Here is a 57671-nt window from a genome sequence, read left to right as displayed (position 1 = left end):
CCGTTTGTTTCCGCTCCATACGGGGGCTACGAGAAGCTTTTTGGGACCGTCGCCGCTGATCCGATGGATTACCGTCTCCGGCGGGAGAAGAGCGATACAGTCGATTACGAGATCGAGGTACTCCCCCAATGAAAAGGTCTGAAAACCACCTGCGCGGTATAAGACGGCAAGGTCGGTTCCTTCCAGCACATGCAGAAGCTGCAGTTTTATACCGTCAATGCCGTGTTCCCCTAAGCGGCCGAGATAGCTGACCGTATTCTGCATCATGGCGGGCGTCTCCCCGGGAAGGCCGAGAATTACGTGGGCGATCACGGTCAGACCGGCGTCATGGAGTCTTTGAAAAGCGTCTTCGAAGACGGACAGCGGGTAGCCGCGGCGAATGAAGCGCGCTGTTTCTTCGTGAATCGTCTGCAGGCCCAATTCCACCCAGACCGGTTTTATGCGGTTTAACTCAGACAGAAGCGCAATTACTTCAGGCGGAAGGCAGTCGGGGCGTGTGGCAATGGACAGGACAGCGATGTCCGGATGGGTGATGGCCTCAGTAAACAGCGCCTTTAAGCGCGAAGTCGGCGCGTACGTGTTTGTATAGGACTGGAAATAGGCAATGTAACGACCTTTGGGATATTCCGGTGAAGCTCCGGGCCGTTTTTTTTCCATCTTTTTTTCTACCCGGGCCTTAGCCGCTTCGATCTGCTCCGTGACGGATACGTGGGTGGACAGGGATTCGGCAAATTCTCCGGAGCCGCCGCCGCTGCAGAAGATACAGCCGTCCGTACCCAGGGTGCCGTCGCGGTTCGGGCAGGTCATGCCGCCGTCTAATGCCAGTTTATATATTTTATGACCATAGATATGTTTCATCTCATAATCCAGGGAATGATACGGTTTTTCGTTCCAGTACATGAAAAGTCCTCCTTGCCTTTTGCGTTCTTCCTCATTATAAGGAAGCGGCAGGGCGGGTGTCAAATGAAATTATAGGATTTCGATAAATATTATATTGTAGAAGACTCGTAAGTTATGATATACTTTTGTCAAAGAGCAGATTCCCGCGGCGCAGGTGTCGGAGGTATTCTGATATTTTGAAAATGTATGGAAAAAAGGAGATCATGTGACATGAAAGTATGCGATACAATCCAAATGCTCGAATCTGAAAAATCCAGAAAGCTTATGACCGCACTTTACGGCGAAGCGGCGGTGGATGCCAATATAGAACGGTATCAGAATCTTGTGAAAAGTTTTCAGAAAAAATTTGCGGAAGAAGACGTGACCCTGTTCAGTTCCCCGGGACGTACGGAAATCAGCGGCAATCATACGGATCATAACCATGGAAAAGTCCTTGCAGGAAGCATTAACTTAGACTGTGTCGGTGTGGCTGCGAAAAACAACAGCAGCAAGGTACATATTATCAGCGAAACATTTAATCAGAGCTTTATCATTGATCTGAATGATTTATCCCCCAGCGATAAGAAAGCGGGAACGATTGACCTGGTGAAGGGACTCCTTCAAGGCTTTAAGGAATCCGGCTATGAGGTTGGCGGTTTTAATGCCTATATTACGAGTAATGTCATCAGCGCGGCCGGCGTCAGCTCCTCCGCGTCCTTCGAGATGCTTTTATGTTCTATTTTAAATACATTCTTTAATGAAGGCCGTATGGATACCGTAGCCTACGCCCACATTGGAAAATATTCCGAAAACGTATACTGGGACAAGGCCTCCGGACTGCTGGATCAGATGGCCTGTGCGGTCGGTGGTCTCATCACCATCGATTTTCTGGAGCCGGCTTCTCCGGTTGTGGAGAAGATCGATTTTGATTTCAGCTCCCAGAATCACAGCCTGATTATCGTCAATACCGGAAAGGGCCATGCGGATTTAAGCGCGGATTATTCCTCTGTGCCGATCGAGATGAAGAAAGTGGCCGAATTTTTTGGAAAAGAGGTCTGCGCCGAGATTACGGAAGAAGAGGTAATTGGACACCTTGCGGAAGTGAGAGAGTATGCGGGAGACCGTTCTGTGCTGCGCGCCCTTCATTTCTTTGAGGAAAACAAGCGCGTGGAGGCGGAAGTAAAGGCATTAAAGGAAGGCCGTTTTTCCGATTTCTTAAGCAATATCACGGCTTCCGGCAATTCCTCCTGGAAATGGCTTCAGAACTGCTTTACCAACAGTGCCTATCAGGAGCAGGGGATCACTGTCGCATTAGCACTTACGGAATTATTCATCGCCGGGAAACAGCGCGGCGCGTGCCGTGTTCACGGGGGCGGTTTCGCAGGTGTTATCATGGCTATGCTGCCAAACGATCTGGTGGAAGAGTACGTGGCATATATCGAGAAGGCCCTCGGAGAGGGCAATGCTTACCGCATGAGCATTCGTCCTTACGGAGCCATCTGTTTTGATGCGGTAATGGAAGAACAATAAGGGGGAAGGTACCATGAAGGAAAAACAGAATCTGGTCATTACCATTGGGCGGCAGTACGGCAGCGGCGGCCGGATCGTAGGCAAAGCGCTGGCGGAAGAGCTGGGAATACATTTTTACGATGAGGAAATTCTGACCATGACATCGGAGCAGAGTGCAGTCGGAGAGGTATTTTTCCGTCTGGCCGATGAAAAGGCGGGCAATAATCTGCTTTACAAGATTGTAAGCGGGATGAAGCCGCAGCTGGGGAAGCCGTCTACAGACGGCGATATCGTAAAACCAGAGAATCTGTTCCGTTTCCAGTCCGAGGTTATCCGGGAACTGGCAGACCAGGAGTCCTGCATCATTGCCGGACGCTGTGCTGATTACATCTTAAGCCGCGAGGACGTGGACGTGCCGGGCCTCGTAAAAATCTTCGTTTATGCCGATGTCCCGGCCCTGGTGAGGCGTACCATGGAAGTGGATAAGGTGGATGAAAAAGAGGCTGCAAGACGTGTGAAGAAGATTAACAGAGAGCGCAAGGAGTATTACCGTTACTATACAGGCGGCCGCTGGGAGGACTGGACCAATTACGATCTGATCATCAATACCAGCAAATTCGATTTGGAGCAGACCGCGAAGCTTATTAAGGATTACATCAAGTTAAAAGGAATTGAACTGTAAGATGAACCGGAAAAGTGCGTTTCTAACGACTACGATGGGCGTCTGCCTCACAGCGATGATTTGCTGCGCGCTGTGGGGCAGCGCTTTTCCATGTATAAAGATAGGATATCAATTATTTCAGATTGACGGCAATGACATCTCCAGCCAGCTATTGTTTGCCGGCTGCCGTTTTACCCTTGCAGGTGTGCTGACGATTTTCCTTGGCAGCCTGATGAACCGCCGTCCTCTAATCCCCCGGAAGACCTCCTGGATCCGGATCGCTAAGCTTTCCCTGTTCCAGACCGTCATCCAGTATCTCTTTTTCTATGTCGGCCTCGCCCACACGACAGGGGTGAAGGCCTCTATTATTGAGGCCTCCAACGTATTTGTAGCCATTCTCATAGCCAGCCTTATTTTCCGCCAGGAAAAGCTGGACAAACACAAGATCATCGGCTGCATCGCCGGCTTTGCCGGTGTCATTTTAATCAACATCAACCAAGGCGGACTGGACATGAGCCTGTCCCTGACCGGAGAAGGCTTCATCCTGCTTTCGACCATCGCCTATGCGGTCTCCTCCGTCCTGATAAAAATCTATTCCCGGGAGGATAATCCGGTTATGCTGAGCGGCTGGCAGTTCCTGCTCGGTGGAATTATCATGATTCTCTGTGGATATCTCACCGGCGGAAGCGTGAGTGTGTGGACAGCTCCTTCCATTTCCATGCTTTTTTACCTGGCTGCCGTCTCGGCAGTAGCGTATTCCCTCTGGGGAATCCTGCTGAAACTGAATCCAGTCTCCAAAGTCGCCGTCTTCGGCTTCATGAACCCGGTCTTCGGAGTGGTCCTCTCAGCCCTGTTCCTGGGCGAAGGACAACAGGCCTTCGGGCTGACCGCTATAGGGGCACTGGTCCTGGTCTGTATCGGGATCTATATTGTAAACAAACAGCAGTAGCAGCCAACCTCTAAAAAGCGCCCATGCTTCCGGCCCGCCCTTTCCCGGCTCAACTCTGCGGCGGCGTAACTTTCAATGATCCCACCGGAAAAAACACAATCTCAAGTATACTTACTTCTGGAGTACTCATAGTAGATCTTAGTAATCTCCTGCAATAGATCCGTATGCTCAAAATCCTTATGGTAAACCATATTGATCTCCCGCGTCATGCTCAGGTTCTCGATGGGCAGTCCGGTCATCTTTCCTTTCCGCAGTTCCGAGGCAAATGCGCTCTTTGCCAGAATCGACACTCCGAAGTCTCTTCGCACCAAATCCTTGATCGTGGCCACGTTATCCACCTCCAGAGTCACATTTAACTCATCGATAGAGACGTTATTGCTCTCCAGGTGGGAGATAAATAAGTTTCTGGTGGCAGAATCAGGCAGGCGGAGAATCAGGCGCTGTTTTTTCAGCTCTTCCAGTGTCACAATGCTTTTCTTTGAGAGCGGATTGTGGTTGGATACTGCCAGGATCAGGGAATCTGTGTCCAGCATGACGGAATTAAAGTTATTATCCACGATCTTTCCCTCGACAATTGCCAGGTCCAGTTCGTAAGTTTTCAACTTATTATAAAGATTATTTATGGTGTCAGAAATAATAGTTATGCGGCAGCCTGCGTTCAGGCTGCTGTAACGTGCCAGAACCTCCACCATGATATTGCTCTCTGAGGTGTGGGTGATTCCGACGGACAGCCTGGTGATGTGACGCTTCTGATCGCCCAGACTCTGCTCCAGATTCTGGTAGAGCGTCTGGATTCTTTTGGCGTACTTTATCGCAATTTCCCCTTCCTGCGTCAGTTTCAGGGGGCCCTCCCCCCGAATGAAGAGCGTTGCACCCAGATCCTGTTCCAACTGCCGGATATGCTGGCTGACCGCCGGCTGCGTCAGGGAAAGCAGCTCGGCCGCCTTTGTAAAACTGCGTGTCTCATTAACCTTAATCAGGGTTTCCAGTTTGGAATCCATCATGAACATCACACCCCTATCATAAAAATTTATAGATACAATAGATACCATAATTTGCTATTATACATATGACTGCTATAATTGTACCATAGAAAGGAGAAAAATCATATAGTATCAACAATAATGGGGAAAAAGGGGATGTTTTTATGGAACTTTTATACAGTCAGATGGATGAATCTACAGCGGTACTCTGTTCGCTGTCTATCATACTGTTCGCGGGGTTTATTGTCACCAGAATTACGAAACGGCTGAAGCTGCCGAACGTCAGCGGCTATATCATAGCCGGAGTTTTGATCGGTCCGTGCTGCTTAAAGATGGTGCCGTCGGATATTCTGGGACATATGGGCTTTATGAGTGATATCGCGCTGGCGTTTATCGCCTTCGGCGTTGGGAAATTTTTTAAGAAGGAAGTTATTAAGGAAGCAGGGATCAAGGTGATTATCATCACGATCTTCGAGGCGCTGGCGGCCGGTGTTCTCGTGACGATCAGCATGAGAATGATATTCGGAATGTCATGGAACTTCGCGCTGATTCTGGGGGCCATTGCCACGGCTACCGCTCCGGCCAGTACGATGATGACCATTCATCAGTACCATGCGAGAGGCGATTTTGTCAATGTCCTTCTGCAGGTGGTGGCTCTGGATGATGTGGTATGCCTTCTGACATTCAGTGCCGTAGTGGCGGTGGTCAATGCGAGAACCAGCGGCCATATCTCATTTACGGATGTGATGGTTCCCATCTTCTGGAATCTCATGGCACTGGTTCTCGGATTTTTATGCGGAGTTGTGCTGTCGAAGCTGCTGACACCGGCCAGGAGCAAGGATAACCGCCTGATTCTGGCGGTGGCGATGCTGCTGGGGATCTCGGGCATCTGCGCATTTTTCCAGCTTTCTCCCCTTCTGTCCTGCATGGTATTCGGTGCGACATATATGAACGTGACCAATGATAAGAAGCTGTTTAAGCAGGTGAACCATTTTACGCCGCCGGTCATGTCCATGTTCTTTATCATTTCCGGTATGAATTTAAATGTGACGGCGCTCCGGACGGCAGGAATCATAGGAGTCAGCTATTTCTTTATCCGTATCGTTGGAAAATACGCGGGTGCTTACATCGGATGCTCCATGACAGGAATGCCTGTAACCATGAAACGCTATATCGGCCTGGCGCTGATTCCACAGGCCGGCGTTGCCATCGATCTTGCGTTCCTTGGACAGAGAATGCTTCCGGCAGAGATCGGAAGTCTGCTCCTGACCATCATCCTGTCATCCTCCGTGCTCTATGAGCTAATTGGCCCGGCGTGTGCGAAGATGTCGTTCTTCCTTTCGGGAACGATCAAGCGGGAAGTGATCCAGTCTGTGGAAGATTATCAGCCGGCCCACGCAGTGAAATAAAGAATAGAAAGTGTTGATGGCTGAAAAAGGAAGCTCGTGTATAACACATGAGTAAGTTCACGCGTTTGATATGATCGGGATGTAGTAAAATGGGCTGTTATCTGCTATGATATAAATCATTATAGAAGAAATGGGATTGCAGGTGAAAGAAAATCAGAACAGGGAGGCGGATTTATGATGGATTACAGCTCCGGAAACAAACGTGCGTGGGAATATAACGCTTACGAGTTTTGGCTTAAGGAAGAGGGGCATCCTTGTAAGAAGGCAGATAAAATCAGAGAGAATCCGGCCGCGATGCTGAAAAAGTATTCTGCGTATTTTGATACGTATGAAGGCAGAAAGATTGCCAATATCTGCGGTTCCTGCGGAACGATGATTTGCAGCGATTTTCACCCATTTACCAAGATTGCGGATATCCTGAATCTGGAACAGCCATCTATGAGCTACTTCTCGACTGCTGTTTTTGAGGGAGAGATGGCTCACGCACGTTTTTACGAAGACAGTGTCAGACAGAAGATGCCGCGATGCAGCTACAGGAAATACACTGTCAGCGAGATTATCAACGCCGTCATAAACAACAAGTTTATCCTGAAGAGATTTGATGAACATCCGGCCTGGGACAATCCTGATGTACCCGGAGAATTTACGATTACAGCAGACAGAGGTGTAAGATGAAAAGAGTAAAAATAACAGTTCTTCGAAAAGAATTTTATCCGGATTTTGCCGATGAATACTTAACGGAAGGCAGGGAGGCAGGGCCCTGTGCCCTGCTGAACGTGGGAGACAGCTTTGTCTTTGAGGGAGGCGCGCAGATGCCCGAGGGATTCTGTCCCTGGGCGTGGATTGACATTTACCACAGTGTCACAAGCTTAGCAGCAGGCGGGACGTATAAACCGTGGAACCGGAAAGACGGACAGACCATCGTCTGCTGTACGGATGGAATACGTCCCGTAGTGTTTCGCGTGGAAACCTTTGGCGAGAATGATGAGACAATAGAGTAAGAGGAAGGGGAGTGCCGTCTACATCGTCTTTGGACAAACGTACCGCGGCATTCCTTTACTGTGTTTCCCATATTCTATGGCCTCGGCAGGACAGCGGCAGATACAGGCCATACAGTGTGTACAGTTCTTACCCCATACCGGTTTTCCTGCTTCGAGCCGGATGTTGTTCAGCGGGCAGACTTTTATGCATTTTCCGCAGGATATACATGTGTCGGCAGCGGAAAACTTCTTTGCATGAACAAACGCAGGATAAAAAATATCATTTATAATACCGCTGTTTATCTTATCCTGAGCGGTCAAGGCAGGCTGTGGAATGGGCTCGCCTCTCTTTATCGTAAGAGCGGTTTTGTCAATCACAGCTTCAGACCGCTGGATGATGTCCAGTGCTTCCTTCTGTGTCGGTGTGGAAAACATCGCAATGTAGTTTTCCGGCATCTTGATCTGGGCACATCCCAGATAGTGAAACTTCCGCGCAGCACAAAGCTTTTCTAAGTATCTGCCTGCATTCCCGATACTGCCGCCGCAGGTCATCACAAAATAAATGTCCCTGTTCCCGGTCAGCGCCGCGTTTTCCAGCCATTCCTGTACGATGCGCGGAATCCGCCATGCATAAGTAGGGACGACGACCACCCACGGGCTGTCTGAGTGTATTTCTGAATAATCGTGGTTTCGGATTCTTTCAAACAAATTGAGGACCTCGTCCCGGAGCTCTCTGCCAATTCTCTTTGCAGTGTATTCGCTGTTTCCTGTCCCTGAAAAATATAAGATCATAGTAATCACCTTTCGCCTTGTTTTTTATAGCTGCGAACTGATATGACGTATGCTCGCATAAATGAGGTTGATCAAATCAGCAATCTCTTTCCATTGCGTTCCGTCTACACTTAAATAGTAGTAGTTCTTTGTCCCCTCTTTCCGCATTGCAACAATCCCGGATTCCTTTAATATTTGCAGATGGTGGGATACGGAGGGTCTTGTAAGATGTGCTTTCTCTGCAATTTCACCGACTCGGATTCCGGACAGATCGCTTTCCAACAGCACCAGCAGGATCAGCTGTCTTGTTTCATCGCCAATGGCGGTAAATGCGTTTCTGCATTTCTGAAAGCCATGAACGATTTCTAACAGGTTCTCATCACATTCTTTTGCCATTACCGGCCTCCTTATCGATAGCTGACGTCTAATTTTTCACGCGGTGCAGAACGGAGAAATTTAACGGCCGAGTAACCCATTACCAGGGTCATGGCGGCTCGTTTTCCTTTTGGTATGTTCAGCGCCTTTTTTATTTTGTGCGAAGCATTAACCGCCGTTGTGAAAAATCCGCTGAATAGTACGCCGAGACCATTAGCCTCCGCGACAAATTCCATATTCTGTGCTGCGAGAATACCGTTTGTTTTTTCTTTTGCCAAAATAACAATGACAACAGGCGCGTTGAAAAAGAAGAAGTTATCATCAATCTTATTATTTCTTGCCATGGGACTGAACAAATCTGCTAATGGCTTTAACTTCCGAAAGAGGCTGACCGCCATTTGCTCGATACGATTTTTTTCACGATCTAGCACGATAAAGGATACATCCTGCATATTCTTCGCTGTATGCGTAAGTCTGCCCGCTTCCAAAATCTGGCTGATTACTTCACTGGGAATTTCTTCCTGCTTAAATTGCCGGATGGTCCGGCGGAAACGGATAACATTTAACACATCGTCCGGATTCAGACGGTTCTCTTCCTTTTTTACGATCTGTTCCACAGAATAATTGGTGATGGAAATGGCTTCCTTTGGACAGACTGCGCTGCATTGTCCGCACATGAGGCAGTGATCGGATAATGTTTTTGCTTTTTTATAATTGATGATAATATTATGTGCAGCGCATACTTTCGCGCAAACACCGCAGCCAATACATTTTGTTGAATCAATCGATACCTGATGTCCTTCCATATTTCAGACTCCTTTCGTTAAAGTTCATGAACCATTATAACGAACAGGAGCATGCAATACAACATCGGTAAAGAAATTCATTACCGATAATCGTTACGGAGGGGGATATCCCGTTGCAGATACTTCGCCGTAATGCTTTTCCCGCGCAGCCTCATCTCCTCCGGTGTTCCCTCAAACATAACGCGTCCGCCGGAATCTCCGCCATCGGGACCAAGATCGATGCCCCAGCCGCTGTCCCTCGCCGCCCGACAGAGTGGTGAGAGACTGCCCCAGCTGGAGGTAGCCCAGCCCCACCTCCTGAAGAAGTTCCAGGATTCCGGCATCTCCATTCTTTTCGGACAGACGCCGGAGAAGAATAGGGAAATGCGCAGAACGTGTAGACATCCGTCACAGTTCCGGCGGTGGCGCGCGGATTTTTATTACTGTCTGTCTGGTAAATTACAATCGCAGGCGACACGCCCTGTATGCGTTCCACCTTCGGCTTCTGAATCCCCTGTAATGACATGGCTTCCAGGTACTGTCTCTGACATTCCTGAAAAAGAACGTCTATGAGCAGTGTGGACTTGCCGACTGACATGGATACCGCCTTTCTGCCCTGTTCCATCCGTGAGACAGCTTTGCCGATGATGGATGAAGGCTCCTTTCAATTTATCAGTGTGTGCTGATTCGATGATGTTATTCAGAAATTGGATATCATAATTATAGCAAGCGGAGAGTGAGGGGGCAAGAGAACGATGAAAGAATAAAGCTATGAATAGAATTACATTATTTACGTGATATTCACTAAATGTTGATTGAAAATATTGTGCAAAGTGTTATTGACAACCGGTTGACAAAATCATAGGAACGAGATATAATGATGATATCAAAGAAATGACAACCGGTTGACAATTTTAAAAAGCCATCGACGCCGATGGCAGAATGGAGAAGGATATGAAAGATTTATGGACACCATCGAGCCCATTAGGAGGACTTCCAATTTTGCGTGATGCTATATCAAAGCGGCAGCCCAGCTATGATGTAACGGGGGGGAACAAAGACTACTGGTTTCTAAAGAAGGGGGATACTGCTAAAATTGTCGATATTCAGGGGACTGGCTGTATTAAGCACATATGGTTGACAGCAATGTGCGGCGACAAATACTTTTTAAGAAAAATATTACTTGAGATGTACTGGGATGATGAAGAAACTCCCAGTGTACAGGTTCCATTGGGAGATTTTTTCGGCGTTGGTCATGGTTACTGTAAGCATTATACATCATTGCCAATGAACATGGTATTTGCAAAAAACAGAAGGGGACCAAAGGGGACGGTCTGTGCAGCATTTAACTGTTACTTTCCAATGCCGTTTCAATCAGGTGCAAAGATAAAAATAGTCAATGAAGCGGACGCGGATATTGATAACTTATTTTTCATGGTAGACTACGAGCTATATGATGAAGAACTGCCTGATAATTACGGGTATTTTCATGCGCAGTTCCGTCATGAAAATCCCTGTAAGAAGGTGGAGTATCCGAAGAGCAGCAGTAAGCCAGCTGTGGGAGACCTTCCAGGAAAGAATCTTGATGGAAAAGAGAATTATATAATTCTTGATGCAAGCGGACGAGGCCATTACATCGGCTGTGTTTTGAGTATCGATAATATTGACGCCAGCAATCAGGATTACACATGGGCTGGTGAGGGGGATGACATGATTTTTATCGATGACGAAATTTGGCCGCCCTCATTACATGGCACTGGAACAGAAGACTATTTTTGCGCTGCATGGGGATATCCAAGTGATGAATATGCGGGCCCTTACCATGGAATCACGCTTTTAAGCGATCCATATGAATATTATGGAAAGAGTACAACGTATCGATGGCATATTGAAGATCCGGTTCATTTTAAAAAATCTGTTCGCGTGACAATTGAACATGGCCATGGAAATGGACAGGCCAACGAGTATTCCAGCGTTGCATACTGGTATCAAAAAGAGCCGCATAAAGCATTTCCAGAGATGGAGTCGGCAGAACAGCGCTGTGCAAGAAATATTCCGCTTAATATCTGATTAATCATATTAACTAAGGTAGGAGAAAATTATTATGTCTTATCCGATTATAGCCAGCAGTAAGTGTACGGATCAGGAGGCGTGGAAAGCGTTAAAACAGGCGCAGGGACAGGCAGAAAAGGATTGGAATCGTCCGGTTTACCATTATTGTCCGCCTTCTCAGTGGATGAACGATCCAAATGGCGGGATATGTCATGATGGCTGGTATCATCTGTTCTATTTGCAGGATCCGTTTTCTGCAGATGGATTTTCAGCAGCAATTATGCCAGATGGAGAGATACTGAAGGGAGAAGAAAAGCCTAACCGTTTTTGGGCACATATTCGTTCCCGTGATCTTGTAAAGTGGGAGCCTCTTCCATTTGCGCTGCGGCCTGACAGAGATAACAATGAAATAAAGCCAATTTCAGGCAGTGTGATTGAGCGGACAGACGGAACACATGCATTATTTTTTACATCTGTCCGCTACAAAAAAGAAAAATATGATCAGTGTATGGCAATATCAAGAGATGGACTGATTAGCTGGGAACGGCTGGAAAGACCAGTGTTAGCCATGCCGGATGATCCGGAGATTGAGCAAAGCTGGAGAGATCCTTACGCCTTTCAATATAACGGTGAGTATTATCTGGTCGTTGCAGCAGCTACAAAAAGTGAGGCGTTGCTGTTGCTGTATCAAGCAAAAGGAGAAGATCTGATTCAATGGAAATATCGTGGGATTCTGCTTTCGAAACCAAGGGAAAACGTATATTACTTTGAATGTCCGCGTTTGTTTGTTATGGGAAAGGAAATTCTTCTGATTTTCTCTCCATATGGTAATGTAAAATATTATCTTTGCGATTTTATACCAGAAAAATGCAGCTTAATGGTACGGAGGGAAGGTCTTATCGATTATGGTTCAGTGGCATATGCAACTCAGCCGATTGAGACGAAAAAAGGAGAGTTTGCGTTGCTTTCCTGGGCACCGGGATGGTTCTCACCCAACCTGGTGAAATTTGAGAACTGGAATGGGTGCCTGTGTACTCCGCGTAGAATTACGATATCAGAGGAGGGAAAGTTATTACAGAAACCAATGACAGGTATGATAGGACGATCCTGTGATTACATAGAGGCGAGTATAAAAGCGGATTCTATGGAATGGTTAATTCCGGCTGCCTTTGAGATGCATCTTCATTGTGATCATGCTGATAAGCTGCGTTTTCGGCTTCTTTTTATGGAGGACTGCAGTGACCGCCTGTTACAGGAAATTGCAGTTTCAAATGGAAAAATTACTGTAGAGAAGGCAACATTCCAATATGAGAATGGAATATTGGATATTCGAAGCTTATGTGACCATTTTCTGTGGGAATATTTTTTGCAGGATGGAGAGTTTTGTTATACAACGCATCTTCCGAATACACCCCAAAGGATCAGAATGGTATTGAAAGCGGAAACAGATGGACTGAAATTGGATTCTTTAAAGGTCTGGCTGATAAAAAATAAGGAGGTACCTGCTGAATGACAGTAAAAATCGAAGATGTGGCGGAACGTGCAGGTGTATCTGTAACTACCGTTTCACGTGTCATGAATAACAGGGGAGCAATATCAGAAAAAACAAGGGAAAAGGTAATGGAAGCAATCCATGAATTGGATTATCATCCGAGTCAGATTGCCAGAAATCTATTTAAGCAAAAATCCCATATTATTGGTGTTATAGTTCCAGATGTCAGTCACAATTTTTATGGTTCAGAGGTAAAGCATATTGAAAGGAATTTGTGTGAAGCAGGTTACAGGCTGCTGCTGTGCAATACAAAACAGCAAAAGACACTGGAACAGGATTATATCGATATGCTGCAGTGCAATAAGGTAGATGGGATAATTATTGCCAGCCATACACAGGAAAGCGAGGCATATCAGCAGCTTCATCTTCCTTTGGTTTCGATAGACAGAAACCTTGGAGCAGATATTCCTGTTGTATCGTCTAATCATTATCAGGGGGGAATTCTGGCAGCGGAAGAACTGCTTCGTTGTCAATGCAAAACGGTTGTGCAGGTGGTGTGTGATACATCAATACCAAAACCTTCAGATGAACGTCATATTGCATTTAAAACGAGACTCGGTGAGGCAGGAATCCGCTGCGAAGAAATAAATATTCCACTGAATACGTTTGATTTTGATGATTATATAAAGGTCTCTAATACGCTGTTCGACACTTATCCAAAAGTGGATGGAGTGTTTTGTGCAGATAATATTGCGTGTGCTGTATTAAAAACAGCGGTTCAGCGAGAATATGCAGTGCCGAAACAGATGAAAATTGTCGGATACGATGGAAATGATATTGCTAAAATGGTTACGCCAACGTTAACGACAATACGGCAGCAAACAGAAATCATAGCAAAAACGGCAGTGGATATTCTGCTTAGAAGGGTGGAGGGAAGCGAGGTGACGGGAACGTATAAAATTCCGGTGCAGTTTGTACAGGGGGAAACAACGGCAGTATAAATTTTATAGGGGAAAAGGAGAGGAACAGAAATGAAACAGATATCAATAGATCCGCGTCGCTCTGCAAAGCAGGGGATTGATCTTAATCACGAGACTGTGAAGAGACATACTGAAATTTATAATAAGCTTATCGAGGATATTCCACGAAGTTCACAGGGAACTGTCTGGTTGAATCCTTACGGTACGGCACCATTGTCGGGGTATTTAGGAATCTGGTCGGAATCAGAGGAGAAAATACAAATTTATATAACAGATAATATAGGGAAGTCAATACCTGCATGCTATATCTGGAATACTGTTAAGGGAGCAAATTTAATTCCGATACTTGGAATGGTACCAGGTTCTGTGAACAGAATTGAGGTGTCTGTATCAGGCAATAATAAAAATAAGTATAAAGAAGTATTCAGTATAGAGACTGCCCCACTACCACCCACTGACAGGGAGATTGCGGTTTATCCTAAAGATGCAAGATTTGTTGGATTTCCAATTTACGAAGTGACAGTATCCGCAGACGATATCCCGGAGACTCTGTCAGAACTATATTTTACGGCATTTGCAGCCAGATATAATACGGGAGCAGATGATCGGGGTATGGTCAGATGGTATACCACAGATGATATCCCGGCCTGGAATTTCGAACGTCTGTCAAATGGCCATTTTCTGTCCGCCGCACCGGAATTTGATGAAGGAAAACTTCTTTATGAGTTTGATATGGTGGGAAGAGTTTATAAAGTTTTCGTGCTGGATAACCAGTGCCATCATTCTGTACTGCAATTGCCGGACGGAAATATATTACTTCCATCTGAATATACGGGAGAAAGCCGGGAAGATGGGCTCTCGATCATTGATTATAAAACAGGGATCGAACTTGCCTATTACGATATCAGGGAGATTCTGGATACGAAAAGGCCGCCGATTCCAAAAACTGTTCCCGTAAAGGACTGGATACATATTAATCAATCGTATTGGGACACGGTAAATAATCTTCTTATTTCATCAGGACGTCATCAGGGCATATTTGGAATTGACAAAGACACCGCGGAACTTGCGTTTATTCTGGCCAGTCATGAGGATTGGTCAGGAGAGTTCGAAGAATTTCTTCTCACTCCTGTGGATGAATCAAAAAATCCGCTATATGATCTTTCTGATCCCAATGACATAGAAAATGCGAATAAAGAATTCTGGCCATGGGGCCAGCATGCAGTGGTGGAGATTCCGAATGCTACCAAAGGTATTGCAGAATTTCTGGTGTTGGATAATGGCAATTATCGTTCCAGAATTAGAGAACATGCGCTGACTGCTGAGGAAAATTACAGCAGAGTGGTACGATATCGCGTGAATCTAGATGAAATGACTGTGACAAAAGTGTATGAATATGGGAAAGAAGAGGTAGGAAACAGGGGATATAGTTCCTATGTGAGTAATGCGGAATTGTTGGAAAATGGAAATTATCTGGTCAATTTTGGCGGGGGGACCTTTGATGAAAATGGGAGACGCCGGACGACAATTGATGGCTTTGCAGATATTTCAGATCCGCTTTCTGGTGAAATGGTTCAGGGAATGGTATTAATTCAGGAAGTAAATCCGATTACTGGGAAACCAAGACTGGAATTTACATGTACTTCAGGGCGGTTTAAAGGTAAGGATGAGGGAAAGAAGTTTACCGTGGATCTGTATAGCTTCCGGACACATAAGCTTACACTGATCCCATAAACAGTATTTAAAAGGAGAAGGATTTAAAATGATGATTAAAAAATATATGGCATTTATACTTGCAGCGGCTGTAGCCGTTTCTGTTATGGCAGGATGCTCTGACATGCCGACTGAAAAAAAAGAAGGAGCAGCAAGTGAAGCTCAGAAGACAGAAAAAAAAGAACTCGTTTTCTGGATCAGGGGGAGTGAAAACGAGAATATCAGCAAAGTATTGTCTGAGGACGTGGACTTGTATAATCAGAAGCAGGACGGACTCTCAAATGTTACGGTTGAGTTTATACCATATGCCGATTTCATTACCAAATATAATGCAGCATTCGCAGGAGGGACGGCGCCGGATATTATCGATACAGGTGAAATAGCTTTACGTGTCAACTTAAACCAGCATGAACCGTTGGATGATTATATTGCTCAATGGGAAGATAAGGGCGAGGTTGCTGATTATCTGGATGCAGGATATATGGAAGGCAAGACATATGGGGTACTTTTTTCTCCAAGTACGTATTTGTTCTTCTGGAGAAAAGATTATTTTAAAGAAGCTGGCCTCGATCCGGAAAGTCCTCCAAAAGACTGGGAAGAGATGATGGAGTACGCTAAATTATTGACAATAAAGGACGGAGATAATGTAGTTCGGGGCGGTTTTAGTGTTGATGTCACCTCAAATCAGGCTCCGATGCTGTTTACTGTGCTGGCACGCCAGGCTGGCAGCCATTTGTATGATGACACTACGGGAGTACCTGCATTTAATGACAAAGGAGGGGTAGAGGCACTCCAGTATATCCTGGATATTGCACCATATTCCAAGCTTCATACTCCTGCACCTGGTGCGAATGAACCGGTTCCATTTATTGCAGGAACTGCTGCTATGGGCTATGTAACGACAGAGACCATCTCAACTATGCTTACCAATGACCCTTCTATGAAGGAAAAGATAGGGGTAGCGGCATATATTCCCAAGGCAGGAGGAACGGATATTACATGGAGTGGTTATCGTCTGTATGCCATAAGCGCTGGCACAAAATATAAAGATGAAGCGTGGGATTTTATCAAATATAGCATGTCGGAAGAACGCATGCGTGCGAAGATGGAAACGGCTGATGTGGTTCCTGTGCGTAAGGGATTACAGAAGGAATTTGAAAACATGGACGAATTTATGCATCCAGCAATGGTAAAGGCGGTTTCAGTGGGAGAATGCTATCCAAAGAAGGAGTGGGCTTCCTCATATAATGGAATTGCTCTTCGGGATGCACAGCAGGAAGCGCTTTATGGACAGAAGACGGTACAGGAAGCATTGGATGATGCTGTAGACAGAATTAAGCAGGATTATAATCTTAAATAGACTGTTGCTTTTTATAGAACAGGGAGGCCATGATAAATGCAAAGAGGAAAAAGGCATACAGGACATATTGATTATCTGGGATATTGGATGATCCTTCCTTTTTATCTGATATTTCTATTTATTTACCTGGTACCAATCTTTGAGACGTTTTTTAATAGTTTTACCGATTATGACCTGTTTTCAGCTAGAAAGATGGTCGGACTGAGTAATTATTTTGCACTGATGAAGGACAGCTATTTTGCAATAGCAGTTAAGAATACTCTGGTATATGTGATTTTTAATTTGGGATTAACTATGGTTTTGGGGCTTTTGTTTGCAGTCATGTTAAATTCCCGAATCGTAAGGACATCCTATGCTCGTGCTGCCTTTTTTCTTCCGTATATCGCGTCAATGGTGAGTGTTTCAATTATCTGGATATGGCTTTTTGATGCGGATAAAGGTTATATTAATCATTTTTTAAGGTTGTTTGGCATGGAGGGGAAACACTGGCTGACCGATCCGGGGCTTGCGATGCCGGCCATTATCATAATGAGTGTATGGAAGGGCTGTGGCTATAATATGCTAATTAACCTATCGGGACTGCAAAGTATATCAGAAACGTATTATGAGGCTGCAAGCTTAGATGGAGCGGGAAAAATACAGACGTTTTTCCATATCACACTACCTCTGCTAACTCCAACAACATTTTTTCTGTTCGTGACGGGAATGATAAACAGTTTCAATATGTTTGAGCAGGTTCAGGTAATGACGAATGGGGGACCGCTTAATTCTACCACGACAATTGTTCATCAGATATATATCCGTGCCTTTACACAATATAAGATGGGATATGCCTCTGCTCAGTCAGTAATACTGATTTTAATTATTCTAATACCAATTCTGCTTAGTTTCAGGCATTCGAAAGCGGAAGATATGGATTTGTAGGTGAAGCTATATGGTGATTTCGCCGGCTGGATATCCGGCGAACACCTACTATTAAATAAGGAGACTTGCTTATGCTGCAGACATGTACCCTTCAATGGAGAAAACAACGTCTGAAAATAGGACTTACGCTGTTGATTATTATGTTGTCCATTATATTTCTTTACCCATTTTTTGTTATGTTGATGACATCTTTTAAAAGTGCTGCTGAATTTCAGCAGGCAGGCTCTAATCTATTGCCGCTGCACTTTACACTATCTAATTACACTGGCGCGATGAAGACCGGAAACTGGCTGCGCTACTTTGAAAATAGCCTGTTCATAACCGCAGTTACAGTGGCTTTAAGCATTATACTGAATTCTATGGCAGCTTATGCTTTTTCCAGACTCCATTTTCCAATGCGGGATTTCCTGTTTGCTTTTTCTCTTGTTGCGATGCTGATACCTGAACAGGTTATTATGATACCGGTCTTTTTGCGGCTGCGTGCTTTCCCGTTTGCAGGGGGAAATAACTGGCTTGGCCAGGAGGGAACAGGACTCTTAAATACTTACTGGGGTCTGATCCTTCCGTTTATAGCACATCCGTTTGGCGTTTTTTTCTGCCGCCAGGCATTTTTATCTTTTCCGAGTGCACTGGACGAGGCGGCTGTTTTAGATGGGTGTTCAAAATTTCGAATTTTCTGGAACATCTATCTGCCACTCAGTAAGCCAACATTGGTTACATTGGCACTTTTAAAAGTGGTTACTACTTGGAATCAGTATACGTGGCCACTGATATTGACAAACAGCGACAGCATGAAGACGGTACAGTTGGCCCTCAGCAATTTTTCAACAGAGTTTACAACAAACTGGGGGTATTTATTAAGTGCAACAACATTGATCTTACTTCCTGTAGTAGTGCTCTTCCTGTTCTTTCAGAAATATTATGTGAGTGGGATTATGACATCAGGAATAAAAGGATGATATAGCGCTGTTTAAATACAGCAGATAAAAGCCGGTCTGGGTGATCGGCTTTTTATAATTGATCGTCTAATAAAAAATATATTATAATCAATAAATTACGAAAAACCCCTTGACAGTTCATACTGTAACTAATATAATTACAGTATGAACTGTATCTGAGAAAATAACAGTAGTTACAGCAGAGGGAAAGGAGCAGCAACGATGGATATCATGACAATTAATAAAGATAATTTTGACAAAGAGGTACTTCAGGCAGAAAAACCGGTGGTTCTGGATTTCTGGGCGCCGTGGTGCGGTTACTGCCGCAGACTGGGACCTGTGGTGGACCGTCTGGCGGCACAGTATGAAGGAAAGCTTCTGGTGGGCAAGGTTGATATCGATGAGAGTCCGGAACTGGAGGAGAAGCACGAGATCGAGACGATCCCGACACTGATCGTATATCAGGGCGGTAAGGCGAGCGAGCCTCTCATCAACCCGGGTTCCATGACAGAGATTGAGGACTGGCTGAAAGAGAACGGCGCGGTTTAAAACGAAACAATAACTGTTCGCAAGAGGAGAATACGATATGAACGATAAAATATATGACGTTGTCATCATTGGCGGAGGTCCTGGCGGCTATAGTGCGGCACTTTACTGCGCAAGAAGCGGCATGTCGGTCCTGGTGCTGGAAAAGCTGTCGCCGGGCGGTCAGATGGCGACTACCGGTCAGGTAGATAATTATCCCGGATTTGAAGACGGAATCGACGGCTTCGAGCTGGGAGATAAGATGAAAAAGGGCGCCGACCGTTTCGGTGCGGAGACTTCTTTTGACGAGGTGATCCGTGTGGATCTTCAGGCCGAGCCGAAGAAGATCACGACTACAGGCGGTGAGCTTCTCACAAAGACGGTGGTGATCGCCACCGGCGCTTCACCGAGAGAACTGGGACTGCCGGAAGAGAAGAAGCTGCGCGGCCGGGGAGTGGCATACTGCGCGGTATGCGACGGAATGCGGTATAAGGACAAGACTGTCGTGGTATCCGGCGGCGGCAACAGCGCGGCGGAGGATGCGTTATTCCTGGCAAAGATCTGTAAGAAAGTATATCTCGTTCACCGGAGAGACGCACTGCGTGCCTCCATGGTATACCAGAATGCGCTGAAGGACAGCCCGGTCGAGTTTTTGTGGAATAGTCGTATTGAAGAGATTTTCCACGAGAAGAAGGTGACGGGAGTCCGCCTGGCCGATGTGAAGACGGGGGAAGAGAGGGAGATCGCCTGCGACGGCGTCTTCGTAGCGATTGGACGAGTGCCTGACACCGCAGTTTTTGAAGGACAGGTGGAGAGAAATGAACAGGGATATATCATCGCGGACGAGACGACCAGGACGAACGTACCGGGGGTATTTGCGGTTGGCGATGTGAGAACAAAACCGCTGCGCCAGATCGTTACAGCCGCTTCAGATGGAGCTGTGGCCTCTAAGTTTATTGAAGAATTTATTCAGAAATAATAAAAAATGTGGGCAGTAAAGCCTCCTTAAAAGGCAAAACTAATATCTTTATTGCTGAGTTGGATGTTGTGGGAATTACAAGACATGAAACAGTGGTTCCCATTTTGAGAGTGTCGGCTCTTGCATTCCTTTATTTGCTGGGCAAGGCAGAGGCGGAGGGACTAAGCGGAAAATCGTAATATATTTCTGCATAGTAAACTGTTTCTGGTGTAGAGAAAGCTTAATATGTAGTGGATTTTGGTCAGAAGACAGAATGAAGGGACTGTGACCAAAGTCACATAAAAAAGAACGCTTACAGGTATGTAACCTAGAGGCGTTCTTTTTGTGGTAAAATTAAGCTGCTATGAATAACATTACTGAGAAACATTATAGCCTAAAACAGGGAAGATTGCCAAGCAGATTAATATCCTGTTTTTTGCTGCATATCAGTGAAACAGGGGACTGTGTTTTTGCGCGCTAAAGCAAAGAAGGCTTTGCACAAAACTGAGAGTGAAAGCGGGTAAACATAGTATTTCAGCGTAAAATATAGCATTTTAGCATGAAAATACCGCATGATAGAGCGGAATACTAGGCAATATGCAGACAGCATTGTAAAATAAGCTTATTCAAATCAGAGAGGAAGTGAACATGTGATGAAGAGCCTGTTTCAAGTAAATGGAGCTCCTTTTTTCTCTATAGGAGGGCAGACAAATAATTCAAGTACCTATCATGCAGAGGCAATGCGGCAGGCGTTTAAGGGAATTGAGGTAATGGGAATGAATACAATCGCCGCACCAGTGTACTGGGAACTCCTGGAGCCCAGAAAGAATGAATACTGTTTTGAACAGATAGACATGATTCTGGAGGAGGCAGAAGCCAGAAAGCTGAAAGTAATACTTTTATGGTTTGGGTCGTGGAAAAATGGGGCATCTCACTATATACCGCAATGGATGAAAAGAGAGAAAGAAACATACAGGGTCTGCAAAAATAAGAGTGGAATGGATACAGCGATTCTGTCTCCGCTGTGTAAGAAAAATATGGAAAAAGATGCGGAGGCATTTGAGAGATTTGTACGGCACGTGAGAGAGAAAAATGCAAATGGAACTGTCCTTGCTCTTCAAGTTGAAAATGAACCAGGACATTTGGGGACCCCCAGGGATTATTCCGAGACTGCAAATCAAGTCTTTGAATCTCTGATTCCTGAAGAGTTGTTTCAGTGGATCAGGACTTTGAGAGAGGGTTCAGTATATGACTGCGTGTCAGAACATAACTGTGAAGAATGGAAAAACTGGCAGATGACGTTTGGATTTCACGCTCCGGAGATATTTTCGGCCTATTACGTATGCAAATACATTGAGAGAATCGCGGAAAGAGGAAAAAGTATCTATGATATTCCGATGTATGTGAATGTATGGGTGAGAGAGACTTCAAACCGGATTGCCGGTATTGATTATCCGTCGGGAGGTGGAACTTCCCTTGTGCTCGATTTGTGGAAGGCATTTGCACCCCATATTGACTGTATTGCTCCAGATGTTTATTTTGAGTCTTATGAAATCTACAATGAAATTTGTTCGATTTATAAGCGGGCCGATAATTTGTTGTATATTCCGGAATCGAAGGCGAATGGGAATAATGGCAGACATCTTTTGCGGATGATCGAAAAGCATGAGTTGTCATCGGTTCATTGTTTTGCTATAGACAGTATTTTTGACGGAAAGGGGATTATAAAAGAGGAATGTCTGGATTATAAAGATACGATATCTGTTCTGCTAGCCATGAAACCATTAATTGAAAAGTATCATGGAACAGGGCGAATCTATGCAGTCGCTCAGTATGAGGGAATGGATTCTCAATTTATTGATTTTGGTGACTATTATGGCAGAGTCTACTATTTAAATTGTATTAGCGATGAGGCTTATATTCATCTGGATCCCAGCCACAATGAAGAGGAATATATTTCACAGATTGCCAAAGGTCTCATCATTTATGAGGGAAATGGAAGTTTCTATCTTGCGGGAGGCGGATATAAACTGGTACTGATAAAAAAGACTTCTTTGGAAGAAATGTCGGACATTCTTGTTTCCTATAAGCAGATTGCAGCCAGAAATATCAGCTATATCAAGGTGGAAGAAGGCTATTTTGATGAAGAAAACAGATTTAAAGTTACGAAAAAAAGGAACGGAGATGAGTCTGATATGGGGTTGTGGGTGGAACCGGATATTGGAGTTTTGCATGCAGAACTGTGAGGAAAAGTATGAAAAAAAGAGATATCAGTAAATATATATTTTTATTACCTGGTATGGCTTTCTTTACGTTTGCCTTGCTGATCCCCTTTCTGATGGGGATTCATGTGGCTTTTACCGACTGGAATGGGATCGCGAAAGACTACCATTTCGTAGGATTTCAAAATTTTAAAACCATGCTTTTAGACCAGCGTTTGTATGGGCCGATACGTAATACATTGATTTTTGCATTATTGGGTACCATTGGAAATAATGTACTGTCACTGTCACTTGCACTTCTTATTCATACAGAAACAGGAAAATTCGGAAAGCTTGCCAGACTTATTTACTTTGTTCCGGTATGTTTTTCGGCTATATTGACAGCCTTTTTATGGAAATTTATGTTTGGCGAGGTTTTCTTAACGCTGTTTGGAATTAAAAATCTTTTGGGAAATAAGTATATGGCGATTCCTGCTATTGTCGTGATGGGATTATGGAATGGAGCAGGAGTCAATATGCTGATCTATTTATCTGGACTTAAGAATATTCCTCAGGATTATTATGAAGCAGCTATGATGGACGGAGCAAATGCGGTCCAAAAGTTTCGGGGAATCACATTACCTCTCCTTATGCCCTCCTTTACAGTCTGTATTACACTGACAGTGACGACATGGCTAAAAGAATTTGCTACCACCCTGGCGGCAACGGATGGAGGACCGGCAGGCGCCTCCAGGACTATTTCCATTTACATTTATCAGAATCTCTACAGTTACCATAAAGCAGGATATGGACAGGCGGTATCGCTGGCTTTTCTGATTCTGTTGGTTGCGATCGGTTTGGGAATTTCTGCTTTTTTTAGAAAAAGAGAGGTGGAACTGTGACGGAAAGTTTTAGAAGGGGAAAAAGGATGTCGACAGGGAATGTATTGGGGAGAATTCTAATGTCGTTGCTCGTTCTGTTCTTTTTGTTTCCTATCTATATGGCAGTGCTTACTGCGTTTAAAACAAAACCGGAAATTGCAGGTTCTGTGCTGGCAATGCCGAAAGCGCTTTATCTTGGTAATTTTGCAGAGGGAATTAAAAAAAGTGATTTTTTTCGTGCTATATACAATACATGTATCGTTACTTTTCCGTCGGTACTGCTGATCGTAATTTGTTCCTCAATGTGCGGTTATACGATAGCACGCAATGGAAAGAGAACGTGTCTGATTAGAAGTATCGACAAGCTGTTTCTGGCTTCCTTAATGATTCCCTTTCAGATCATTATGATTCCAGTATATAAGATATTCAAAACCTTAAATTTACAGAATAATCTGATTGGAATGATCCTTATGCTGACCGGAACGAGTATTGCATACTCCTCATTTTTATATGTGGGATTTGTAAAGTCTATTCCGTTGGATATCGAAGAAGCAGCTTTGATTGATGGCTGCAACAGGTATCAGACGTTTTTTAGAATCACGTTTCCATTGCTGAAGCCGATATCGGCGACGGTTGCGGCGCTTCATGTTATGTGGCTGTGGAATGATTTTAATATTGCACTTATCTTACTGCAAAAGGATGGAGTGCGGACTCTGACAGTAAAACAATTTTATTTTTTTGGACAGTATACCGCAGATTATGGAGTTGCGTTTGCAGTAACTCTATTGTCAATGATACCGGTAGTCATATTTTTCCTGTTTATGCAGAAGTATATTGTTAAAGGTATTGCGGCAGGGGCGGTTAAGAACTGATACTTTAAAAATCAGAAAATAGCCAGTCAGATGGCAGGATGGAGGACGTTATGAGAAAGAAAATAATGTATGCAGCTTTGGGCGCAGTCATGGTTTGGACGCTGGGGGGATGCCAGAAAGCACCTGAGGTAAAAGAAGAACAGAATAGTACGGCACAGCCGCAGACAGAAGCATTGACGGAACCGGAATCTGTGGAGACGACAGACGGAAAGAAAATAACCATTACATGGCTGAATCATATGCAAGAGGAAGGGAAGAAGGCATGGGTCGAATTTGTGGTTCAGAAGTTTGAAGAAGAAAATCCTAATATTAAGGTTAACGTTGAAACTGTTGGGGCTGACAGTTATGTGACTGTGCTGCAGACGAAAATTGCGTCAGATGATGCGCCGGCGGTGTTTGATCTATATACGAATGAAGATGTTGTTATGTATCAGGAATCAGGGTATTTATATGACCTGGTCGAAATTGAAAATGTAAAGAATGTAGATGAGCAGCTTTTGACCTCTGGACAGGTAGACGGGGGACAATTTGGGATTCCTATGGAAACAAGTGGTTACGGTGTATTTTATAATAAAGATATCTTTGAAAAATATGGTATGAGTGAACCCGGAACACTGTCAGAATTATATCAGATATGCGAAAACTTACAGGCAGAGGGCATCCAGCCATTTGCGGCTCCCATGGGAGAACAGTGGGCTTTAGCACTGTATGCAAGAACGGTAAATGATCTGATCTCCGTTCAGAAGGACAAGGAGTGGTATGTGAAAAAGGCCAGGTTGGATAGCAGTTTTAAGGGAGATGATGATTTTAAAAAGGCAATGGAGATTTATTTCAGTTTTAAGCCTTACTGGGGAGATGATCCTTTTGGAACCTCGTGGGATAATGCACAGGATATGATAGCAACAGGAAAATCGGCAATGCTGATCCACGGTTCATGGGCCGTTGACGGTATATTATCTAAGAATCCAGACTGTAATATTGGCGTTTTTCCAATGCCGGTAAGTGATAACACTGCAGATGCAAAAATGATTAAAGAACCAGGGACGATGCTGGTATGTTATAAAAGTGATGATCCCAATGTTTTAAAAGCCAGCGCAGAACTCTTTAATACTATTTTCTCTATGGAGTCTCAAAAAAAGTATGCAGAAGAAGCAAAACAAATTCCTGCAGTGGCAGGGGAATATAATATGTTGGAACCGCTGAAACTGATTATGGATTATCCAGAAGATCAATCCTTTGTGGAATCAGGAGTTCAGAAATTTACTAATGAGTATGAAGACATATTCTATGAAACAATATCGGCAGCATCCATGAATGATACCTTGAATGCAGACTCGCTTTGTGATGAACTCGACAAACAATTCTCTGTTCTGATAAAATAACTGGTGATAACCAGAGGAAACAGCCTTCTTGACTGTTTCCTCTGGTATCTCTATAATAAGAATATGAAAAAAAAGACACTGTATTTGATAAATGGGATCACTCTTATACTGATATTACTTCTAATTATTTATATTACAAACAATTATATCCGGATTTTTGACCGATCTTTATTTGGAATGCAGCAGTTTATTATTTCTCATGAGATACTGATTACTCTGCTGAAAAAGACGATTATCAGTACAGTTTTGGTGGTAATGGGTCTGGCATGTATTTGGCTTTATCTGCTGTCTTATGAATCACATAAATTTTTAATATATGCTGTTACTTTCTTTATTAGTGCGGGGGTCTGTATAACGATATGGGATACAACGGTGATGTTCCTTGCAGGCAGGGAGGTCTCTCGGGTTTGGAACCGGGCAGGAGATATATGCCTTCTGCTTTTTTTGGCATTGTTTTACTGTCTGGGGATAAACAGGTATAAAGTAACCAGACCATTAAATCTCGTTCATATGATCTGGGGGATTACGATGTTGGCATCTGCAGCCATTCCGGTAATCAGACCGATAGAGGCTAATAAGATTATGCAGATGGTTAGTATAGGCTATTGCATAATGACTGTATATATTTGTGGATATTTTTTCTATAGAAAGCAGAAAATAAGAAGCAACGATTTTTTAATGATAATATCTGCCTGTGTGACAGGGGGATTATCATCATTTGCAAAAATGAAGACATTATCTGCTGCCCACAGCTTTTATAGAAATGTGCTGCCTTTTCTGATTTTGGTGGTCATCATGTTTTTCTTCCTGGATTTTTACCAACGTCATAGGACAGGAATTTTATTTGGCAGAGAGAATAATCGAAAACTACATGATCTTACCAGACACAAGGAGAGGATCACGGAACTGATTATTGATTATTGCCAGCGTCCGATTAATCTTCTAAAATCCATTTCCATGAAGCTAGAGAAAAATTATAACAATTATGAACCTGAACAGGAATATCTGCTGAGTCAGATGGACGGTTACTTAAATGAGATCAACCGATATGTAAAAAATGTTGGGGAATACTCAGGTATCTATATGAGTACAATTGAACAATATAATGTGTCTGTCAGTATTTATGTATTGATTAAAAATGCGCTTAACAGCCTGGAGGCGGAAAACATCAGGTGGGACTACAGAGAACGGAATCTGGAAAAAAACTTGGAGGGAAAGCTGATAACAGGAGATCCATTTCAATTGATCGACGCAAACCGAAAGATACTGGAATTCCTCTGTCATTATCGTAAAAATAATCGTCTGGATATCGAAACGGTAATCGGTGACGATTCTGTTGAGATTCTGTTTGGAATTACAATTGATCAGATCAAACGTCGTGAACTGCACAGAATTTCCAGGATATTTTCGAAAAAAACTTTTGTATCTTCTCTGGTGGAGCAGGAACTGGTTCCAATATCTATAGCAAAACAGTCGATTGAGCAGAATCACGGAAAAATTTGTTTCGAACAGTCAGGTGATCAGTTATCCATATCCTACAGGCTTATGCTGGCAGAAGAAAAAAAGAAACCGGAGGCAGAGCCGGAAATTGAAAAAGCATTTTCTGATGCGGCATATCACGTTGTTTTGATTAGTGCACTGCCTCAGCAGATAGAGTTGATCGAAGAATACCTGATATATGAAAATTATGATGTAAAAACCTTTTCATCTGCATCTGAGGCTTTGAGATATATTGAGGGAACCAGAGATATTAATATAGTCATTGCGGGTGATATGTTTGGCGAAATGGATGCTTTATCTGTTTGCATGGAGATTCGGAAAGAGTATGCTTTAGAGCAGCTTCCGATATTAATGATTTCACATGAAAAGCAGCGTGTTCTGAAAATGGAACCATTTTTATATGTAAACGATATCATTTATGAACCGTTTGAATATATAACTCTTATGCAGAAACTGCATTCACTGATTATACTTCAGGAATCTGCGAAAGAATCCATGCTATCCAGGCTTGATTTCCTTCAAGCGCAGATGGATCCACATTTCATATTTAACACGATCAGTACGATTATGCCGCTTTGTATGGAGGAACCGGAGGAAGCATACCGTCTGCTCGGCTATTTCAGCGAATATTTAAGAGGCAGCCTGTATCATAAAGGACTCAATACAACTATATTGTTGGAGCAGGAACTGGAGCTGATTCATGCCTATTTAAATATACAGGAAGTCCGGTTTAGCCATATGATTCGCTATATACTGGTAAATGAGGTGGATGAGACAGTAAAGATTTTACCATTAATTGTGGAACCTATTGTGGAGAATAGTGTGAAGCACGGAAGAATTACAGGTAAAGAGCTGCTGATTCGTATGGAAATACGAAGGGAAGGGAATGGAATCCGTTTTATAATTGAAGATAATGGAAAAGGCATGAGTGAGGAAAAGGTTCAAGCGGTTTTACAGGATAACAGTGAGGAAATATCGAATGGCTCATATTCAATTGGTCTGATGAATTTGAGAAAAAGACTTCAGATTTATTACCAGTCAGTTCTTAGAATTGAAAGCAGTGAGGGAGAAGGCACGAAAATCAGTTTTACCATACCCAGTGATAGTGTCAGATAATGGGGGGGAGGAACACATGAAGGCGTTGTTGTTGGATGATGAAATTCTAGTTTTGAATAATTTGAAGTTTTTACTGAAAAATTTTCCGCAGATAGAGATTATATATGAGTCTACAAGTGCTGCAGAAGTAGTCAGCTGGATCAAAGAGAATGAGGCGGATGTGCTGTTTATTGATATATCCATGCCTGACATTAACGGAATTGATTTGGCAGAGTATGCATCTGGTATCCGCCCTAAGTTGAAGATTGTTTTTATAACAGCATATGATAATTATGCGCTGGAAGCATTTCGGGCAAATACTGTAGATTACTTGCTGAAACCAATTACGCTGCCAAAACTGACCAAGACTATAAAAAAATTGGAAAACTATATGGGCGATTATGGAAGCGATATTATCAGAAAATCAGAAAGCCAAAAGCTTACTCCTAAAATTCAGGGATATGTGGAAGATAAGTGCTATATTATCAGCAGCCGGGAAGGAATTTTTATTAAGGCAGAGCCGAGACGAATTGTACTGGTTTCTGCAAAAGGAGAATATTTACTTAAGAATCCAATGACGTACTGGGAGGAGCTTTTGAAGAGACATCACTGGTTCAGATGCCATAGAGGTTATTTAATTAATCTGGATAAGGTTGTTTCCACATACCCATTGTTTAATCAAACATATGGGGTGCAGATGCAGGGATCGAAAGAAGAGGTAATCGTCAGCCGGTCCTATATTCCGGAATTTAAAAGATTGTTTTCATTATAGTGGAGGGAGAAGAAACTACGGATGCTGTCTTTTAAATAACAAACGATTTATAATTTTGCATATTCTATGCTAAGATATCAGCTTTGATAAATACAAGAAGGTATAAGTGTTACAAGTCCTTGAAAAAACTGGTGTTCTTTTAGAGAACGGAGACGGTGGGATTCGAACCCACGTGCCGGTTACCCGACAACCGCATTTCGAGTGCGGCTCGTTACAACCACTTCGATACGTCTCCAGAGCATTCAGATCGTCCGGCCATATGTGCCCGCCGAAACCCGAACTTCTACATTATACACGATAAATCATTTTTTGTGTAGTCCTTTCTCGTAAAAAAATGAAAAAATTTCTCTTTTTTTTATGTATGGAAAGTCCAAAAGCGGGAAAGATTAGAAAAGAACATAAAATATTACAACATTTCGTAAAAATATTTTATTTTATTCTGTCGAAATAAGGAGTAAAATAAGATCATCAAACAGAGAGGGAGGTGCTCCAAATGAAAAACATGTTTTATACATTTTCAACCGTAGAAGAAATGGTTGCGTTCGTAAACAAAGCGGAAGCCTGTGATTTCGATGTTGACATCTGTTACAATCATCTTGTAATCGATGGAAAATCACTGATGGGCGTTATGAACGTGGGCCTTGGAAAATCGGTGGAAATCGTATGCCACAGCACGGCATTTTCCCCGGAATCGTTAATCGGAAAAGTGGCGTAAGCCCAATTGCGGGAAAGAACCCGGATATTGCAGTAAAAACATGACTGGTGTGCAAATGACAAGCCCCGGTTTTATCTCCTGAATTCCTGAGAAGAGTCTCCTGGGAAAAGAAGATAAAACCGGGGTTTTTATTTGTCTTTTAACGCGCCGGTGCTGCCGACTTCATATCCGTCGGGGGTCTCCGCGTTCTTCAGCATGATCCCGTCTTCGCCGCAGTAATACCAGGTACCCTGCCATGGAATCCATCCGTTCTTCCGATATCCGGAGTGATCGAAATAGTACCACTCCCCGCCGATGGATTCCCAGCCGTCCGTGGTCCACGTTCCGTCCGGGTGCTCAAACCACCATCCCGTGTCGTCGGAATTCCATTCTCCCACGGCTCGGCCGGGGGAGGAGACGGTACCGGGACCGTACGTGCTTTTCGTCCCGTTCTCCAGCACGGCTGCCTCGGAAGCGCTGATCTCCCAGGTCTCGGAAGTCATCCATTCACTTCGGTTTAATGAGTCGTCAACGAAACGGACGCTGAAGCTGTAGCTGCCTTTTCCCGCTATCTTATCGGATAAACGGCAGTAATTGGTGTAGGTGGTCACCATGGCGCCCACAGGCTGACCGTCTTTTAACAGCTGAACCTGATAATAGCGGGCGTTGCTGTCGTCGTTCCAGAGTGCGGTGAAGGCCCCTTTATCCCAGGAAAGTCCGGTTAGAACGACCGCCGCTTCCGGGTCGGAGAGCGCATTTAAACGGACCGTCACATGCAGAACAGACTGGGATTCGAGAAATTCCGCCCGGTCGAATACGGCGCCGGCTCCGGTTAAACGGAACGCCTCTCCCTGTGCGGAAGAAAAATAATACCCGCTTTCCGCGCGGAGGGAAATCATGATTTCCGGCGATACTCCAGCTGTCCACGCCGAATCCGGCTGATTGACAATCTTCGTGTTGACGATCCGGCAGTGTGATGCGTAGTAGGGATCATTGACCGTGACGTATACTTCTCCGCCCGTTTTCCCCGCTGTTATGGAGGAGGAAAAACTGAGGGGAATCTTATCGATCTTTTCTTTCTCTTTGGCAAAGGCCGGAAGAGAGAGAAGGATGGAGAGGAGGCATACGGCAAGGAGCAGCCTGGTCCATCGATGTGTGTATTGCTTCATAAATCTCACCACTTTCTTTTTCATATCCATATCATAATACTTTTTTTGAGGGAATATGTGGCCAAATTGTGAACAATTTCCTTGCTATCTGAAGATCACCGCGTTATAATCAAATACTGTCAATAGATAAATTAACACGTTTTTAACGAAAGGATTGGAATGTTAAAAGAGAGTAAAGAGGGGGAACGTAAGATGCGGTCGGAGAATACGGTTACCAATACGATTAACCGTTACCGGAGTTTTCGTTATGCACTGATACTGGAAGGGGTTGCCGTGGGCGCCATTTCAGGAGTTGTGGTGGTGGCATTCCGTTACCTGCTGGGATACGCGGAAATACTCCTGAATTCCGTTTTGAATTATGGAAGAACTCATACCTGGTTTGTGCCGGTGTGGTTTGTGGTGCTTGCTGTGGCGGCCATTATCGTGGCGATGCTTCTGAAATGGGATTCGCTCATATCGGGCAGCGGTATTCCTCAGGTGGAAGGCGAGATCATGGGCGAGATCGATGAATGCTGGTGGCGGGTCCTGCTGGCTAAGCTGGCAGGCGGCTTAATCGGTCTGGGATGCGGCCTGTCTCTCGGACGCGAGGGCCCCAGCATCCAGCTGGGCGCTATGGCGGCCAAGGGATTTTCCAGGATTACGAAGCGGGTGAAGACGGAGGAAAAGCTTCTTATGACATGTGGTGCGAGCGCCGGTTTATCTGCCGCGTTTAACGCGCCGATTGCGGGCGTGCTGTTCTCCTTAGAGGAGATACATAAACATTTTTCACCGGAGATCCTTCTGTCATCCATGGCGGCATCGATTACGTCAGACTTTGTTTCCAGAAATGTATTCGGCTTGAAACCGGTCTTTACTTTTCATATTACTCATATGATGCCGTTAGGTACATACGGCCATGTGCTTATTCTGGGAGCCATCATCGGGCTGATGGGCGTGGTCTATAACACCTGCCTGTCCAAATCCCAGGACATGTATCAGAAGGTTCCGGGACAGACGATGCGGCTGCTGATCCCATTTATGCTGGCCGGGGTGTTCGGATTCCTTTATCCGTCCGTTCTGGGCGGCGGTCATTCCCTGGTGGAGGTGCTCTCCTCCGGAGAAATGGTGATGGGCTCCCTGTGTCTGCTGTTTGTGCTGAAATTCGTATTTTCCATGGTGAGCTTCGGTTCCGGAGCGCCGGGAGGTATCTTCCTGCCCCTTCTCGTCATGGGAGCCGTGATCGGAGGCATCTACTTCAACGCGGTGGGAATGGTGAGCGGTTCTTTAGACGGGCTTTTAGGCAACTTCATCATCCTGGGTATGGCCGGTTACTTCTCCGCCATTGTCCGCGCGCCGATTACGGGAATTATCTTAATCAGTGAGATGACGGGGTCCTTCTCCCATCTGCTTACGCTGTCCATGGTGTCCCTGGCTGCGTATCTGGTGCCGGATATCATGCGGTGTGCGCCGGTTTACGACCAGCTGCTTCACCGTCTGCTGGCGAAGCAGAATCCGGATAAGAAGGCGGTTCTGACCGGAGAAAAGGTGCTGGTGGAAGGCATGATCTTCCATGGAAGCGCGGCGGAGAGCATGAAGGTATCGGAGATTGCGTGGCCGAAGACGTGTCTCGTCGTCTCCCTGATGAGGGGCGAGGCGGAATTTGTGCCTAGAGGCGATACGAAGCTGCTTGCCGGCGATAAAATTGTCGTGCTCTGTGACGAGACTGCGGAGGGCCAGCTGCACCGGACGCTGCAGGAGTTCTGCGAGACGGTGAAAATGCAGTAAGTGAAATGAAATCCATTTGCAAAACATGCGGTGGATTCCGGAGTATTTAAGATTCCGGAATCCGCCGCTTTTTGTATGCCATCGGACGAACGGGCATACAGCAGCGCAAATTTTTGTAAATTTTTTTTGCAAATGTTCTATCTTTTCATTTCCCGTAAACTGGATTATTATAAGGCATGTAAGGAACAAACAAATTCTTCCAGGCCTGGAACAAAGGAATTTTTAATAACCGGCAGAAGCCGGCAGGAGGTTTGCAATGAGTAAATTAATTAATAAGAACTGCATCGTATTTGACATTGACGCGGCGGAAAAAAAGGACGTAATAAGCGTTCTGGTGAAGGAACTGGACGAAGCCGGAAAGATCACGAATCAGGAAGAGTTTTTCGAGGACGTGCTGGCGAGGGAAGCCATCGCACCGACCTACGTGGGCTTCGACATGGGGCTTCCGCACGGTAAGACGGATCACGTTCTGGAAGCGAGCGTGGCATTTGCGAGAACAGCAAGGCCGGTGGTCTGGAACGAAGAGACCGGGGAGACGGCGGATCTGATCATTCTCATCGCAGTGCCGCTTTCTGAGGCGGGAGATACACATATGAAGATCCTGGCGAATTTATCAAGACAGCTGATGCATGAGGAATTCAGAGAATCCTTGAGAAGCAGCACGAAGGATCAGGTATTTGACATCTTAACGGAAGTATTGGAGGGGTAAGAACATGAAAGAGCAAATCAAGATTTTAAAGAAGCACATTCTGACTGGTACGTCTCACATGATTCCGTTTATCGTAGCCGGCGGTATTCTGTTTTCCATCTCAGTTATGTTAAATCCGGCGGGAGCGGCAACTCCTACCGAGGGCTGGCTGGCAGGTCTTGCGCAGATCGGCCTCGGCGGCCTGACACTGTTCGTTCCGGTTCTGGGCGGCTATATCGCGTACTCGATCGCGGATAAACCCGGTCTGGCCCCTGGTATGATCGGAGCCTATCTTGCCAATTCCATGGGCGCCGGCTTCCTCGGCGGTATGGCTGCCGGTCTGATTGCCGGTGTTGTGGTAAAACAGTTGAAGAAGATTAAGCTTCCGATTTCTTTAAAGACACTGGGCTCCATTTTCATTTACCCGCTGCTTGGAACCTTTATCACAGGCGGTATCATCGTATGGGGGATCGGCACACCGATCGCATTTATCATGCAGTCCTTAACCTCCTGGCTTTCCGGTCTCGGCGATGTGGGCAGAGTTCCGTTAGCAACGATTCTCGGCGCCATGACCGCATTTGACATGGGCGGCCCGATCAATAAAGTGGCAACCTTATTTGCACAGACACAGGTTGATACGCTTCCATATCTGATGGGCGGTGTCGGTGTGGCGATCTGTACGCCTCCGATCGGCATGGGTATCGCAACCCTGCTGGCTCCGAAGAAGTACAATGCAGAAGAAAAAGAAGCAGGCAAGGCAGCTATACTGATGGGATGCGTGGGAATCACAGAAGGTGCGATTCCATTTGCAGCCAATGACCCGTTACGTGTTATTCCGTCCCTGATTGTGGGTGCAGTCGTCGGCAACATCATTCCTTTCTTAACCGGTGTGTTAAACCATGCGCCATGGGGCGGACTCATCGTACTTCCGGTTGTTGAGGGACGAATCTGGTATATCATTTCCGTATTAGCCGGTGGATTTGTAACTGCAATTATGGTAAACTTATTAAAGAAAAACAATACTGACGATTCCGCGGTCAAAGCAGCGGCAGAAGACGACGGACTCGATGAGATCACATTTGACGAATTATAATAGGAAAATTTCAAGGAGGATATTACAATGAAGGTAGTAGGAATTACATCTTGCCCATCAGGCGTGGCACATACATATATGGCAGCGGAAGCGTTAAAGCTTTCCGGACAGAAACTGGGAATTGACGTAATCATCGAGACACAGGGCGGAGCCGGTGTGGAGAATCAGTTAAAGCAGAAGGATATCGACGAGGCGGCCTGCGTGATTCTGGTCAATGACGTGGCTCTGGAAGGGCTGGACCGTTTTAAAGGAAAAAAAGTTCTGAAGATGGGAGTGTCCGATTTAATTAAGAAATCAGACGCCGTTATGAAAAAGATTCAGGATACATTTCAGTAATGCATACAGGGGAGCATGATTATATATAACGTGAGAGACAGGACAAAGAGGAGATGGGGAGTATCTCCTCAGGGCGTGTTCGAAAATTCATTTCTGTCAGATGTGACGCATATCTGGCAGAAATGAATTTTTAAACACGCCCTGGTTCTGTTATCTGTGTTTAGAGAGAAGAAGAGCGGCGGGGCCGCGCAGGGGAAAAGACTATGTTTAACGGAAGAATGCTGAATATCATCCGTCATTTGAAAACGCAGGGCGAATCCACCTATAAGGAGATGGCGAAGGAGCTGGGGGTGTCGGAGCGGAGCGTGCGCTACGATGTGGACCGGATCAACGACATTTTATCGCTGGAGCACCTGCCTGAAATCGAAAAACATTCTAAGGGAGTGCTGAAATATCCGGCAAATCTGGATTTAAAGGGATTAGAGGATGGCAACGAGGTCGTCTACACGAGCAGGGAGCGCATGTCCATCCTGCTGCTGATTCTGATGATACGAAATGAGGATTTAAAGATCAACCAGCTGAGCGAACAGTTTGGCGTCTCCAGATCTACTGTGAAAAATGATATGGCTGCACTGGATGAGGAGCTGAAGAAAGACGAGATGGGAATTGGCTATTCTGGTCATTTCTATCTGGCCGGACCAAAGCTTAAGAGAACCACTCTGATGAACCAGGAGTTCAGGAAGTATATCGATTATCTGATCAATCCATTTACTAACTATAATTCCTATGAGTTTTACTGTATCCATATCATACACAAGGCGTTTGAGGGCGTGTCGATCGCCAATGTGGTGATGGTGGTCGACGGGCTTTTGGAGGAACTGGGCTGTACGCTGACCAGCAGTTCCTATCTCTGGTATATGTCCAATATCGTGGTCCTGGTATGGTTCATTCTCCACGACAAGGAATATCCTCTCGACATCACGGTGATGCCGGAGTTTGACCCGGAAGTCTACGGCCAGTTTGCGAAAAAGCTGGAGGAAATCATCGGGAGGCCCGTGTCGGAGAATCACGTGTGCATGATGGCGAAGATGTATGACTTTACCAATAAAATGGCGGGAGGCAGTGCGGATGTAGACCCGGTTCACGCGCAGTCGGTGACATTTTCCCTGATCTCCGCCATGTCAAAGCGTCTCGATATGCCGTTTGATAAGGATAAGACGCTGGCGGAAGGGCTTTTAAACCATATGATTCCTTTGATTCAGCGTGTCAGAAACCACGTGGAAATGGGTGACAATATGATTTCTCTGTTGGGGCCGGAGGAGCGGAAGCTGTACGCGGTGATGACTTCCGTCTGCAGGGAGATCGATACGCTGGAAGATATTACAAATGAGGACGAGATTGTCTATTTGACGGTCTGTTTCATGGCCAGCATTAAACGGATGAAGAGCGCGCCCTATAAGAGAGTGCTCCTGGTCTGCGGCCATGGCTACGGCACCACTACCATGCTTAAGGAGTCTCTGCTCAGCGAGTACCAGATTCATATTATGGATACGATTCCCATCTATAAACTGTCTTCCTACCCAGACTGGGCCGGCATCGACTATGTACTTTCGACCATCAGGCTGAACAACAGCCTCCCGAGACCGTGCATTGTGGTAAATCCTATCCTGCGTCCGGAGGATAAAACGGCCATCGAGCAGCTGGATATTCCCAGGAAAACCATACTTTCCGGATACTATTCCATTGAGGAAAAGCTGGGCTTTCTCGACGCGGCCACCAGGGCGAGAGTGATGGAGGTCATCGAGCGGGAGCTTGGATACCAGACAGTAAAAGCGGTGCACAATCCCAAGAGCTTCAGCAGTTTCTTAAAGTTTGACTGTATCCGGCTGGTGACGGAGGAATACGAATGGAGGGCCGCGGTGCGGGCGAGTGCGGCATTGTTGGAAAAAAGAGGATTTATAGATAGCACTTATACAGATAATATGATAGAATTCATAGAAGAACAGGGATTTTACGCGGTATCGGACGATTCCTTCGCACTTTTGCATGGAAAAGGGGTGGAGGGGATCCATCAGACCGGCTTAAGCCTGCTGGTCAGCCAGCAGCCGGTTCACTTTGGGGACAAGAAGGCGAAGGTCATCCTGTGCCTGGCAAGCCGGGACTCGAAAGAGCATATTCCGGCGGTCGTGACGCTGATGCGTATGGTGAAGACCACGCCGCTTATCCATGATCTGGAGCAGTGCTCCAATGAGGAAGAGATTTATCAGACAATATTGAATTGTGAATTCGAAGTACTGTAGAGAAAGGTTACTGTTCACGGTTCGCTGACCACTTCCGCCGTCCGGTCTGCCCGGTTGGTTCGCGCCCCGTTTTCAGCTCCGGTTTCGGGCATAAGTGGTTCTAAACGTGCAGGATTTTTCTAAAAACCAGTGAAAATGCCCAAACTCGCTGACGCTCAAACAAGTGGGCATTTCCCCTGAACGAAAAATTCTGCGCGTTAAGAACCGCTAATACCCTGCAAAGTCACAGAAAACGGGGCGCGAACCAACCGGGCAGACCGGACGGCGGAAGTGGTCAGCGGACCGTGAACAGTAACAGAGAAAGGCAGGAATCATGACGACCAGGATCAGACAAAACTACAAACATACCTTAAACGCCTGCTATATCGGTTATATTACCCAGGCCATTGTAAACAATTTCGCACCGCTGCTGTTTTTGACATTTCAGAGAAGCTTTGGGATATCTCTGGCAAAGATATCGTTCCTGGTTACTGTAAATTTTGGCGTTCAGCTGCTTGTGGATTTTCTGGCTGCCCATTTTGTGGACCGCATCGGGTACCGGATCTGTATGGTGGGAGCCCATTTGCTGGCCGCGGCGGGGCTGATCGGAATGGCATTCCTGCCCAGGCTCATGTCGGACAGTTATCCCGGGCTGATGGCGTCGATTATCCTCTATGCCATCGGAGGCGGTCTGCTTGAGGTTTTGGTGAGCCCGATCGTGGAGGCGTGCCCGACGGAGAAGAAGGAAGCGGCCATGAGTCTGCTGCACTCCTTCTATTGTTGGGGACATATGGGGGTAGTGATTCTCTCGACTGCGTTCTTTTTCGTATTTGGCATCGACAAATGGCAGATGCTGGCTGTGATCTGGGTTGCCGTGCCGCTGGCAAATGCGCTGTATTTTATGGTTGTGCCGATTCGTACGCTGGCGGAAGAGGAGGAAGGCCTATCGATCCGGACGCTCTCCGGGAGGACGGTATTCTGGATTCTCATGGTGTTGATGATCTGTGCGGGGGCCAGTGAGCAGGCGGTGAGCCAGTGGGCGTCCGCGTTTGCCGAGTCGGCTCTGCACGTGTCGAAGAGTATCGGTGACCTGGCGGGACCGTGTGCGTTCGCTTTTTTCATGGGAACCTCCCGTGTGGTTTCTGCTAAATTCAGCGAGAAGCTTTCGCTGGAGAAGATCATGCTGGGAAGCGCGGGACTCTGTGCAGTGAGTTATCTGATGATTTCCCTGTCGCCGTGGCCTGTTTTAAGCCTGGCCGGCTGCGCCCTGTGCGGATTCGCGGTAGGAGCGCTCTGGCCCTCAACCTTCAGCCTTGCAATGAAGAAGATTCCGGGCGGCGGAACCGCCATGTTCGCGCTGTTTGCGCTGGCCGGCGATATTGGCTGCGCAGGCGGACCACTGCTGGTAGGCCGTATCTCCGGCATGTTCGGAGACGATCTGCGTACCGGCATTCTCGCGGCGCTGGTCTTCCCTGTACTGCTGATCCTGGGAGTTATTGCGTCTGGAAAGACGAGAGAAGGGACGAATAAGGAAAATGCGGTTTCAGAGATTGGCTGAGGGGTCAGATTGAAAAAGGAATGAGTATAAGAACTCTGATAGAGAGTGTAAACTATAACAGAGCCGGACTGCGTATGGAGGTATTAATGCCAATGCGCTGACCGGCTCTGATTCTGTTTTACGAAATGGTTGTTTTACAGAGATTCATCGGTATATCAGAAACAAATTATTAATTTTAGCGGACCGTGAGTTCATCTGGCTTGTGTTATGAAGCTCTTCGCATTTTATATATTACCATGGTGAGCGTCCCTTCGGAGGCGGTTACCGGACTGTTAAATGTTAAGCTGAATGCAGTCTCGGCAGGAACCTCAATGATAAACGATACGGAACCGAAGGCACTAGAGCGCCCGGAGTTCGTCATAAAGTAGATTCCGTATTCAATGTGAGGAGCGCCGTTGTAGAATGGTGTAATTTGCATATAGCCTGAATCTGAAAGCAGCGCGGATACCTCATAAAAAATGGTATATATTCCGGGTGCCAGAGTTACATGAGTTGGATCTGACAGTACTATATTGCCTGTTGTATCGGCAACGCCGATACCCATGGGAATCAGTGAGGCATTAGTGAATACTGCGGCAAAATTGATAAAAGATGCAAATATATCATCGGGGACGGGACCAGTAGCGCCAGTCGGGCCAGTGTTTCCAGTCGGGCCAGTAGGACCGGTAGGACCAATAAGGCCAGTAGCACCAGTAGGACCCATAAGGCCAGTAGGACCGGTAGGACCGGTAGGACCAATAAGGCCTGTAGCACCAGTAGGGCCGGTAAGACCGGTAGGCCCAGTAACTCCAGTCGGCCCAGTAGGACCAGCAAGGCCAGTAGCGCCAGTAGGGCCAGTAACACCAATAGGCCCAGTAGGACCGGGATTACCAGTCGGCCCAGTAGCGCCAGTAAGACCAGTAGCGCCGGTAGGCCCGGGATCACCAGTAAGTCCAGTAGGACCAGTCGGTCCAGTAGGGCCAGTCGGTCCAGTCGGTCCAGTAGCGCCAGTAAGTCCGGCAGCGCCGGTCGGGCCAGTAGCACCAATAGGCCCGGTCGGTCCGGGATTACCAGTAAGTCCGGTAGGGCCAGTAGGCCCGGGGTCACCAGTAAGTCCGGTAGGGCCAGTAGGCCCGGGATCACCAGTAAGTCCAGTAGGGCCAGTAGGACCGGTAGCGCCAGTAAGTCCGGCAGCGCCGGTCGGGCCAGTAACACCAATAGGCCCGGTAGGCCCCGTAACCCCAGTAACTCCGGTCGGTCCGGTGGCTCCGGTAGGCCCGGTAGCTCCAGTCAGCCCCATAGCTCCGGTAACTCCGGTCGGTCCGGTAACTCCGGTCGGTCCGGTAACTCCGGTCGGTCCAGTAACTCCGGTCGGTCCGGTAACTCCGGTCGGTCCGGTAACTCCGGTCGGTCCAGTGGCTCCGGTCGGCCCGGTAACTCCGGTCGGTCCGGTAACTCCGGTCGGTCCGGTAACTCCGGTCGGTCCGGTAACTCCGGTCGGTCCAGTAACTCCGGTCGGTCCGGTAACTCCGGTCGGTCCAGTAACTCCGGTCGGTCCAGTGGCTCCGGTCGCCCCAGTAATTCCCTGAGGGCCTGTCACCCCAGTGGGCCCCATTGGTCCAGCAGGTCCAGTATTCCCCATTCCTCCTGTCGGTCCTGTCGGACCAGCAGACCCAGTAACTCCGGTCGCCCCAGTAGGGCCAGTTGCTCCGGTAGGCCCGGTAGCCCCTGTCGGTCCGACCCTGCATGGGCATGGCTCCGGAGCGGCGCCGGGGCAGCAGCCAGGGCAGGGGGGACAACAGCCTGGGCATCGGCATTGATATTGTTTATTATATGAATTCATGATCATTATCCTTTCAAATTAAATACAGTTACACTATCATTATATACACAGGAAGGGAATGTTGTTTTTATATGTTACAAAGCAATAAGAAATTCCGGAGAAATTTGTAATAAAAGTTTAATAGTATGATTGTTGACATTTTGGGCCTTCACGCCTTACACTTATGTAAAAGAAAACGGGGGCGAGGTGAGCCGGTACAAATGAATCAGGATAATGAAAGATACGAAGATCTTGAGATGCGGAGACGTTCCAGGATACGAAGACAGAAAAGAATGAAACGGCAGCGCCGGAGAGCGAGAATTTTATTTGGCCTCTTTTCCGCATTTTTGGCTCTTTTGACCGGAGCCGTTCTGGGAGCACTTAGTCTGTATATGGAAGGCCGGATAGAACGCAGAACTATCGATCTGAGCGCCCTTGTCGCTCCTGACTGGATTACGCAGGATTTCTTCGAAGTAAATCCGTATTCCAGGCCGGGAACAAAGATGAACCGGGTTAATGAGATCATTATTCATTACGTGGCGAATCCGGGAACGACTGCTAAGCAGAACTGGAATTATTTCGATAATTTAAAAGATCAGAAGGGAGATAAGGGGACCTCGGCCAGCAGCCATTTTATCATAGGGCTTGACGGGGAGATTCTTCAGGGAATTCCACTGGATGAAATCGCTTATTCCACATCGAAGGAAAAGAATCTGGAATCAGTTTCGATTGAGAACTGCCATCCCGGCGAGGATGGAAAGTTTACCGATGATACATATGTTTCTCTGGTGAAGCTGACTTCCTGGCTTTGCTGGGAACTGGATCTGACAGAAAAAGATGTGATCCGCCATTACGATGCCACCGGAAAAGACTGCCCGCGCTATTATGTGGCCCACGAAGACGAGTGGAACGCATTTTTAAAAGATGTAAAGGCGGCGTTAAAGGAACTGAATAAGAATGGCAGGCCCGACAGCCAAAAGACCGGAACTGAAAATTCCAAACGTGATAATTCGGATAACAGTAAGAATAAAGGTTCTTTCTGAACTTTGGGTATATTAGAGCCTGTTTGAAAATTCATTCCTGTCATCTGCACGCCCCATTTTGCGGGAGATTTGCCCCGAATTAGCTTAACGTAGCCCACTACGCCGCGCTCATTCGGAACAAATTTCCCACAAAATGTGACGTGCATCTGACAGAAAGCAATTTTCAAAAACGCCCTGGTGTGGGAAGAGAGAAGCTGATTGGGGACGGGCGCTTGGCATTATATAAAACAAAGGGTGTGCATATGAAAAATAATCTGATATTATTGAAAATCGCAAGCAGTGTTTTAATCATACTTGGAGCGATAGATATCATCGCAAGCACATGGTTTATAGCCGCCACACTGATGGGAAGCAAGTGCTGGATGAGGGTAATGTTTGTGGACAGGGGGATTTCCATGATTACGATGCTGGTCATGGCAATTCTGGCTCTGCCTAAATTGGTAACCGGTCTTTTGGGGCTGAAGGCATGCCGGCTGAACAAGGCAGCAAACTCCGGCAAAATCCTGGGAACTGTTTCACTGGTTCTGGAACTGCTGTATCTGATTGGAAATGTAAGAGGGCTGGTATGGGCTGTCGTGAAAAACCTTGCAGTTCCCTCCTCTCATATCCCCCAGACGGCAATCCCCATGATTTGGAGCGGGCTGGTGGTTTTGGCGCTGTTGGGATTCTTTGCCTGCTACCGGATATTATAGCTGATTATTTTTACCGCACTCCTTTTTCCTTCTTTAAATAACAGTGTCTCTCATTTACAGCAGCGCCGGAAATGTAATAGATACCGTAGTGCCGATATACAGCCGGCTCGTGTAGCGAAGGCCGTACTGCGTTCCGTAAGAAAGCTGGATTCTTTCATGAATATTCCATACACCATAGCCGGAATTCTTTTCCCCGCGGGTAAGGAGTGTTCCCAGCTTTTCCTCTGGCATTCCGATCCCGTCGTCTTCAATAGAAATGGTAATCACGCCGTCTTCCAGCCATGCTTTGATGGTAATTTCTCCAGATTCCGAACTTTTTTCGCGGATTCCATGAAGGATTGCATTTTCAACCAGCGGCTGGAGAATAATTTTGATAATCTTATAGTCGTATAGCTCTTCCGGCACATCGATGGTCAGCTTAAAATGATCTTCAAACCGCATATTCTGGACGTTGACGTAGGCGGCCACGTGGTCCAGCTCATTTTTCAGGGAGACGATGGTCTCACCATGTCCAAGGCTCAGCATGTAGAAACGTCCCAGTTCTTTTGCTGCCTCCGCCACATCGGGCGCCTCATTATCGATTCCCAGCCAGTAGATCATGTCCAGCGTGTTGTAGAGAAAATGGGGATTAATCTGTGACTGGAGAACCTGAAATTCCAGATCCTTGATTTCGTAACCCAGCTTATACTGTTCCTTCAGGAGACCGGAGATCTGCCGGACCATGTCATTGAAGCTGTCAGTCAGAACACCGATTTCATCCGTACCGTTGCAGAGCGGTTCGATCTCAAAATTTGAAAAATTCCGTTTCCGGCATAGGACGTCCATACAGATATCCCTGTGCATAAGGGCATCCCATTGCTTTCAGGAGTATCGCCTGTTCTTCTGTTTCTACACCTTCTGCGATGACCGGCAGATCCAGTTCTCTGGCCAAATCTATAATGAGCTGCATTACTTTCTGGCGGCGTAAATTATTTTCTGATTGTCTTAAAAATATCATATCCAGCTTTATTATGTCGATAGGAAGATCGGATAAAGTATTCAAAGAGGAGTATCCGCTTCCAAAGTCATCCATTTCAATAATAAATCCGGCCTGTCTCAGACGCCTGATAACAGTAAGAAGCTGCACGGAATCTCTGACATAGGAAGATTCTGTAATTTCCAGATGCAGTTCATCGGGAGCCAGATCATAGTCGCGGCACATACCGGACAGAGTTTCAGGAAGATCTTTATGATAAAGATCCGTGCGGGATACATTTACGGAAATGGGGATACTCCGGTTGGCTTTTTTCCAGTCCCGCAGCATTCTGCACGCCGTCCGCCATACAAACAGGTCAAGAGAATAGATAAATCCATTCTTTTCAAAAACTGGTATAAAGTCCCCGGGGGATATCATACCGAATTCCGGATGCTTCCAGCGTACCAGTGCTTCAGCACCGATCAGTCTGCCGGTATTGATCTCAGCTTTGGGCTGCAAATAAACCTGAAAATCCTCGCGCTGCAGGGATTCCACCATAGTGTTGACGATTTTTTGCTCCAGCATCAGTTTCTCATGCATAGTATGGTTGTATTGGGCAATCCGTCGGCCGTAACTGCCTTTAATACTGTCAGCGGCCAGAAGAGCGCGGTCACACATTCTGGCTACTTCTAAAGCCCTGTCTTCTATGTGGTATATACCAATTCTGATTTGCAGACGCATGGGAAGCGGATACCGTTCCAGAAACAGGCTGACATGCTCATCGAGAATGTCATATAAAGTTTTCTGTCGGTGAAGAAGGATAAAAAAGGTATCTGCACGCGCCCGTGTGTACAGGGGCGGGGGGTCAACCGGCAGATTCATAAGACACATAGCCAGATCCATCAGAAGCCGGTCACCGGCCACTGCCCCAAACGTATCATTTACAATTTTAAATTGTTCGATATCCACTGCAGCAATATCGAATGCTTCATCAGCGCTTTTTTCCAGAACATTTGCAGCCCTGTCGTAAAAGACTTTTTCTGTGAATAGTCCAGTAAGAGGATCACGTTCCAGAATTTCAATAGCTGATCTGGCTGTCTGCATTTCCTTCAGCAGCGTCTGCAGGCGTACATTTGTCTTGGCCATTGTCTGCTGATAATTAATAAGCTGGCTGTTCAGCTTTTGAATTTCATAATAACCGGCGCCGTAGGGGTCCTGTCCCATAACTTCAGGAACCTCCAGGGCTGAAAGTGTCATTTCAATCAGCTGTGAAAACTGGTAAGGCTCATCGAGGCCGAATACCAGGAGTAGAAGTTGATCCCCGTATGCTTTAAGTGTAACATAAACCAGCGGATCACCTTCAAGCTTCATCCGGAGGCGTAGAGAAGAGGGGCAGGCCAGATCTTGCGTCAGGATATGGTCCAACTCAAACGGATCTGTGAATAGCTCGCGTATATTTTTGCCTTCATTAATCAACCCGACAGGAACACTGCGGATCACCCGGTTAACAGTTCCATTTTTTTTGCATAAAGCAATATAACCGATCATAATATACCATCTGCCCACTCTACCAGTGCCCTGGCATCTTTTGTATGTTGATCGACCCCCCAGTTTTTCCAAATCTCCGTATTTAAAAATGCATTACCACCTACGGCTATTCTGGTCTCCGGAGATACGCAGCGAAGCCGGTCCACTACCTCTTTGCAAAGCGGCAGGTGTTGGGGCATGGTGACTGACAGTGCAACCACTCTGGGTTGATGTTCCATGACTGATGATTCAATTGCCTCAGCAGGAACTGCAGCTCCGAGATAGATACTGTCCCAACCTGCATACTCAAAAAGATCAGCCACCATACGCGCTCCCATTTCATGAAGTTCGCTGCCGACGCAGGCGACTACCACTGTCTTTCCGTTCCGTTCCTGATCAAAGATAACAGGGTAGAGCTGGGAGAGCGCCATCTGGGTGATCGAGGTACAATAATGCTCCATATCCACAGAAATTTGATGACTGTGCCAAAGATCACCTACCCTGCGCATTGTTTCTGTAATAATATCTACGCAGATATCGCCCACAGGAATTCCGGTCTTAATGAATTCTCCCACCAGATTGATAGCGCCTTTGGTATCGGATCTCAGCAGACAGTCCAGGTACTTTGAGATTTCTTTTTCATATTTTAGAGAGAAGGATTCAGCAGGACTGTTTTGCTCATATTCTTCCTTCGTAGCCTGTACAGCGCTGTCCAAAAGCCTGTGCAGCTTCGGGAGTTTTTCCACAGGGATGGCAGTTGCCATACAGGAGCGGATCATTTCATAATGATCCACCATTATGTCCTTTACACGTTCACGGGTGCAGTACGCCATCAACGGGCAGAGAAGCTGGTATACCCATTTTGCGTATTTCTCAAAAATCCCGTCATCCTCTAACTGCATGGCAGTATAAAGAAAATCTATATTATACTGAACATCCTGATACATTCTTTGTCTGGCTCTGTTGTCGAGAACTTCACTCAAGCGGGGATCACGCTCCAATTGCCGTGTATAAACTTCGTTTGTCAGCCGCTGAAATTCAGGAGATTGATCCATCATTAATAAGCTCATATTTCACCACCCTTTAAGCCGGCCATTATATCTGGTCCGATAGTTTGCAGATACAAGTCATTACTAATGACAAATTAATGTCATTTTTGTTGCCAAAATATAAAGCAATAATATGAAAAACATTGACTGATTTAAGAATACATTAAATTTTGATATATTTCAAGATTTTTATTAAAACATTATGAGAGTATATGTGTCATTTATAATGACACATATGTTGACAGCTCGATCTACAGATTCTGCTTTTTGACCATATATCGGGCCAGCCCTGCTGCCAGGAATTCGGCGATCGGGAAACATACCCAGATACCGACCGGCCCCCAGATACGTGACAAGATAAATCCCAAAGGTATAATGATGACAATTTGCCGTATCAATGAGATGAGCAGGGATTTCTTCCCGCATCCCAACGCTTCAAACAGCCCGGCGTAGACGACGCTGACCGTCGATACAATGAAGCCGAGGCTGATGATACGCAGAGCCATGCTTCCCGGGCCAATGAGTGCCGGATCATCTATAAAGACAGCGAAGATCTGCTGGGGGAAGACAAGGGCTGCCAGAGTTCCGGCTGTCATAATGGCGACAACCAGCAGCATACTGCATCGGATAATTTTATGAAGCCTTTCCTTTTCCCCGGCTCCGTAATTATAGCCCGCGATAGGCCTGAGCGCCTGCACGATGCCGGAAGCAGGCGTGTATAAGAATGTCTGCAGCTTTAAGTAAATACCGAGGATGGCCACATAAATATCAGAAAATCCCGCCAACATGAAATTTAAGATTCCCGACATGAGGGAAGGCGCGGCCAGCATTAAGGAAGATGGTACTCCAACGCTGTATATCTGTAAAATCGTACTCTTGTCAAAAGAAAAGTATTTTGGGCTGATCTTAATCCCGATATCCTTTCTGCCGTAGATGATCAGATAAACAAACAGAGAACAGAACTGCCCGGTCACGGTTGCCACCGCGGCGCCCGTGACTCCCATTGCAGGGAGACCGAACAGCCCGAAAATCAGGATCGGATCGAGAATAATATTGGTGATGCATCCCACCAGCAGTGAAATCATGGTCAGGAACATGGCTCCCACAGACTGGAAGATCTTCTCAAAGCAAATATGAATCAGGCTTCCCGCAGAGAAACACAGGACGATATAAGAGTAGCGGCATGCCCATGCAAGCGTCTGCGGATCGGAGGTGAATATGGAAAGGAATGGCTTCGTCACCAGTAAACCGAAGATAATAATCAGGATACAGTGAATAAAGGTAAGCCCCATTCCAATGGAGGCGGCTTTATTGGCTTCCTCCGGCTTCTGTTCCCCCAGTTTTCTGGCGATGACGGAGTTAATTCCCACGCCGACGCCTACGGAAAGAGACAGGACAATATTCTGGAGCGGGTATACGAGAGAGACCGCGGTCAGGGCCTCCGTTCCCAGACGGGCCACGAAAATACTGTCTACGATATTGTAAAGTGACTGGATTAACATGGACAGCACCATAGGCGCCGCCATGGAAAGTAAAAGCGGAAATACCGGCTTTGTCTTCATAAAATCCTGTTTGTTCTGCATAAAATAACCTCCCTGAATCATCAATGATTGAATACTGCTGAAAAATGGCAACAAAAAAACCATATGGTGGGCTGTTTAGTTCCAGAAACAGTAAACCATATGGTTCATTAAAATGGGGATGACAATCTATGCTCTGAGTCCATAAGTCCATAATCCAAACCCAGCATAGCCTTGACATCTTATTTAATTTTATCTTCTGAAGGCATAGTAACACATGAAAAATCAGGTGTCAATCATTTATTTAAAGATTTATTCGCCATTTTTTCACAGATTTATTCGGCATCTTCTCCGTAGAGCTCCGTCTCAATGATTCGAACTGCATCGGCAATACAGTCATTGCAGGAGCGGAGTACGCGGCCGGTATCCACGCCCTTTAATTCACGGCAGATAACACTTCCGTTCTGATCCTTAAACTCATTTAAACACTGTCTGGCGGCTTTGTAGGAGACCGCCTTGGAATCCGGATGATCGAGATGGACCGTACTGTTTTTCATACCGGCCAGAACGGCTGCGGCACCGATTGCCCCGCAGGTTCCATCCATGCTGCCCATACCCAGCCCCATACCTTCTGTTATGCGGAACATGGTTTCCTCATCAAATCCCAGCTCGTCACAGAATGTACATGCAACAGACTGAGAGCAGTTATAACCGCGGTCATGTCTGCCCAGCGCTTCCTGTACTTTTTTTTCTATTTTATCTGACATAATAGTTCCTCCTGTAATCAGCAATAATTAAACTGTAACCAATATGATAACACTTACGAAAGAAAATGTCAATTGCAAATGAAAATGTCAAATATCGTGATTCAACTCCTGGCTGCATGCCTGAAAAGCCGGGCAAATATCATATGAAATAAGAGGCCGCCTGCGCAGATGGAAAGGAGATAAATGATGTTTCCCGGCAGCACCCCCAGCTTTTGTGAAATGTTGTAAAATACAGCCTGATTGTTGGGATAGTAGGGGGAGATGTAGAACATATCCGCCTGCCCGAGCGGTTTGGCTGTCACATTAATCAATGTAGCGATCCCACAGCAGATCAGAAACAGCGGCAGTGTGCTGACGTAACCGGAAAAACTGGAATCGGATTCATGGGAAAATCCGATCAAAAGACCGATAAAGATCAGCAGGATATGCCACAGCAATCCGTGCAGCGTCAAAAACCAGTAAGGATGCAGCAGGCCGGAAGGCTCCGCCAGAGCCATAATACCTCCCAAAAGGTTAAAGTCCTGCATAAAGGTCAGGATGATCAGCTGCAGCCTCCTGTTTTTTATGAGAGGCAGAAGCAGGCAGAAATACATGGGAAGGCTGCACAGCTGAAATGGGAAATACCACCAGTCGTATTTCTCCTGATTTACCACGTAATACAGGAACAGCTGCTTGTAAATCTCGCTTGCGGCCAGGATAAGGCCGCAGAAAAACAGCAGCCGTATAAAATACTTCCTCTCTGTTTTTCTGGAAAGAAAGTAAGCCGCCAGCACAGCTGCCAGGAAGCCCGCGGCCATAATACAGATATGAAAAGCAGAATATGGTCTGGGCGGAACCATGGGCCATGCTGTTTTTATAATAAATTCTTTCATTGTGATTACCTCAGTTGAATGCTCATCCAGTCTTTTTTGTGTCTTTCTAAAGTGTAATTCCAGTGGTGGGATAAGTCAATGGGAATCTTACGGCTGCTGCGTTTGACAGCTGAAAGAGACACATGTTAAACTGTAGATAATTTTTAGAAAATTAAAAGGAGGAGAAATGATCATGATTACAGGTCTGGATCACATTACCGTAAACATGGCGGACAGAGAAGCAAGCTTTACATTTTACGAGGAGGTGCTGGGGCTTGAAAAAATGTATGATGTGGATATGGGGGACCACAGACTTACATATTTTTACTTAAATGACAGCACGCGATTGGAACTGATTGAGTACTACAACGATAAGCCGGCGCATCCGGAGCCGTCGGATGAGAAAGGAATCTATCGCCATATGGCTCTGACAACGGATGGTATCGAAGCGCTGTTTAAGCGGTGTACCACATATGGGGTGAACGTGCTGATGGAGCCTGTCCGGGTGGATAAACTGAAATGGACCGGCATGCTGATAGAAGATCCGAACGGGGTAGAAATCGAAATCGTACAGAGAGAGTCTGCCTCCAATACCGACATCTGAAGGAATGTGGATAAGCCATGTATAAAATACTGATTGTAGACGATGAAGCAGACCACAGAAAAGGACTGATGAATCTTTTGACCGCCATGAGGCCGGAGGATATGCTTCTGGAAGCGGATGACGGTGTGACAGCTCTGGAAGTGATTGAGCTGGTGGACTGCGATATTATTATAACCGATATACGAATGACCAATATGAATGGTTTGGAACTGTTAAAGGCGGCGAAGGCACAAAATCCGGAGGTGGAGGTAATCATCTTAAGCGGCTATGGGCAGTTCGACTATGCCAGAGAGGCCTTAAAATATCAGGCTGCCGATTATATTATGAAGCCGGTGGACAGTGACGAGATTCAGATGGTTTTGACAAAGGTCACAGAAAGACTCTCTGAGCGTCAGAGAAGCCGGAGCAAGCAGGAAAGCATCGAGAGCCGTCTGACAGAGACGATGCCCGTTTATATGGATCATCTGATGAACCTGTTTGTCCAGAAGCCGGATTTTGTTGGAAAAGAGAGGCTGAAGGACCTGTTCCAGCTGGAACAGCCAGGCACTGTTATTTGCTGCCGAGTGGTGAGCGACAGCAGAGATTTGAGCGAGGAGCAGAGGAATGATCTGAAGTATCAGATGAAGAAATCCCTCGACCCGAATTCTTCTTATCCCTTCTTTCTGGAGCATCAGCCGGATATGATGGCGGTCTGCTTATTGACAGAGGAGCCCATGACTGGGGCGCGGTGGTCCGCCATCGAGAGCCATATGAGATCTGTACTGCCTTCTTGCAGGCTGATCTGTTCTCCCGGTTCCATGACGGATAATCTCTACGAACAGGCGTCTCAGTCCTATGAGGCGGCGGTCCGCTACATCCAGTACGAATTTTATGAGCCGGGGACATTCCTCTCGGAGGAGACTATCGGAGGCCGGATTGGAAAGAATTCCGATGCGGTTACCTACTCGGTTCTGCCTGTTGTGGAAGGGCTAAAAAGGGGAGAACTTCGAAACGCCTATGAACTCCTGGCTGTGGAGATCGATGAAGGAGTAAGCACGCTTTTTTCGCCCCCGGTCCTGCTAAAGCAGAGAGTAATATTTGCCCTGTTTCAGATCATGAGAAATCTCGATGTTCTCATCTCCGGAAGCTTTAAAAAAGAGGCGAATTTACAGATCAGCAGCCTCCAGCGGTCGGCGACCTTGACACTGCTGAAACGCAGTCTCTACGCCTTCTTCCTGGATCTGGGAAAGGAACTGAACAGCCAGAAGGAGGGAAAAGGACGCGATATTATGACAGACTGCGGAGTGTATTTGGAAAATCATTACATGGATGAGATTAATCTGGAAAGCGTTGCGGAGAAATATCATTTTAACCCCTCTTATTTCAGTACGCTGTTTAAAAATACGTATAAGAGTACATTTTCCGAGTATCTGATCCGGCTGCGCATGGAGAAGGCCAGGGAACTGCTGCTCACGACAGAATCCAGGGTCCGGGATATCGCGGTTCTTACCGGTTACCGGGACGCCAACTACTTTGTCCGGGCGTTTAAGCGCTGCTATGGCATGACACCCGAGGAATACCGGAAAATGAGCGGCAGAACGGAGTGATGTCCTATGGAAAAATGGAAGCATAAGAGAAAAATATACTGGAAACTGAGGACCCAGCTGCTGGTTCTGTTCCTGGTTCTCACGATCGTGCCGCTCATCATTTTCAGTATCCTGATTTACCGGAATTCCGTCAAATCCATTACGGAGCAGGCCCAGGGATATTTCATGCAAAGCGTGGAAAAGAGCAGTGTGATCGTGGATAAGGAATTTGACTACATCGATGAGTTCGCTCAGAAACTGAATATTGATTCGCGTCTCTACGAGATTTTCAAGAATCTGGACAGGACGGATGAGGTGTCCCTCATGAACGCCAACTCCCGGATTACGGCTATTTTAAATGCATATAAGCCGTGGGGCAGCAATATTTATTCCGTTCATCTGGTTACATCCTATTTCCGGTTCGGGGAGGAGGACAAAAACTTCTATCCCAAAGGCGCTTTTATGAATTCCAGACTGGAGAAGGAAGCCAGGGAGGCAAAAGGATCGGTCTGCTGGATTCCGACTTACAGCTATACCGATATGTTCGGGATCGACAATCTGACAGATACGCAGGTGGAATACGGCTCCCTCTTTACTGCGGTATGCCAGATGAATTTCTGTGACGTGTCCAGCGGGCGGGTGGAACGGCTACGTGAGTCTGTGGAGAAACCGATTCTGGTGATCAACTATACCGAAGAGTTTCTCATGTCCTTAATCCGGCGTTACGGAGCAAAAGACATCGTGAGTGATGCGGATTATCTGGTGATTGACCGCGAGGGTAATGTGATCTGCAGTTCCGATCCTGCCTATAATGCCAGCCACCGCTATCAGGCGGACTGGCTGGGAACCTTAAAGAAGGGGGAGAATTCCGGGTATACCACGGAAAAAGACGGGCGGGAGAAATACATGGTAACGTACGCCAGGAGTGAAATTACTGACTGGCTGGTGGTAGCGCGGGTACCGGTACATTTGCTGATCCAGGATGTGGAAAGAAACATACGGAGCTATATCATCGCCATCATGGTGATTCTTCTGCTTCTGTCCGCTGTTTCCTCCTATATGATTTCCCGCTATATTAACCGGAAGATTTACGGAACGATACATATGATCGATCAGGTGGGGACGGGACAGTTCGGCAGTCTTATCACCTATGACGACAGAGATGAGTTCTCTTTCTTTTATGAGAAACTCAATGAGATGAGCCGCAACATCAAGGCGCTGATTCACGAGAATTACGAGGTGAAGCTGCAGCAGAAGGATTTTGAGATCATGATTCTGACGATCCAGTTAAATCCCCACTTCCTGTATAATACCTTAAACATAATCAACTGGACGTGCCTGGCGGGAGATACTCCCAAGGCCAGCCGGATGATCGTGGATCTGTCGCGGATGCTCCAGTATACCAGCCAGAGCAGAAAGCAGCTGGTTCATTTAAAAGACGATATTGACTGGCTGAAACGCTATATTGAAATCATGCAGATTCGATATGAGAATCAGTTTGAGGTGAATTTCGATATTCCGGAGGAACTGATGGAGAAGGAGGTCCCGAAGCTGTTTTTACAACCTCTGGTTGAAAATGCCATTGTCCATGGTTTTAAGAATTCCGAGGAAAAAGGAATCCTGGAAATCAGTGCGGAAACCGATGAAGAAAATATCTGTTTTACCGTGGAGGACAACGGGGCTGGCATGACACAGCAGAGAGTAAAAGAGGTGCTGGAGTTCACCGGTACTTCCATCGGGGTGGCCAACACGGACCGGCGGATTAAGATCCTGTACGGGGAAGCTTACGGCGTTTCTCTCCATTCCCAGTTAGGAGAAGGGACGGCTGTGGTCGTTACGATTCCGAAATAGGGCGGCCCTTTTGTCTCCCCTTCATAACAAACAATAAAAGTGCTGTTTTCCAATAAAAACCATATAGAAGTCCCCTCCTCCTTCCATTAGAATATAGTTATCGAAACAAAGACAGTAAACAGAAAAATATGGGAGGTAATTAAAATGAAGCGTAATCATCTGACGCAGCTGGCGGCACTATTGATGGCGGGGGCAATGATCCTCACGGGATGTGGAGGAAGCGGCGGAAATGCCACGACTGCAGGGGAGAGCAGTACGGCAGGAAAAACCGAGGCAGCCCAGGGAAAAACCGAGGGGGAGCCGGTGGAGATCACCTTTACCTACTGGGGAAGCGGCGCTGAGAAGACGGCGATCGAGGCCTCGGTAAAGACATTTGAGGAAGCCAATCCGGATATTAAGGTAAAAGCCATGCATATTCCGAGCGATGACTTCCTGACAAAGCTAAACGCGATGATTGCGGCGGGGGAGACGCCGGATATCAGCTATTCCGCATCGTGGAAATGCCAGTTTGGTGAGGATGGCCTGATCTATAACTTTTACGATCTGATCAAAGACGACCCGGAGGTTTCCGTGGATGATTATCTGGAAACCTGCTGGTGGAACTGGTCGCCGACAGAGTCCGCAGGCCCTATTATGGCCAATGTCACCCTTTCACTGATGTATAACGAGGACCTGTTTAAAGACGCCGGCATTGATACACCGCCGACGAAGGTGGCCGAGGCGTGGTCCTGGCAGGAATTTGTGGAGAAGGCTCAGGAACTGACGCTGGATTCCTCCGGACGCAATGCGAAAGACCCGAATTTCGATTCCAATAACATCACTCAGTACGGTGTGATGTTTGCGCCCAACTGGAATGTATACATGCCGTTTATCTACTCAAACGGCGGCGCTTACTTAAATGAAGACATGACAGAATTTGGCTTAAATGATCCAAAAGCGGCGGAAGTAATCCAGAACTTCGCAGATCTGATCAATGTATACCACGTTGCACCGACTGCAATTCAGTCCAACAGTATGCCGGCGGCCGCGACCGCTCTGGCGTCCAAACAGGCCGCCATGTACATCGACGGAAGCTGGAACCATCTGGATCTGGCCGAGGCTGGTATTAACTGGGGCGTAGGTGTTCTTCCAATTGATAAGAATTATACAACATTCTTTGATGGCGGCTCGCTGATTATATTCAAGGCGACAGAGCATCTGGAGGAGACGCTGAAGCTGTATCAATGGATTACCAATCCGGAGAGTTCTGCCGAGATTACGGAAATGTTCAGAAGTATCTGGCTCCCAGTCCATAAAGAGTACTACACCGACGGTGACAAGCTTGATTTCTGGGCTTCCGAGGAATTTCCGGCGCGTCCGGAAGGCTTTAAGGATGCCGTTGTCCAGTCCACCTACGATCATCAGGTGATTGCGACAGAAATTGATGTGAAAAATTTCAATGAGATTGATACGATGGTAAAGGCAGCCCTGCAGCAGGTATGGGCGGGGGATAAGACTGCCGAGGAGGCGATGACTGAAATTAAGACGAGCGTGGATCCGCTTGTTGATGGTACATACTCCGGAAACCGTTCCTGACAGAAGTAATTGCAGGATTGCCGTGCAGACCGCAGTGGCTGCGGTAATCCGGGCATGCGGACCGCCGCTTTTGCGGCGGCCCGCCATACCGGCGGGGCAGTCCGGCCGGAAATGAGGAGGTATCACTATGAAAGAAAAAATTAAGATGACCCACAGGGAAAAGCGTGAAAACGTGGCCGGCTTTCTGTTCTGCCTTCCCTGTATCCTGGGCTTTCTTTTTTTTGCCGCAATTCCGATGATTATCAGCTTTATTATGAGCTTTTCGGACTACAGCATTGTGAAGGAGAGCCATTTTGTGGGCGTCGATAATTATGTGCGGCTGTTTGCAGGGCAGGATCCCTACTTCTATAAATCACTGACTGTGACAGTCATCTACGTAGTCCTTTCCGTTCCAACATCAATTGTTTTCGCATTTTTAATCGCATCTCTTTTAAACAAAAGCGTAAAGGGAAAGGGACTTTTCAGAACACTTTTTTATCTGCCCTCTATCATTCCGATCGTGGCCATGGGCGCGATCTGGATGTGGATATTCAATCCGGATGTGGGCCTTGCCAACACCCTGTTAAAGGCAGTGGGACTGCCTCCGAATAAATGGCTGTCCTCGGAATCCACAGTTTTGCCTACCCTGGTATTCGTCAACCTGTGGACGACAGGTTCCACCATGGTAATCTTTCTGGCCGGTATGCAGGATGTGCCGAGGCAGCTGATCGAGGCCGTGGAGATCGATGGCGGCGGTGTTATGGCAAAGCTGCTCCATGTCATTGTTCCCATCATGACTCCGACTATTTTTTACAACGTGGTAATGGGCTTTATCAATGGATTCCAGATATTCACCCAGTCCTACGTCATGACGCAGGGGGGTCCCAACAATGCCAGTCTCTTTTACGTGTATTATCTATACCGGGAATCCTTCCAGTTTATGCGCATGGGCAATTCCTGTGCGATCGCCTGGATCCTGTTCGTGATCATTATGATGCTGACCGCAATTCTGTTCAAGTTTCAGAACCGATGGGTCTACTACGGAGGTGAGTGACGTTGAGTGCAAAAACAAAGAAAACAGTCGGAAAGCTGATTACATACGCAGTGCTTGTTACAGGCAGCCTTTTCTGCATCGTGCCTCTGGTCTGGATGGTGAGAAGTTCCCTTATGACTCCTGTAGAAATCTTTATGGTACCGGTCAAATGGGTACCGGATAAGATGATGTGGTCGAACTATAAGAAGGTATTTGAGGTTCTGCCGTTCTTTACGTATTACAGAAATTCTCTCTTCATCGCGGCTCTGGTCGTGGCCGGGTCGATGCTTACCAGCTCCATCTGTGCCTACGGGCTGGCCAGAATCAAGTGGAAAGGGAGAAATGTGGTATTTGCCTGTATTATGGCCAGTATGATGCTGCCGTTTGCAGTTACCCTGATTCCCACTTTCCTGATGTGGCGGGCGATCGGATTTACCAACAGCTTTGTGCCGCTCATTGCCCCGGCCTGGTTCGGCGGCGGAGCTTTCTATATTTTCCTGCTGCGTCAGTTCTATATGACGATTCCAAAGGATTTCGATGAGGCGGCGTATCTGGATGGCGCAAATCATTTTCAGATCTTTACGAGAATTATATTGCCGATCACAAAGCCGTCTCTGGCTGTGGTAGGACTCTTTACATTTATGAACACATGGAACGATTTTTTAGGCCCCCTGGTCTATTTAAATGATGAGGCAAAGTACACGGTGGCACTGGGACTTCAGCTCTTTACCGGTTCCTACCGTTCGGAGTGGCACTTGATGATGGCGGCTGCCTGCCTCGTGCTGATTCCCGTTATTCTGGTATTTATCGTCGGACAGAGGTATTTAATCGAAGGAATTACCATGTCGGGCGTCAAGGGCTGAGAAAGCGAACGCGATAAGAGTGTCCGATAACAATTTTGGAGGAGATAAACATGATTACAGATATCATTACAAGTATTAAAGATATGGTTCACACACCAGTCAATCCTTTTTTTTCAGTCGCTGTAAAGGACGGTCAGTATGAATGCGGAAACCGGGAAAGCTATTATGCGAAGAAGCTGCCGGATGAAACATTTTCCTATGATATATCCAACAACAAGGTCCTTGCAAATGCAGACGAGTTCGGAACGCTGAAGACCGTGACCTTTTACCGGGGCTGTTATACCTGCGACGATATCCCGGGCGTGTGGGTCTCCAAAGACTTCGGTCAGGCAGGTCCGTTCTATTTCAGACTGACAGTGGAGGGGCAGGAGGTGTCCCTTCGGGACGGTTCTCTGCCGTGTCAGTCCGATCTGGCTGAAAACCTGGTCCCTAGAGCAGCCTTTACCCATCCCCGCCTCAATGCTACGGTCCTGGCGTACGCACCCATTTCCGCCGACGGCAAAAGAAGGCCGCGTGCCCTCGTATACGGGCTGTATCTGGAAAATACAACAGATGGTGATGTAAAGGGAACCGTGATTCCGCCAGACTTTTCCCCGGATAAGGATTATTTTACCATTCCCGACGCCAGTGGGAAGATGGTGGAATGCGGGACGGTGACAGAAGCGGGGCAGATGAGCGAATACGGCCAGACTACACCGGCAGTTCCATTCCATTTAAAGAAAGGGGGCGGCGCGTGGTTCCCCATGGTAATCTACGCACCCGGTGAGAGCGGTGCAGTAAAAGAGATCGAAGAGGCGGGGACACTTTACTGGCTGAATGAGACGCTGGCCTGCTTTCGGGGAATGCTGGGCTGCTTAAAGATGGATGGTGATCCGCTGACCGCCGCCATCTTCGAACGTGCCGTATACCAGGGGATCTCGGCCTTCGGTATGGACAGAAACGGCGAGATCTGCGGTTCCAACTGGGGCACATTTCCGGCTACGAGGCAGATCTGGATGAAAGACATGTACTATTCCAGTCTTCCTCTCAGCGTGCTGAATCCCGACTTCTTCCGTCAGTCCTGCCTTTGGTTTACAGAGCATGGAATCCGTCCGGAGGGATCGAAATACCAGGGGGGAGCGGCCCATTCTCTGAGTAATTCCCTGACCTCTGTCTTAATGGGAGTCCTGTATTACGAAGCGACGGCGGACAGAGACTTTTTCTGGACCCACCGGGAGACGGTGGAAACCTTTGAAGAGATTTTAGAAGAGGTGCTGACGCTGAAGGAAGGGGAGGTGTGGCTGTTTCCGACCGTGTGGATATCCGATGCGCTCGCTTTGGGAAAATACCATACCGGATCGAATATCTGTGCGTGGAAGGCTTTTGACGGCATGGCGCGGCTGATGGGCGAGGTGTTTGAAGACCAGGAGAAACAGAAAAAATACGGGAAAATTGCCGGTGAGATCAAAAAGGCCATCGAGGCTTATATGGTGACTGACGGCAGGTTTGGCCCCCAGTATCTGGAGGGGATCGGCGGACTGACCCCTGAG

Annotated in this window: 51 protein-coding genes, 1 tRNA gene and 1 pseudogene (2 of these 53 only partly in view); 37 read left to right on the top strand and 16 right to left on the bottom strand. The window is 46.5% G+C overall.

The features are described 5' to 3' along the window. Positions 1 to 900: the 5' portion of a tRNA modification radical SAM protein MnmL/YtqA gene (gene mnmL, locus H8S75_RS18325; RefSeq protein WP_187022879.1), read on the bottom strand. Its footprint begins 84 nt before the window's first position; 900 of the gene's 984 nt are visible here — the first part of the coding sequence; its start codon is at positions 898 to 900; its stop codon lies off the left edge, out of view. Between the two features lie 210 nt (positions 901 to 1110). On the opposite strand from mnmL, the gene H8S75_RS18320 reads away from it, so the two are divergent. From H8S75_RS18320 to H8S75_RS18310, 3 genes are read left to right on the top strand one after another with little or no spacing between them, the layout of a single operon-like run. Then, positions 1111 to 2409, top strand: coding sequence for a galactokinase (locus tag H8S75_RS18320; RefSeq protein WP_187022878.1), 1299 nt, complete (start codon positions 1111 to 1113; stop codon positions 2407 to 2409). 13 nt (positions 2410 to 2422) lie between these two features. Further along, a complete protein-coding gene (locus H8S75_RS18315; protein WP_187022877.1) occupies positions 2423 to 3070 on the top strand; it encodes a cytidylate kinase-like family protein in 648 nt (215 codons plus the stop codon). A 1-nt stretch (position 3071) separates the two neighbouring features. Continuing rightward, positions 3072 to 3998 carry a DMT family transporter gene (locus H8S75_RS18310; RefSeq protein ID WP_187022876.1) on the top strand — a complete coding sequence of 309 codons (927 nt, stop codon included), beginning with the start codon at positions 3072 to 3074 and terminating at the stop codon, positions 3996 to 3998. A 101-nt stretch (positions 3999 to 4099) separates the two neighbouring features. Here H8S75_RS18310 and H8S75_RS18305 read toward each other — a convergent pair whose 3' ends face one another. Next, positions 4100 to 5002 carry a LysR family transcriptional regulator gene (locus H8S75_RS18305; RefSeq protein ID WP_025530148.1) on the bottom strand — a complete coding sequence of 301 codons (903 nt, stop codon included), beginning with the start codon at positions 5000 to 5002 and terminating at the stop codon, positions 4100 to 4102. A gap of 143 nt (positions 5003 to 5145) precedes the next feature. Here H8S75_RS18305 and H8S75_RS18300 point away from each other — a divergent pair, with 143 nt between their 5' ends. From H8S75_RS18300 to H8S75_RS18290, 3 genes are all read left to right on the top strand, one after another. Continuing rightward, entirely contained in the window at positions 5146 to 6390 is a 1245-nt protein-coding gene (locus H8S75_RS18300) for a cation:proton antiporter (RefSeq protein WP_187022875.1), read from the top strand. A gap of 174 nt (positions 6391 to 6564) precedes the next feature. Continuing rightward, positions 6565 to 7065 carry a hypothetical protein gene (locus H8S75_RS18295; RefSeq protein WP_187022874.1) on the top strand — a complete coding sequence of 167 codons (501 nt, stop codon included), beginning with the start codon at positions 6565 to 6567 and terminating at the stop codon, positions 7063 to 7065. Then, positions 7062 to 7391 (top strand): TIGR04076 family protein, encoded by a 330-nt coding sequence (locus tag H8S75_RS18290; protein ID WP_187022873.1) that lies wholly within the window; start codon positions 7062 to 7064, stop codon positions 7389 to 7391. Before H8S75_RS18295 ends, H8S75_RS18290 begins: the two co-directional genes overlap by 4 nt. Before the next feature lie 18 nt (positions 7392 to 7409). On the opposite strand, the gene H8S75_RS18285 is transcribed toward H8S75_RS18290, so the two are convergent. From H8S75_RS18285 to H8S75_RS18270, 4 genes are all read right to left on the bottom strand, one after another. Continuing rightward, a complete protein-coding gene (locus H8S75_RS18285) occupies positions 7410 to 8162 on the bottom strand; it encodes an EFR1 family ferrodoxin (protein ID WP_187022872.1) in 753 nt (250 codons plus the stop codon). Positions 8163 to 8186: 24 nt separating this feature from the next. Next, complete coding sequence (locus tag H8S75_RS18280) at positions 8187 to 8537, bottom strand: ArsR/SmtB family transcription factor (RefSeq protein WP_187022871.1); 351 nt, start codon at positions 8535 to 8537, stop codon at positions 8187 to 8189. Positions 8538 to 8548: 11 nt separating this feature from the next. Continuing rightward, the gene (locus tag H8S75_RS18275) at positions 8549 to 9322 is read right to left on the bottom strand and encodes a nitroreductase family protein (protein WP_187022870.1); all 774 of its coding nucleotides are present in this window, start codon (positions 9320 to 9322) and stop codon (positions 8549 to 8551) included. A gap of 80 nt (positions 9323 to 9402) precedes the next feature. Beyond that, positions 9403 to 9645, bottom strand: a complete 243-nt coding sequence (locus H8S75_RS18270; RefSeq protein WP_187022869.1) for a hypothetical protein — start codon at positions 9643 to 9645, stop codon at positions 9403 to 9405. Between the two features lie 658 nt (positions 9646 to 10303). Here H8S75_RS18270 and H8S75_RS18265 point away from each other — a divergent pair. The 15 genes from H8S75_RS18265 to H8S75_RS18195 all read left to right on the top strand — a co-directional run bounded on the left by H8S75_RS18265 (position 10304) and on the right by H8S75_RS18195 (position 28946). Continuing rightward, positions 10304 to 11371, top strand: coding sequence for a glycoside hydrolase family 172 protein (locus H8S75_RS18265; protein ID WP_243270316.1), 1068 nt, complete (start codon positions 10304 to 10306; stop codon positions 11369 to 11371). A gap of 34 nt (positions 11372 to 11405) precedes the next feature. Further along, positions 11406 to 12866: a glycoside hydrolase family 32 protein gene (locus tag H8S75_RS18260; RefSeq protein ID WP_279288690.1), complete on the top strand. Its 1461-nt coding sequence runs from the start codon at positions 11406 to 11408 to the stop codon at positions 12864 to 12866. Then, positions 12863 to 13846, top strand: a complete 984-nt coding sequence (locus H8S75_RS18255) for a LacI family DNA-binding transcriptional regulator (protein ID WP_187022867.1) — start codon at positions 12863 to 12865, stop codon at positions 13844 to 13846. The genes H8S75_RS18260 and H8S75_RS18255 overlap by 4 nt, the downstream gene beginning before the upstream one ends. Before the next feature lie 30 nt (positions 13847 to 13876). Next, a complete protein-coding gene (locus tag H8S75_RS18250; RefSeq protein WP_187022866.1) occupies positions 13877 to 15559 on the top strand; it encodes an aryl-sulfate sulfotransferase in 1683 nt (560 codons plus the stop codon). 28 nt (positions 15560 to 15587) lie between these two features. Continuing rightward, the gene (locus H8S75_RS18245) at positions 15588 to 16898 is read left to right on the top strand and encodes an ABC transporter substrate-binding protein (protein WP_187022865.1); all 1311 of its coding nucleotides are present in this window, start codon (positions 15588 to 15590) and stop codon (positions 16896 to 16898) included. Positions 16899 to 16934: 36 nt separating this feature from the next. Continuing rightward, entirely contained in the window at positions 16935 to 17822 is an 888-nt protein-coding gene (locus tag H8S75_RS18240; protein WP_187022864.1) for a carbohydrate ABC transporter permease, read from the top strand. A gap of 71 nt (positions 17823 to 17893) precedes the next feature. Then, positions 17894 to 18781 carry a carbohydrate ABC transporter permease gene (locus H8S75_RS18235; protein WP_187022863.1) on the top strand — a complete coding sequence of 296 codons (888 nt, stop codon included), beginning with the start codon at positions 17894 to 17896 and terminating at the stop codon, positions 18779 to 18781. Between the two features lie 201 nt (positions 18782 to 18982). Next, on the top strand, positions 18983 to 19309 hold the full coding sequence (locus H8S75_RS18230) for a thioredoxin family protein (protein ID WP_025530155.1): 327 nt from the start codon (positions 18983 to 18985) through the stop codon (positions 19307 to 19309). 37 nt (positions 19310 to 19346) lie between these two features. Beyond that, the gene (gene trxB / locus H8S75_RS18225) at positions 19347 to 20264 is read left to right on the top strand and encodes a thioredoxin-disulfide reductase (protein ID WP_187022862.1); all 918 of its coding nucleotides are present in this window, start codon (positions 19347 to 19349) and stop codon (positions 20262 to 20264) included. Between the two features lie 632 nt (positions 20265 to 20896). Continuing rightward, positions 20897 to 22489, top strand: coding sequence for a DUF5597 domain-containing protein (locus H8S75_RS18220; RefSeq protein ID WP_243270332.1), 1593 nt, complete (start codon positions 20897 to 20899; stop codon positions 22487 to 22489). A gap of 8 nt (positions 22490 to 22497) precedes the next feature. Beyond that, positions 22498 to 23346, top strand: coding sequence for a carbohydrate ABC transporter permease (locus H8S75_RS18215; RefSeq protein ID WP_187022860.1), 849 nt, complete (start codon positions 22498 to 22500; stop codon positions 23344 to 23346). Positions 23347 to 23405: 59 nt separating this feature from the next. Next, the gene (locus tag H8S75_RS18210; RefSeq protein ID WP_187022859.1) at positions 23406 to 24197 is read left to right on the top strand and encodes a carbohydrate ABC transporter permease; all 792 of its coding nucleotides are present in this window, start codon (positions 23406 to 23408) and stop codon (positions 24195 to 24197) included. A 50-nt stretch (positions 24198 to 24247) separates the two neighbouring features. Then, positions 24248 to 25579: an ABC transporter substrate-binding protein gene (locus H8S75_RS18205; protein WP_187022858.1), complete on the top strand. Its 1332-nt coding sequence runs from the start codon at positions 24248 to 24250 to the stop codon at positions 25577 to 25579. Between the two features lie 957 nt (positions 25580 to 26536). Further along, on the top strand, positions 26537 to 28195 hold the full coding sequence (locus H8S75_RS18200; RefSeq protein WP_187022857.1) for a histidine kinase: 1659 nt from the start codon (positions 26537 to 26539) through the stop codon (positions 28193 to 28195). Positions 28196 to 28211: 16 nt separating this feature from the next. After that, complete coding sequence (locus H8S75_RS18195; RefSeq protein WP_187022856.1) at positions 28212 to 28946, top strand: LytR/AlgR family response regulator transcription factor; 735 nt, start codon at positions 28212 to 28214, stop codon at positions 28944 to 28946. A gap of 147 nt (positions 28947 to 29093) precedes the next feature. On the opposite strand, the gene H8S75_RS18190 is transcribed toward H8S75_RS18195, so the two are convergent. Beyond that, positions 29094 to 29181: transfer RNA gene (locus H8S75_RS18190), tRNA-Ser, on the bottom strand. Between the two features lie 258 nt (positions 29182 to 29439). On the opposite strand from H8S75_RS18190, the gene H8S75_RS18185 reads away from it, so the two are divergent. Continuing rightward, a complete protein-coding gene (locus H8S75_RS18185; RefSeq protein WP_187022855.1) occupies positions 29440 to 29661 on the top strand; it encodes an HPr family phosphocarrier protein in 222 nt (73 codons plus the stop codon). A gap of 128 nt (positions 29662 to 29789) precedes the next feature. Here the strand turns inward: H8S75_RS18185 and H8S75_RS18180 are convergent, their stop codons facing one another. Next, positions 29790 to 30809 (bottom strand): lysozyme, encoded by a 1020-nt coding sequence (locus H8S75_RS18180; RefSeq protein WP_243270314.1) that lies wholly within the window; start codon positions 30807 to 30809, stop codon positions 29790 to 29792. 192 nt (positions 30810 to 31001) lie between these two features. On the opposite strand from H8S75_RS18180, the gene H8S75_RS18175 reads away from it, so the two are divergent. The 6 genes from H8S75_RS18175 (at position 31002) to H8S75_RS18150 (ending at position 38467) form a co-directional block, all read left to right on the top strand. Continuing rightward, positions 31002 to 32573 (top strand): ClC family H(+)/Cl(-) exchange transporter, encoded by a 1572-nt coding sequence (locus H8S75_RS18175; protein WP_243270313.1) that lies wholly within the window; start codon positions 31002 to 31004, stop codon positions 32571 to 32573. A gap of 256 nt (positions 32574 to 32829) precedes the next feature. After that, positions 32830 to 33282, top strand: a complete 453-nt coding sequence (locus H8S75_RS18170; protein ID WP_187022852.1) for a PTS sugar transporter subunit IIA — start codon at positions 32830 to 32832, stop codon at positions 33280 to 33282. 4 nt (positions 33283 to 33286) lie between these two features. After that, positions 33287 to 34354, top strand: a complete 1068-nt coding sequence (locus H8S75_RS18165; protein WP_055656364.1) for a PTS fructose transporter subunit EIIC — start codon at positions 33287 to 33289, stop codon at positions 34352 to 34354. 27 nt (positions 34355 to 34381) lie between these two features. Continuing rightward, the gene (locus H8S75_RS18160) at positions 34382 to 34690 is read left to right on the top strand and encodes a PTS fructose-like transporter subunit IIB (RefSeq protein WP_002600942.1); all 309 of its coding nucleotides are present in this window, start codon (positions 34382 to 34384) and stop codon (positions 34688 to 34690) included. 203 nt (positions 34691 to 34893) lie between these two features. Next, positions 34894 to 36930, top strand: coding sequence for a BglG family transcription antiterminator (locus H8S75_RS18155; protein WP_187022851.1), 2037 nt, complete (start codon positions 34894 to 34896; stop codon positions 36928 to 36930). 313 nt (positions 36931 to 37243) lie between these two features. Then, on the top strand, positions 37244 to 38467 hold the full coding sequence (locus H8S75_RS18150) for an MFS transporter (RefSeq protein WP_187022850.1): 1224 nt from the start codon (positions 37244 to 37246) through the stop codon (positions 38465 to 38467). A gap of 205 nt (positions 38468 to 38672) precedes the next feature. On the opposite strand, the gene H8S75_RS18145 is transcribed toward H8S75_RS18150, so the two are convergent. Continuing rightward, on the bottom strand, positions 38673 to 40289 hold the full coding sequence (locus tag H8S75_RS18145) for a collagen-like domain-containing protein (RefSeq protein WP_187022849.1): 1617 nt from the start codon (positions 40287 to 40289) through the stop codon (positions 38673 to 38675). A 200-nt stretch (positions 40290 to 40489) separates the two neighbouring features. Here H8S75_RS18145 and H8S75_RS18140 point away from each other — a divergent pair, with 200 nt between their 5' ends. Further along, positions 40490 to 41311: a peptidoglycan recognition protein family protein gene (locus H8S75_RS18140; RefSeq protein ID WP_187022848.1), complete on the top strand. Its 822-nt coding sequence runs from the start codon at positions 40490 to 40492 to the stop codon at positions 41309 to 41311. Between the two features lie 62 nt (positions 41312 to 41373). Here the strand turns inward: H8S75_RS18140 and H8S75_RS33620 are convergent. Beyond that, positions 41374 to 41457 (bottom strand): annotated as a pseudogene (locus tag H8S75_RS33620) (DUF6783 domain-containing protein); the annotation flags it as partial. A gap of 96 nt (positions 41458 to 41553) precedes the next feature. Here H8S75_RS33620 and H8S75_RS18135 point away from each other — a divergent pair. After that, complete coding sequence (locus H8S75_RS18135) at positions 41554 to 42003, top strand: hypothetical protein (RefSeq protein WP_187022847.1); 450 nt, start codon at positions 41554 to 41556, stop codon at positions 42001 to 42003. A 54-nt stretch (positions 42004 to 42057) separates the two neighbouring features. Here the strand turns inward: H8S75_RS18135 and H8S75_RS18130 are convergent, their stop codons facing one another. From H8S75_RS18130 to H8S75_RS18105, 6 genes are all read right to left on the bottom strand, one after another. Further along, positions 42058 to 42846 (bottom strand): sensor histidine kinase, encoded by a 789-nt coding sequence (locus H8S75_RS18130; protein ID WP_243270312.1) that lies wholly within the window; start codon positions 42844 to 42846, stop codon positions 42058 to 42060. Further along, positions 42788 to 44524 carry a putative bifunctional diguanylate cyclase/phosphodiesterase gene (locus tag H8S75_RS18125; protein WP_187022846.1) on the bottom strand — a complete coding sequence of 579 codons (1737 nt, stop codon included), beginning with the start codon at positions 44522 to 44524 and terminating at the stop codon, positions 42788 to 42790. The genes H8S75_RS18130 and H8S75_RS18125 overlap by 59 nt, the downstream gene beginning before the upstream one ends. After that, positions 44503 to 45555: a cobalamin B12-binding domain-containing protein gene (locus H8S75_RS18120; RefSeq protein ID WP_187022845.1), complete on the bottom strand. Its 1053-nt coding sequence runs from the start codon at positions 45553 to 45555 to the stop codon at positions 44503 to 44505. Before H8S75_RS18120 ends, H8S75_RS18125 begins: the two co-directional genes overlap by 22 nt. Positions 45556 to 45785: 230 nt before the next feature. After that, a complete protein-coding gene (locus H8S75_RS18115; protein WP_187022844.1) occupies positions 45786 to 47117 on the bottom strand; it encodes an MATE family efflux transporter in 1332 nt (443 codons plus the stop codon). Positions 47118 to 47389: 272 nt separating this feature from the next. Beyond that, positions 47390 to 47821, bottom strand: a complete 432-nt coding sequence (locus tag H8S75_RS18110; protein WP_187022843.1) for a C-GCAxxG-C-C family protein — start codon at positions 47819 to 47821, stop codon at positions 47390 to 47392. Positions 47822 to 47922: 101 nt separating this feature from the next. Beyond that, positions 47923 to 48693, bottom strand: coding sequence for a TMEM164 family acyltransferase (locus H8S75_RS18105; protein ID WP_187022842.1), 771 nt, complete (start codon positions 48691 to 48693; stop codon positions 47923 to 47925). A gap of 172 nt (positions 48694 to 48865) precedes the next feature. Between H8S75_RS18105 and H8S75_RS18100 the strand changes: the two genes are divergently transcribed. From H8S75_RS18100 to H8S75_RS18070, 7 genes are all read left to right on the top strand, one after another. Next, positions 48866 to 49276: a VOC family protein gene (locus tag H8S75_RS18100; RefSeq protein WP_187022841.1), complete on the top strand. Its 411-nt coding sequence runs from the start codon at positions 48866 to 48868 to the stop codon at positions 49274 to 49276. A 17-nt stretch (positions 49277 to 49293) separates the two neighbouring features. After that, positions 49294 to 50862, top strand: coding sequence for a response regulator transcription factor (locus tag H8S75_RS18095; protein WP_187022840.1), 1569 nt, complete (start codon positions 49294 to 49296; stop codon positions 50860 to 50862). Between the two features lie 6 nt (positions 50863 to 50868). Continuing rightward, positions 50869 to 52692 (top strand): cache domain-containing sensor histidine kinase, encoded by a 1824-nt coding sequence (locus H8S75_RS18090; protein WP_187022839.1) that lies wholly within the window; start codon positions 50869 to 50871, stop codon positions 52690 to 52692. 144 nt (positions 52693 to 52836) lie between these two features. Continuing rightward, positions 52837 to 54267, top strand: a complete 1431-nt coding sequence (locus H8S75_RS18085) for an ABC transporter substrate-binding protein (protein WP_187022838.1) — start codon at positions 52837 to 52839, stop codon at positions 54265 to 54267. Positions 54268 to 54394: 127 nt separating this feature from the next. Beyond that, complete coding sequence (locus tag H8S75_RS18080) at positions 54395 to 55300, top strand: carbohydrate ABC transporter permease (RefSeq protein ID WP_187022837.1); 906 nt, start codon at positions 54395 to 54397, stop codon at positions 55298 to 55300. Further along, positions 55297 to 56142 (top strand): carbohydrate ABC transporter permease, encoded by an 846-nt coding sequence (locus H8S75_RS18075; protein ID WP_187022836.1) that lies wholly within the window; start codon positions 55297 to 55299, stop codon positions 56140 to 56142. Before H8S75_RS18080 ends, H8S75_RS18075 begins: the two co-directional genes overlap by 4 nt. 50 nt (positions 56143 to 56192) lie before the next feature. Next, positions 56193 to 57671, top strand: partial view of a glycoside hydrolase family 125 protein gene (locus H8S75_RS18070; protein ID WP_187022835.1) — the 5' portion only. The gene runs 825 nt beyond the window's last position; only the first 1479 of its 2304 coding nucleotides appear in the window; its start codon is at positions 56193 to 56195; its stop codon lies beyond the right edge, outside the window.

Source organism: Hungatella hominis, assembly GCF_014288005.1.
Taxonomy (GTDB): Bacteria; Bacillota; Clostridia; order Lachnospirales; family Lachnospiraceae; genus Hungatella; species Hungatella effluvii.
Note: the sequence above shows the minus strand (reverse complement) of the source record. Positions and strands in the feature narration are given on the sequence as shown.

What these genes read in the sequence shown, in the direction of transcription:
- H8S75_RS18320 (WP_187022878.1), top strand. Translation starts at nt 1,111, where the DNA reads ATGAAAGTATGCGATACAATCCAAATGCTCGAATCTGAAAAATCCAGA.
- H8S75_RS18315 (WP_187022877.1), top strand. Translation starts at nt 2,423, where the DNA reads ATGAAGGAAAAACAGAATCTGGTCATTACCATTGGGCGGCAGTACGGC.
- H8S75_RS18310 (WP_187022876.1), top strand. Translation starts at nt 3,072, where the DNA reads ATGAACCGGAAAAGTGCGTTTCTAACGACTACGATGGGCGTCTGCCTC.
- H8S75_RS18305 (WP_025530148.1), bottom strand. Translation starts at nt 5,002, where the DNA reads ATGATGGATTCCAAACTGGAAACCCTGATTAAGGTTAATGAGACACGC.
- H8S75_RS18300 (WP_187022875.1), top strand. Translation starts at nt 5,146, where the DNA reads ATGGAACTTTTATACAGTCAGATGGATGAATCTACAGCGGTACTCTGT.
- H8S75_RS18295 (WP_187022874.1), top strand. Translation starts at nt 6,565, where the DNA reads ATGATGGATTACAGCTCCGGAAACAAACGTGCGTGGGAATATAACGCT.
- H8S75_RS18290 (WP_187022873.1), top strand. Translation starts at nt 7,062, where the DNA reads ATGAAAAGAGTAAAAATAACAGTTCTTCGAAAAGAATTTTATCCGGAT.
- H8S75_RS18285 (WP_187022872.1), bottom strand. Translation starts at nt 8,162, where the DNA reads ATGATCTTATATTTTTCAGGGACAGGAAACAGCGAATACACTGCAAAG.
- H8S75_RS18280 (WP_187022871.1), bottom strand. Translation starts at nt 8,537, where the DNA reads ATGGCAAAAGAATGTGATGAGAACCTGTTAGAAATCGTTCATGGCTTT.
- H8S75_RS18275 (WP_187022870.1), bottom strand. Translation starts at nt 9,322, where the DNA reads ATGGAAGGACATCAGGTATCGATTGATTCAACAAAATGTATTGGCTGC.
- H8S75_RS18270 (WP_187022869.1), bottom strand. Translation starts at nt 9,645, where the DNA reads ATGCCGGAATCCTGGAACTTCTTCAGGAGGTGGGGCTGGGCTACCTCC.
- H8S75_RS18260 (WP_279288690.1), top strand. Translation starts at nt 11,406, where the DNA reads ATGTCTTATCCGATTATAGCCAGCAGTAAGTGTACGGATCAGGAGGCG.
- H8S75_RS18255 (WP_187022867.1), top strand. Translation starts at nt 12,863, where the DNA reads ATGACAGTAAAAATCGAAGATGTGGCGGAACGTGCAGGTGTATCTGTA.
- H8S75_RS18250 (WP_187022866.1), top strand. Translation starts at nt 13,877, where the DNA reads ATGAAACAGATATCAATAGATCCGCGTCGCTCTGCAAAGCAGGGGATT.
- H8S75_RS18245 (WP_187022865.1), top strand. Translation starts at nt 15,588, where the DNA reads ATGATGATTAAAAAATATATGGCATTTATACTTGCAGCGGCTGTAGCC.
- H8S75_RS18240 (WP_187022864.1), top strand. Translation starts at nt 16,935, where the DNA reads ATGCAAAGAGGAAAAAGGCATACAGGACATATTGATTATCTGGGATAT.
- H8S75_RS18235 (WP_187022863.1), top strand. Translation starts at nt 17,894, where the DNA reads ATGCTGCAGACATGTACCCTTCAATGGAGAAAACAACGTCTGAAAATA.
- H8S75_RS18230 (WP_025530155.1), top strand. Translation starts at nt 18,983, where the DNA reads ATGGATATCATGACAATTAATAAAGATAATTTTGACAAAGAGGTACTT.
- trxB (WP_187022862.1), top strand. Translation starts at nt 19,347, where the DNA reads ATGAACGATAAAATATATGACGTTGTCATCATTGGCGGAGGTCCTGGC.
- H8S75_RS18220 (WP_243270332.1), top strand. Translation starts at nt 20,897, where the DNA reads ATGAAGAGCCTGTTTCAAGTAAATGGAGCTCCTTTTTTCTCTATAGGA.
- H8S75_RS18215 (WP_187022860.1), top strand. Translation starts at nt 22,498, where the DNA reads ATGAAAAAAAGAGATATCAGTAAATATATATTTTTATTACCTGGTATG.
- H8S75_RS18210 (WP_187022859.1), top strand. Translation starts at nt 23,406, where the DNA reads ATGTCGTTGCTCGTTCTGTTCTTTTTGTTTCCTATCTATATGGCAGTG.
- H8S75_RS18205 (WP_187022858.1), top strand. Translation starts at nt 24,248, where the DNA reads ATGAGAAAGAAAATAATGTATGCAGCTTTGGGCGCAGTCATGGTTTGG.
- H8S75_RS18200 (WP_187022857.1), top strand. Translation starts at nt 26,537, where the DNA reads ATGAAGCTAGAGAAAAATTATAACAATTATGAACCTGAACAGGAATAT.
- H8S75_RS18195 (WP_187022856.1), top strand. Translation starts at nt 28,212, where the DNA reads ATGAAGGCGTTGTTGTTGGATGATGAAATTCTAGTTTTGAATAATTTG.
- H8S75_RS18185 (WP_187022855.1), top strand. Translation starts at nt 29,440, where the DNA reads ATGAAAAACATGTTTTATACATTTTCAACCGTAGAAGAAATGGTTGCG.
- H8S75_RS18180 (WP_243270314.1), bottom strand. Translation starts at nt 30,809, where the DNA reads ATGAAGCAATACACACATCGATGGACCAGGCTGCTCCTTGCCGTATGC.
- H8S75_RS18175 (WP_243270313.1), top strand. Translation starts at nt 31,002, where the DNA reads ATGCGGTCGGAGAATACGGTTACCAATACGATTAACCGTTACCGGAGT.
- H8S75_RS18170 (WP_187022852.1), top strand. Translation starts at nt 32,830, where the DNA reads ATGAGTAAATTAATTAATAAGAACTGCATCGTATTTGACATTGACGCG.
- H8S75_RS18165 (WP_055656364.1), top strand. Translation starts at nt 33,287, where the DNA reads ATGAAAGAGCAAATCAAGATTTTAAAGAAGCACATTCTGACTGGTACG.
- H8S75_RS18160 (WP_002600942.1), top strand. Translation starts at nt 34,382, where the DNA reads ATGAAGGTAGTAGGAATTACATCTTGCCCATCAGGCGTGGCACATACA.
- H8S75_RS18155 (WP_187022851.1), top strand. Translation starts at nt 34,894, where the DNA reads ATGTTTAACGGAAGAATGCTGAATATCATCCGTCATTTGAAAACGCAG.
- H8S75_RS18150 (WP_187022850.1), top strand. Translation starts at nt 37,244, where the DNA reads ATGACGACCAGGATCAGACAAAACTACAAACATACCTTAAACGCCTGC.
- H8S75_RS18145 (WP_187022849.1), bottom strand. Translation starts at nt 40,289, where the DNA reads ATGAATTCATATAATAAACAATATCAATGCCGATGCCCAGGCTGTTGT.
- H8S75_RS18140 (WP_187022848.1), top strand. Translation starts at nt 40,490, where the DNA reads ATGAATCAGGATAATGAAAGATACGAAGATCTTGAGATGCGGAGACGT.
- H8S75_RS18135 (WP_187022847.1), top strand. Translation starts at nt 41,554, where the DNA reads ATGAAAAATAATCTGATATTATTGAAAATCGCAAGCAGTGTTTTAATC.
- H8S75_RS18130 (WP_243270312.1), bottom strand. Translation starts at nt 42,846, where the DNA reads ATGCACAGGGATATCTGTATGGACGTCCTATGCCGGAAACGGAATTTT.
- H8S75_RS18120 (WP_187022845.1), bottom strand. Translation starts at nt 45,555, where the DNA reads ATGAGCTTATTAATGATGGATCAATCTCCTGAATTTCAGCGGCTGACA.
- H8S75_RS18115 (WP_187022844.1), bottom strand. Translation starts at nt 47,117, where the DNA reads ATGCAGAACAAACAGGATTTTATGAAGACAAAGCCGGTATTTCCGCTT.
- H8S75_RS18110 (WP_187022843.1), bottom strand. Translation starts at nt 47,821, where the DNA reads ATGTCAGATAAAATAGAAAAAAAAGTACAGGAAGCGCTGGGCAGACAT.
- H8S75_RS18105 (WP_187022842.1), bottom strand. Translation starts at nt 48,693, where the DNA reads ATGAAAGAATTTATTATAAAAACAGCATGGCCCATGGTTCCGCCCAGA.
- H8S75_RS18100 (WP_187022841.1), top strand. Translation starts at nt 48,866, where the DNA reads ATGATTACAGGTCTGGATCACATTACCGTAAACATGGCGGACAGAGAA.
- H8S75_RS18095 (WP_187022840.1), top strand. Translation starts at nt 49,294, where the DNA reads ATGTATAAAATACTGATTGTAGACGATGAAGCAGACCACAGAAAAGGA.
- H8S75_RS18090 (WP_187022839.1), top strand. Translation starts at nt 50,869, where the DNA reads ATGGAAAAATGGAAGCATAAGAGAAAAATATACTGGAAACTGAGGACC.
- H8S75_RS18085 (WP_187022838.1), top strand. Translation starts at nt 52,837, where the DNA reads ATGAAGCGTAATCATCTGACGCAGCTGGCGGCACTATTGATGGCGGGG.
- H8S75_RS18080 (WP_187022837.1), top strand. Translation starts at nt 54,395, where the DNA reads ATGAAAGAAAAAATTAAGATGACCCACAGGGAAAAGCGTGAAAACGTG.